This window comes from Kineosporia mesophila (genome assembly GCF_021129235.1).
In the GTDB taxonomy this organism is placed as follows: Bacteria; Actinomycetota; Actinomycetes; order Actinomycetales; family Kineosporiaceae; genus Kineosporia; species Kineosporia mesophila.
The window spans coordinates 1-47,813 of record NZ_JAJOMA010000040.1 but is presented as its reverse complement, the minus strand read 5'-3'; the positions used below and the strand labels follow the sequence as shown (position 1 = coordinate 47,813).

The 47,813-nt window shown below is 70.0% G+C and carries 50 protein-coding genes; 27 read left to right on the top strand and 23 right to left on the bottom strand.

What is annotated here, in order from left to right:
* The coding region (locus tag LR393_RS33520; RefSeq protein ID WP_231489244.1) for a hypothetical protein at positions 1-285 on the bottom strand (285 nt) is incomplete at its 3' end.
* Between the two features lie 10 nt (positions 286-295).
* Here LR393_RS33520 and LR393_RS33515 point away from each other — a divergent pair.
* Positions 296-1,789, top strand: coding sequence for a nitric oxide synthase oxygenase (locus tag LR393_RS33515; protein ID WP_231489243.1), 1,494 nt, complete (start codon positions 296-298; stop codon positions 1,787-1,789).
* A 94-nt stretch (positions 1,790-1,883) separates the two neighbouring features.
* Here the strand turns inward: LR393_RS33515 and LR393_RS33510 are convergent, their stop codons facing one another.
* Positions 1,884-2,915: an ABC transporter permease gene (locus LR393_RS33510; RefSeq protein WP_231489242.1), complete on the bottom strand. Its 1,032-nt coding sequence runs from the start codon at positions 2,913-2,915 to the stop codon at positions 1,884-1,886.
* Between the two features lie 97 nt (positions 2,916-3,012).
* Here LR393_RS33510 and LR393_RS33505 point away from each other — a divergent pair, with 97 nt between their 5' ends.
* The 3 genes from LR393_RS33505 to LR393_RS33495 are packed head-to-tail and all read left to right on the top strand — an operon-like array spanning position 3,013 to position 4,420.
* On the top strand, positions 3,013-3,624 hold the full coding sequence (locus tag LR393_RS33505; protein WP_231489241.1) for a TetR/AcrR family transcriptional regulator: 612 nt from the start codon (positions 3,013-3,015) through the stop codon (positions 3,622-3,624).
* Positions 3,624-3,782 (top strand): hypothetical protein, encoded by a 159-nt coding sequence (locus LR393_RS33500; protein WP_231489240.1) that lies wholly within the window; start codon positions 3,624-3,626, stop codon positions 3,780-3,782. Before LR393_RS33505 ends, LR393_RS33500 begins: the two co-directional genes overlap by 1 nt.
* Before the next feature lie 29 nt (positions 3,783-3,811).
* Entirely contained in the window at positions 3,812-4,420 is a 609-nt protein-coding gene (locus LR393_RS33495) for a dihydrofolate reductase family protein (RefSeq protein WP_231489239.1), read from the top strand.
* A gap of 56 nt (positions 4,421-4,476) precedes the next feature.
* On the opposite strand, the gene LR393_RS33490 is transcribed toward LR393_RS33495, so the two are convergent.
* Complete coding sequence (locus tag LR393_RS33490) at positions 4,477-4,674, bottom strand: DUF397 domain-containing protein (RefSeq protein WP_231489238.1); 198 nt, start codon at positions 4,672-4,674, stop codon at positions 4,477-4,479.
* Positions 4,671-5,477 (bottom strand): helix-turn-helix domain-containing protein, encoded by an 807-nt coding sequence (locus LR393_RS33485; protein WP_231489237.1) that lies wholly within the window; start codon positions 5,475-5,477, stop codon positions 4,671-4,673. The genes LR393_RS33490 and LR393_RS33485 overlap by 4 nt, the downstream gene beginning before the upstream one ends.
* A 421-nt stretch (positions 5,478-5,898) precedes the next feature.
* On the opposite strand from LR393_RS33485, the gene LR393_RS33480 reads away from it, so the two are divergent.
* Complete coding sequence (locus tag LR393_RS33480; protein ID WP_231489236.1) at positions 5,899-6,087, top strand: hypothetical protein; 189 nt, start codon at positions 5,899-5,901, stop codon at positions 6,085-6,087.
* Positions 6,088-6,115: 28 nt separating this feature from the next.
* On the opposite strand, the gene LR393_RS33475 is transcribed toward LR393_RS33480, so the two are convergent.
* Entirely contained in the window at positions 6,116-6,469 is a 354-nt protein-coding gene (locus LR393_RS33475) for a VOC family protein (protein ID WP_231489235.1), read from the bottom strand.
* A gap of 126 nt (positions 6,470-6,595) precedes the next feature.
* On the opposite strand from LR393_RS33475, the gene LR393_RS33470 reads away from it, so the two are divergent.
* Positions 6,596-7,969, top strand: a complete 1,374-nt coding sequence (locus LR393_RS33470; protein WP_269328316.1) for an MFS transporter — start codon at positions 6,596-6,598, stop codon at positions 7,967-7,969.
* A 43-nt stretch (positions 7,970-8,012) separates the two neighbouring features.
* On the opposite strand, the gene LR393_RS33465 is transcribed toward LR393_RS33470, so the two are convergent.
* Both LR393_RS33465 and LR393_RS33460 read right to left on the bottom strand, forming a co-directional pair.
* On the bottom strand, positions 8,013-8,966 hold the full coding sequence (locus LR393_RS33465) for a tetratricopeptide repeat protein (protein WP_231489233.1): 954 nt from the start codon (positions 8,964-8,966) through the stop codon (positions 8,013-8,015).
* A 128-nt stretch (positions 8,967-9,094) separates the two neighbouring features.
* On the bottom strand, positions 9,095-9,394 hold the full coding sequence (locus tag LR393_RS33460; RefSeq protein WP_231489232.1) for a hypothetical protein: 300 nt from the start codon (positions 9,392-9,394) through the stop codon (positions 9,095-9,097).
* A 401-nt stretch (positions 9,395-9,795) separates the two neighbouring features.
* Between LR393_RS33460 and LR393_RS33455 the strand changes: the two genes are divergently transcribed.
* Positions 9,796-10,224, top strand: a complete 429-nt coding sequence (locus tag LR393_RS33455; RefSeq protein ID WP_231489231.1) for a Fur family transcriptional regulator — start codon at positions 9,796-9,798, stop codon at positions 10,222-10,224.
* Positions 10,225-10,248: 24 nt separating this feature from the next.
* Positions 10,249-12,477, top strand: coding sequence for a catalase/peroxidase HPI (gene katG / locus LR393_RS33450; protein ID WP_231489230.1), 2,229 nt, complete (start codon positions 10,249-10,251; stop codon positions 12,475-12,477).
* 97 nt (positions 12,478-12,574) lie between these two features.
* Here the strand turns inward: katG and LR393_RS33445 are convergent, their stop codons facing one another.
* From LR393_RS33445 to LR393_RS33435, 3 genes are all read right to left on the bottom strand, one after another.
* A complete protein-coding gene (locus LR393_RS33445; protein ID WP_231489229.1) occupies positions 12,575-12,823 on the bottom strand; it encodes a type II toxin-antitoxin system RelE/ParE family toxin in 249 nt (82 codons plus the stop codon).
* A gap of 16 nt (positions 12,824-12,839) precedes the next feature.
* The gene (locus LR393_RS33440) at positions 12,840-13,148 is read right to left on the bottom strand and encodes a type II toxin-antitoxin system Phd/YefM family antitoxin (protein ID WP_231489228.1); all 309 of its coding nucleotides are present in this window, start codon (positions 13,146-13,148) and stop codon (positions 12,840-12,842) included.
* Between the two features lie 167 nt (positions 13,149-13,315).
* Positions 13,316-13,732, bottom strand: a complete 417-nt coding sequence (locus tag LR393_RS33435; protein ID WP_231489227.1) for a VOC family protein — start codon at positions 13,730-13,732, stop codon at positions 13,316-13,318.
* A 61-nt stretch (positions 13,733-13,793) separates the two neighbouring features.
* On the opposite strand from LR393_RS33435, the gene LR393_RS33430 reads away from it, so the two are divergent.
* Complete coding sequence (locus LR393_RS33430) at positions 13,794-14,762, top strand: helix-turn-helix transcriptional regulator (RefSeq protein ID WP_231489226.1); 969 nt, start codon at positions 13,794-13,796, stop codon at positions 14,760-14,762.
* On the opposite strand, the gene LR393_RS33425 is transcribed toward LR393_RS33430, so the two are convergent.
* Together LR393_RS33425 and LR393_RS33420 are read right to left on the bottom strand one after the other, a co-directional pair.
* On the bottom strand, positions 14,759-15,472 hold the full coding sequence (locus LR393_RS33425; RefSeq protein ID WP_231489225.1) for a DUF6308 family protein: 714 nt from the start codon (positions 15,470-15,472) through the stop codon (positions 14,759-14,761). The two genes, LR393_RS33430 and LR393_RS33425, sit on opposite strands and share 4 nt — an antisense overlap.
* Positions 15,473-15,532: 60 nt before the next feature.
* Positions 15,533-15,937 carry a PilZ domain-containing protein gene (locus tag LR393_RS33420; protein WP_231489224.1) on the bottom strand — a complete coding sequence of 135 codons (405 nt, stop codon included), beginning with the start codon at positions 15,935-15,937 and terminating at the stop codon, positions 15,533-15,535.
* A gap of 552 nt (positions 15,938-16,489) precedes the next feature.
* Here LR393_RS33420 and LR393_RS33415 point away from each other — a divergent pair.
* The 5 genes from LR393_RS33415 (at position 16,490) to LR393_RS33400 (ending at position 20,477) form a co-directional block, all read left to right on the top strand.
* A complete protein-coding gene (locus tag LR393_RS33415; protein WP_231489223.1) occupies positions 16,490-16,924 on the top strand; it encodes a hypothetical protein in 435 nt (144 codons plus the stop codon).
* Positions 16,925-17,504: 580 nt separating this feature from the next.
* Positions 17,505-17,633: a hypothetical protein gene (locus LR393_RS36025; RefSeq protein WP_269328309.1), complete on the top strand. Its 129-nt coding sequence runs from the start codon at positions 17,505-17,507 to the stop codon at positions 17,631-17,633.
* Positions 17,630-18,823 (top strand): MFS transporter, encoded by a 1,194-nt coding sequence (locus tag LR393_RS33410; protein WP_231489222.1) that lies wholly within the window; start codon positions 17,630-17,632, stop codon positions 18,821-18,823. The genes LR393_RS36025 and LR393_RS33410 overlap by 4 nt, the downstream gene beginning before the upstream one ends.
* Positions 18,824-18,972: 149 nt before the next feature.
* The gene (locus tag LR393_RS33405; protein WP_231489221.1) at positions 18,973-20,334 is read left to right on the top strand and encodes an L-lactate MFS transporter; all 1,362 of its coding nucleotides are present in this window, start codon (positions 18,973-18,975) and stop codon (positions 20,332-20,334) included.
* Positions 20,331-20,477 (top strand): MFS transporter small subunit, encoded by a 147-nt coding sequence (locus tag LR393_RS33400; RefSeq protein WP_231489220.1) that lies wholly within the window; start codon positions 20,331-20,333, stop codon positions 20,475-20,477. Before LR393_RS33405 ends, LR393_RS33400 begins: the two co-directional genes overlap by 4 nt.
* A gap of 73 nt (positions 20,478-20,550) precedes the next feature.
* On the opposite strand, the gene LR393_RS33395 is transcribed toward LR393_RS33400, so the two are convergent.
* The gene (locus LR393_RS33395) at positions 20,551-22,719 is read right to left on the bottom strand and encodes an MMPL family transporter (protein WP_231489219.1); all 2,169 of its coding nucleotides are present in this window, start codon (positions 22,717-22,719) and stop codon (positions 20,551-20,553) included.
* 271 nt (positions 22,720-22,990) lie between these two features.
* On the opposite strand from LR393_RS33395, the gene LR393_RS33390 reads away from it, so the two are divergent.
* On the top strand, positions 22,991-23,365 hold the full coding sequence (locus LR393_RS33390; RefSeq protein ID WP_231489218.1) for a hypothetical protein: 375 nt from the start codon (positions 22,991-22,993) through the stop codon (positions 23,363-23,365).
* 52 nt (positions 23,366-23,417) lie between these two features.
* Positions 23,418-24,170, top strand: coding sequence for a VOC family protein (locus tag LR393_RS33385; RefSeq protein ID WP_231489217.1), 753 nt, complete (start codon positions 23,418-23,420; stop codon positions 24,168-24,170).
* 60 nt (positions 24,171-24,230) lie between these two features.
* Here LR393_RS33385 and LR393_RS33380 read toward each other — a convergent pair whose 3' ends face one another.
* The 4 genes from LR393_RS33380 to LR393_RS33365 form a co-directional block, all read right to left on the bottom strand.
* Positions 24,231-25,673, bottom strand: coding sequence for a hypothetical protein (locus tag LR393_RS33380; protein WP_231489216.1), 1,443 nt, complete (start codon positions 25,671-25,673; stop codon positions 24,231-24,233).
* Between the two features lie 388 nt (positions 25,674-26,061).
* Positions 26,062-26,922 carry a sugar phosphate isomerase/epimerase family protein gene (locus LR393_RS33375; protein WP_231489215.1) on the bottom strand — a complete coding sequence of 287 codons (861 nt, stop codon included), beginning with the start codon at positions 26,920-26,922 and terminating at the stop codon, positions 26,062-26,064.
* A complete protein-coding gene (locus LR393_RS33370) occupies positions 26,919-28,100 on the bottom strand; it encodes a dihydrodipicolinate synthase family protein (protein WP_231489214.1) in 1,182 nt (393 codons plus the stop codon). Before LR393_RS33370 ends, LR393_RS33375 begins: the two co-directional genes overlap by 4 nt.
* Positions 28,100-29,296, bottom strand: a complete 1,197-nt coding sequence (locus LR393_RS33365; protein WP_231489213.1) for a Gfo/Idh/MocA family protein — start codon at positions 29,294-29,296, stop codon at positions 28,100-28,102. Before LR393_RS33365 ends, LR393_RS33370 begins: the two co-directional genes overlap by 1 nt.
* A gap of 329 nt (positions 29,297-29,625) precedes the next feature.
* Between LR393_RS33365 and LR393_RS33360 the strand changes: the two genes are divergently transcribed.
* The 8 genes from LR393_RS33360 to LR393_RS33325 all read left to right on the top strand — a co-directional run bounded on the left by LR393_RS33360 (position 29,626) and on the right by LR393_RS33325 (position 37,726).
* Complete coding sequence (locus tag LR393_RS33360) at positions 29,626-30,543, top strand: carbohydrate ABC transporter permease (RefSeq protein ID WP_345718638.1); 918 nt, start codon at positions 29,626-29,628, stop codon at positions 30,541-30,543.
* Positions 30,533-31,447 carry a carbohydrate ABC transporter permease gene (locus LR393_RS36810; RefSeq protein ID WP_407937374.1) on the top strand — a complete coding sequence of 305 codons (915 nt, stop codon included), beginning with the start codon at positions 30,533-30,535 and terminating at the stop codon, positions 31,445-31,447. Before LR393_RS33360 ends, LR393_RS36810 begins: the two co-directional genes overlap by 11 nt.
* Positions 31,447-32,769, top strand: a complete 1,323-nt coding sequence (locus tag LR393_RS33350; RefSeq protein WP_231489211.1) for an ABC transporter substrate-binding protein — start codon at positions 31,447-31,449, stop codon at positions 32,767-32,769. The genes LR393_RS36810 and LR393_RS33350 overlap by 1 nt, the downstream gene beginning before the upstream one ends.
* Before the next feature lie 35 nt (positions 32,770-32,804).
* Positions 32,805-33,917 carry a Gfo/Idh/MocA family protein gene (locus LR393_RS33345; protein WP_231489210.1) on the top strand — a complete coding sequence of 371 codons (1,113 nt, stop codon included), beginning with the start codon at positions 32,805-32,807 and terminating at the stop codon, positions 33,915-33,917.
* Complete coding sequence (locus LR393_RS33340; protein ID WP_231489209.1) at positions 33,914-34,813, top strand: DUF6807 domain-containing protein; 900 nt, start codon at positions 33,914-33,916, stop codon at positions 34,811-34,813. Before LR393_RS33345 ends, LR393_RS33340 begins: the two co-directional genes overlap by 4 nt.
* Positions 34,810-35,547 (top strand): cupin domain-containing protein, encoded by a 738-nt coding sequence (locus tag LR393_RS33335; protein ID WP_231489208.1) that lies wholly within the window; start codon positions 34,810-34,812, stop codon positions 35,545-35,547. Before LR393_RS33340 ends, LR393_RS33335 begins: the two co-directional genes overlap by 4 nt.
* Positions 35,548-35,619: 72 nt before the next feature.
* A complete protein-coding gene (locus tag LR393_RS33330; RefSeq protein ID WP_231489207.1) occupies positions 35,620-36,711 on the top strand; it encodes a LacI family DNA-binding transcriptional regulator in 1,092 nt (363 codons plus the stop codon).
* Positions 36,712-36,976: 265 nt separating this feature from the next.
* A complete protein-coding gene (locus LR393_RS33325) occupies positions 36,977-37,726 on the top strand; it encodes a class I SAM-dependent DNA methyltransferase (RefSeq protein ID WP_231489206.1) in 750 nt (249 codons plus the stop codon).
* On the opposite strand, the gene LR393_RS33320 is transcribed toward LR393_RS33325, so the two are convergent.
* Positions 37,684-38,154, bottom strand: coding sequence for a hypothetical protein (locus LR393_RS33320; protein ID WP_231489205.1), 471 nt, complete (start codon positions 38,152-38,154; stop codon positions 37,684-37,686). The genes LR393_RS33325 and LR393_RS33320 overlap by 43 nt on opposite strands.
* A gap of 232 nt (positions 38,155-38,386) precedes the next feature.
* On the opposite strand from LR393_RS33320, the gene LR393_RS33315 reads away from it, so the two are divergent.
* Positions 38,387-38,893, top strand: coding sequence for a hypothetical protein (locus LR393_RS33315; RefSeq protein ID WP_231489204.1), 507 nt, complete (start codon positions 38,387-38,389; stop codon positions 38,891-38,893).
* An 8-nt stretch (positions 38,894-38,901) separates the two neighbouring features.
* Here the strand turns inward: LR393_RS33315 and LR393_RS33310 are convergent, their stop codons facing one another.
* The 4 genes from LR393_RS33310 to LR393_RS33295 form a co-directional block, all read right to left on the bottom strand.
* The gene (locus LR393_RS33310; protein ID WP_231489203.1) at positions 38,902-39,093 is read right to left on the bottom strand and encodes a hypothetical protein; all 192 of its coding nucleotides are present in this window, start codon (positions 39,091-39,093) and stop codon (positions 38,902-38,904) included.
* Between the two features lie 4 nt (positions 39,094-39,097).
* Positions 39,098-39,613 carry a hypothetical protein gene (locus LR393_RS33305; RefSeq protein ID WP_231489202.1) on the bottom strand — a complete coding sequence of 172 codons (516 nt, stop codon included), beginning with the start codon at positions 39,611-39,613 and terminating at the stop codon, positions 39,098-39,100.
* Between the two features lie 10 nt (positions 39,614-39,623).
* The gene (locus LR393_RS33300) at positions 39,624-42,344 is read right to left on the bottom strand and encodes an FAD/NAD(P)-binding protein (protein WP_231489201.1); all 2,721 of its coding nucleotides are present in this window, start codon (positions 42,342-42,344) and stop codon (positions 39,624-39,626) included.
* 173 nt (positions 42,345-42,517) lie between these two features.
* Positions 42,518-43,276, bottom strand: a complete 759-nt coding sequence (locus LR393_RS33295) for a thioesterase II family protein (RefSeq protein WP_231489200.1) — start codon at positions 43,274-43,276, stop codon at positions 42,518-42,520.
* 145 nt (positions 43,277-43,421) lie between these two features.
* Here LR393_RS33295 and LR393_RS33290 point away from each other — a divergent pair, with 145 nt between their 5' ends.
* A complete protein-coding gene (locus LR393_RS33290; RefSeq protein ID WP_231489199.1) occupies positions 43,422-45,617 on the top strand; it encodes a putative bifunctional diguanylate cyclase/phosphodiesterase in 2,196 nt (731 codons plus the stop codon).
* Between the two features lie 5 nt (positions 45,618-45,622).
* Here the strand turns inward: LR393_RS33290 and LR393_RS33285 are convergent, their stop codons facing one another.
* A complete protein-coding gene (locus LR393_RS33285) occupies positions 45,623-46,228 on the bottom strand; it encodes a hypothetical protein (protein ID WP_231489198.1) in 606 nt (201 codons plus the stop codon).
* Positions 46,229-46,506: 278 nt separating this feature from the next.
* Between LR393_RS33285 and LR393_RS33280 the strand changes: the two genes are divergently transcribed.
* Entirely contained in the window at positions 46,507-47,451 is a 945-nt protein-coding gene (locus LR393_RS33280; RefSeq protein WP_231489197.1) for a DUF808 domain-containing protein, read from the top strand.
* Positions 47,452-47,813: the final 362 nt, after the last annotated feature.

Below are 47,813 nucleotides of genomic sequence, written 5' to 3'. Positions count from 1 at the left end.
ACCTTCCGGGACCGCTCGGCCGTCGGCGACCCCGAGATCTGCGCCGACCGCGAGGTCTTCGGCGGGCACGCGGCCCTCGGTCGCCCCGACATCCCCGGTCACCCCCGTCACCCCGATGCCGCCGATCGCCGCGGTGCCGCCGTTCACCGATCTGGAGAGCCCGGCGTCGGCGACGCATCGGTCTGCGGCGGCCAGCACATCTGCGGTGGCCAGCACATCTGCGGCGGTCAGCACATCTGCGGTGACCGCCTCGTCCTCCCCGGCCATCGACTCTCTGGGGACCACTGCGTCTGCGGTGACAACGTCGTCCTCAAGCAGCTCGTTCTCGGAGGCCCCGCCGGAGCACCCGGTGTTCCGGAACACCACGGCATTCCGGCACGACACCGAGCGCGCGCCGATCGATCCCGAGCGGGTGGCGGGCGACTGGGCGCTCATGTACGAGTGGCTGGAACGCGACGAGGAGATGGCCTCGGTCTGTGGTTTCACCGCGGCCGACCTGACCTACGCCGCGCGCAGCACCCGGATCCGCGAGCTGCGGGCCGAGGTCGGGCCCGGGCGCACGTTCACCGTGCAGCCGAACGAGATGCAGTTCTGGGTGCGGTATTCGTGGATCAATTCCGACCGTTGCTCGGGGCGTCAGCACGCGTTGCAGCACGCCGTGATTCAGTACCGGCCCGAGGCGCGCAGCGCGGTCGACCTGCTCAAGGCCGTGGTCGATCACGCGAAAACTGCCATGAGCGCGCCGGTTCCGCCGCAGACCGTGATCACGGTGCTGGGCGGGCCGACGGCGCCCGGCGAGCTGGGCCCGATGTTCGTGACCGAGCAGATGCTGCGCGCGGCGGGGTACCGCACGCCGGACGGCGGCTGGGTCGGTGACGGCGGCTATCTCGACGTGACCGACTGGGTGCACCGTAACGGTGGATCCGCGCTCATCCAGCGGACGACCGGTTACCGCCCGGCCTCTTTCGATGTGCTGCCGATGATCGCGATGGGCGAGGAGGGCGAGCTGGTCATGGCGTCCGTGCCGAACGCCGCCCAGTACCTCATCGACATCCCGTGGCCGCGGCACCCGGAGACCGACGTGACCGCGGGCGACGACGCCGCGTACGGCGAGCCGTTCGCGTGCTGGCCGGCGATCCCGCTGCAGACGAACTTCGACATCGACATCGCCGGGCAGCGGTACTGCACGATCTTCAACGGCTGGTACGTGGACGAGGAGCTGGCCACCAACTTCCTCGACACCCGCCGCTACGACTGGACCGGTCGTATCAGTGAGGCCATCCACGGCCCGGTTGACCGGCAGATGCTCTCGCGCACAGACCGTTTCGACGAGTATAAGATGTCCCAGATCGAGATCGCGACGCTGCGGGCCGTGCGCGCCGGGTTCAAGCAGAACCGGATGAAGCTCAACAACCTCTCCTCCAGCCAGAACGGTTTCGCCAAGTTCTGCACGCGGCACGAGACGGTGCACGGTGAGATGCCGCCGAACGACACCGGCTGGACGTCCAACCGCATCGGCTCGCGCTTCCGCTTCCCGAGTCACCCGATGCCGCACAAGCCCCAGGAGCAGGGTGCCGCGCTGGTCAAGCACTGGCTCTCGGTGAAGTCGCTGCGCCCCGACGTGCCCGTGCACCTGGCCGACCTGGAATCTTCGCGCTCCGGCCGTCACGCGATCACGATGGCCGAGCGGTCGACCTCCCCGCACCCGCACGAATCGGTGTGGGGGGACGAGGGCGCCCCCGCGAACGGTGGCTGCCCGGTGGACCACACGGCCCTTCGCAAGGGCTGAGCTCTTTCATCCATGGCCGGCCGCTGCGACCCGTGATCGGGGAAGTTCCGTGCGGTCACGGCGCACGGAACTTCCCCGATCCGGGGCGGGGCGTTCAGGCCAGGGCGGGTTCAGCCGGCTGCGCCATGGCCTGGCGGGTGCGGCGGGACGAGCGGGTGCTGCCGATCGTCACGAGTACGGCTCCGGCCAGCAGCCAGACGGTGAGGACGACGACCGACTGCAGTGCGCCGTGGCCGTCGAAGAAGGCGGTGGAGCGCAGCAGGTGCCCGGCCGCGCCCGGCGGCAGGAACTGGCCCACCTGACCTGACCAGCCCGGCAGCATCTCGGGTGCGCTGGTTGTGCCCGAGAAGGGATTGCCCAGCAGCATCATGGTCGCCGCGCCGATGCCGAATCCGAGCGCGCCGAGCAGACTTTCCAGGCCGAGAATGGCCACCGAGGTGGCACCGACGGCCAGGGCGATGGCCCCGGCGTCGGCCCAGTAGCTGCCCTCGATCGAGCCGAGCCAGAACTGCAGGATCGCGGCCATGGCCAGGCCGCCGGTGATCGAGTAGGCCAGGGCCCCGACGATGCGCCGGGACGCGCCGCGCACCCGGTTGGTCAGCAGCAGTGCGGCGAGCATGCCGCCGAGCACGAGGGGGAGTGAGCCGGCGGCCAGGCCGGCGCCGCGGGGGTCGTCGGCGGGCAGGGGAGCGAGGTCGCGCACGGCGGTGGTCGGCTGGCCGGCCGGCTGGGACATGGCGGTGCCCACGGCCTGCAGCGTCTGCGCGATTACCGGGCTGGCGGCCGAGGCGATGAGTACCTGCGGGGTGCCGGTGCTGACGTCGATCGCGCCGTAGACGTCCCGGTCGCGCACGGCGGCCTCGGCCGCGGCGGTGTCGTCGACCCGGGTGATGTCGAAGGCCCCGGCGTCGCGCTGCTGGAGGGCGGCGATCACCTGGTCGGCGGCCGTGGCGGGGCCGGCCACCGCGATCGGGATGTCGTGGGCCGATGACCGTGCCGCGGGCCAGGCGAACGCGGTGAGGATCAGGCTGATCAGCACGGTCAGCATCGCCACCGTGACGGCGACCTGGGCCCAGGGGGAGTGCCGGGGTGCTGCGGGGGAAGTCGTGGCGCCGTCCGTGGACATGGACGTTCGCTCCTTAAAAGAGAACGGTTATTCGTTTTCAAGCTAGGAGCCGCAGGTCCCGTTGTCAAGAACGAACGTTCGCTTTTAAGGTGGTGGCATGCCCCGCGTCACCGAGGAATACCGTGCCGCCCGCCGCGGCGAGATCATCTCTGCCGCGGGGGAGCTGTTCGCCCGAAACGGCTTTCATGCCACGTCGATGGCCGACATCATCGCGGCCTCCGGGCTGTCCGCCGGGGCGGTGTACCGCTACTTCCGCAGTAAGGAGGAGCTGATCGGGGCGGTGGCCGAGAGCGCCCTGGGCACGGCCGACGAGGTGTTCGCCCGGCTGCTCGAGATGGACCCGGCGCCCTCCCCGGCCCAGGCCGTCACGACGATGATCGACCACCTGATGACCAACGTGGCCCGCGAGACAGTCGAGGGCGTGGACCTGACCCGCATCGCGCTCCAGGTCTGGGCCGAGGCCGTGCGCAATCCCGACCTCAGCGCCCGGGTTGACGCCGCCATCTCGCGCCTGCGCAGCCGGTACTCCGAGGTGGCTCAGCGCTGGCAGGCGGAAGGTCATCTCCCGGCCGCGGCCGATCCGGCCCAGGTGGGTGCCGTCATGCTTGGCATCACGCAGGGCTTCCTGGTGCAGAACCTGCTGATGCCCGGTACGAGCATCGAGGGCTACTCGGACGGGGTGCGGGCCCTGCTGGGGGAGGAGGACTGATGGAGCTGATCGACCTGGCCGCCGGCCATCTGAATCCGGTGCAGGTGGACGACCGGCTGTCCGGGAGTGTGGCCGCGGCGATCCTCACCCGGCCGGGCGACCTGTTCTTCGGCGTCTGCATCGACACCGGCCGTCCGGTCGGGCCGGCAGCCCGATGAGTTTGATGGTTGGGCGCAGTCGGTAGGGCATGCCTCCTATCACCGCCCACCTCTCCATCTCCCTCGACGGCTTCGTCGCCGGCCCCGACCAGAGCCAGGACAACCCGCTCGGCGTCGGCGGGATCGAGGTGCACCGCTGGCGCATCGGCGAGCTCGCGAACGACGCCGACCGCCGCATGAACGATCGACTCATGGCGCCGCGCGGCGCGTACGTCATGGGCCGCAACATGTTCGGGCCGGTCCGCGGAGAATGGGACGACTCCGACTGGCGCGGCTGGTGGGGCGACGAGCCGCCGTACCACGCGCCCGTCTTCGTGCTCACCCACTACCCGCACGCACCGATCGAGATGAAGGGTGGCACCACCTTCTACTTCGTCGGCGACTTCGACGAGGCGATCAAGCAGGCGGTCACGGCGGCCGGAAACGACACCGTCACGATTGCCGGCGGGTCGAGCGCCGTGCGGCAGGGCCTGCAGCGCGGGATCGTCGACGAGATCATGCTCAGCACAGCCCCCGTACTGCTGGGCAGCGGCGAGCGGCTCTTCGACGGCATCACCGACCTCAAGGCCGAGCCCATCGACGTCGCGGCCTCACCCTTGGCCACCCACGTCGTCTACCGCATCGATCGGTCGGTGTAGATCCGTTCGCCCGGTGGAGGATCCCCCGACCGACGTCGGGGGATCCGGGCCGGGAGTCAGCGGAGGACGTCGAACTCGCCGTTGCCGGCGGCGTCCAGCCAGGCTGCCATCGGGGAACGGGGGAAACTGAGGATCGGGCCGTCGGGGTCTTTGCTGTCCCGCACCTGAATCAGGCCGTCGTGGCGACGCATCTCTACGCAGTCACCCGAAGCCTGGCTGGCGCTCGCCTTGATCCATTCGGTGTCACCCATCATTGCCACTCTCCTATGTCGCGTGAAGCCTTCGTAGCGAGATTAGCGAGAGCTCGGGCCTGAGTGACGATGGTGGGGGCGCTCAGTACGCGCCCGCCACCTAGGTGCTCGGTATACGCACTGGTCCCCAGTTCGGTGGTGATGAGAGTGAAGGCGCCCGGAAGTGATGGCGCTGTCGCGTAATCCAGCGGGATGTAGCGAATGCTCACCCCATCTCGCCGGGCCATATAGCGAAGCCGGATGATCTGCTCGGCCATGATGGCGCTGGAACCGACGAGCCGCCGTAGGGCAGCCTCGGACATCACCACCTTCAGGCAGGCGTCGCCGCGATCCCAGAAGGCGGCTTGCCGTTCCTGGCGCTTATTGCGTTGGGCGACGGCATCGTCAGGCGATGGGTAGGGATAGTCGGCCTGCAGAGCTTCGTGATATTCCGGCGTCTGTAACAGCCCGTGGATGACGTCGAGGGTCACCGTCGTGACGCTCGTGGCTCGCTTTTCCATCAGGAGGTAGAGACCGAAGCGCTGCGGGCTGGACTCCAGCCAATCGCCCTTCTCCTGAGTGGATTTCGCCATCTCGACGAGAAGCGAGGTATGGGCGGCCGGGACATCGTAGAGGCTGCAGAGAGCCTGCACATGTTCCCATTTGAAGGGACCCTTCCCCGCTTCTATGCGATTGGTTCTGTCGCGCGACCCAAGGAGGGCTGCGCTGACATCACTCTGTGTCTTCTTGGCTCGTTTTCTCAGTGCCTTGAGTTCTGCGCCCAACTCCAGCGCGATCGACCATGTCTGATCAGCGACGGGTGACATGGCGTAAGAATTACACGACCAGAGTGTCATGGAAAAATTGACTTAAAACCTGACATTGCCGCGATCTCTTCTCTCGCCCAGAGTTGTCGCAGGCCGCAAGAAGCGCGGCCCGAAGAAGGGTTCAGTGTCGCCCGCCCCTTTCCCGGGCGGAGTCGCAACGGGGGACGCCGAACCTGCCCTGGCCCCTGCGTGGGGAAGACCTGGCCGGCAGCCCGGCCAGTGCTGCGTGGGGGCCAGGGGCTTCGTCGACAATTTGTGAATGGTTCTGACGGGGAGGGTTTTTGATGCGGGAGATTGAGCACGACGAGGGGCATCGCTGGTTCAGGTCGTCCGTCGTGGACGAGGAGGCCGTCGATCACGAGCGGCAGATCGGTGCCGTGGCTGTCGCCGGCGACATCGTGCGGGTGCGTTTGCGCAGCGGGTGGGCTTCGACCTGCTCGCCGAGCCGATTGGGGTATGCCCGAGCCCACCCCGGATCACCCTGGGCGAGACCTTCGAGATGACCGCGCAGCAGGCGCTGGGCATTGCCGAACTTCTCCGTGCCGCCGCGCACTTCGCTCAGCAGATCGATGGGCAGGCGCGGTGGCCCCGGTTGGTCGCCGAAAGTTAGGAGCTTCGGGCACCGCCGCGCGCTCGGCTCATCGCGGCAGAGAGCTGTAGAACACCAGCCCGTTGCCCTGGTTGTCGTAGACCACCGCACGCCGTTCGTGGGCGTCGTTGTACGGCCCCTTCACGATGGCGCCGCCGCCGGCCTCGATCGCCTTCGCCGCCGCGTCCACGTCAGCGGTCTTGATGGCGACCACGGTCTTGCCGGGCAGAGGGTGGTCCACGGGTGTCGCCAGGGCCACGGTGACCGACCCGCCGTCGAGCGCCGCGTAGTGGGCGCCGTCACGGAACTTCAGGGTGAAGCCCAGGGTCTCGGTGTAGAACTGGATCGACGCGTCCAGGTCGTCGGTCGACAGAACGATCTGGCGGACCTCGAAATCACTCAACGGAACCTCCTGCGAGACGTGCCGGCGTACCTATGTCCACCAGATTAGTGGACAAAGGACGATTGGCAAGGTTACGTTGCTGACGTCAACGATTCCGCAGATTTCGCCGCCCGGGAGCAACGGGGCCTGCTCGCCGCCTGTGTCGGGGCCGGCTTCGCGACGCTCCTGGACTCGGCCGTGGTCAATTACGCCGCGCCGTCGCTCGGCACCGAACTCGGCGCCCCGAGCAGCGGGGTCGCCTGGTTCCTGTCGATCTACTCCCTCACCTTCGGTCTCGGGCTGGTTCCCGGTGGACGACTGGGGGACGTCCTCGGTCGCCGCACCCTGTTCGTCACCGGACTCGCCCTGTTCGCCCTCGGGGCGCTCGCCTCGTCCACTGCTCCGGGAATCGTGGCGGCCGTAGGCGCTCGCGCCGTGCAGGGCCTGGGCGCCGGGCTGATCAGCGCGCAGGTACTCGGGATCATCCAGGACCAGTTCACCGGCATACGACGCGTGCGGGCCCTGGCCGCCTACACCGCGGCCGGGGCAGCCGCCGCCGTGATCGGCCCTCTCGGCGCCGGGCTCGTGCTCACCGTCGCACCCGACAGCATTGCCTGGCGCGTGGTGCTCGCCCTGAACCTGCCGTTCATTCTCGCCACCCTGCTCCTGACGCTCCGGTTCATCCCGCGCCAGGCCCGGACCGCCCGAAGAACCGATCTCGACCTGCCCGGCATCCTCCTGGTCGGAGCGTTCGTTCTGCTCGTCACCGTTCCCGTGATCGACACCGGGATCGACGGCACCCGTCTGCGGGCCGTCATCGGCGCCTGCGCGCTTCTGGCCGTGGCGACCGTCATCTGGGAACGCCGCTACGCCGCCCGCGGCCGAACCCCGCTCTTCGTCCCGGCTCTCATGACCGCCCGCGGATTCGTGATCGGAAACCTCGTCGCCCTGCTGTGGTTCGGCGGAGTCCTGGCCCACTCGACCGTGCTCACGATCTACCTCCTGCAGGGCCTGGGCTGGAGCCCCCTGGCCGTCGCCGCCACCCTGATCCCCGGCGCGCTCGCCCGCGTCGCCGCCTCGTCCGTGACCTCCCGCGTGTACGCCCGACTCGGCCCGCGCACCCTGCCGCTCGCGCTCGCGGTTCAGACCGTGGCCACGATGGGCCTGGTCGTCGTGGGGACGACGCTCGACCGTGCGGCATTCCTGGTGGCGCTGATCGCGATCGAGATCGTCGTCGGCACCTCGTCCGCCGTTTTCGAACCTCCGCTGCGCGCGATCACCCTGAGCTTCGCCCCGCCGACCCACCACGGCGTCGCCGCGGCCTTTCTCCAGCTGACGCAACGACTCTCGGCCACGTTCGGCGTCGCCCTGGTCACCAGCGTGATGTTCACCGCCGACCTCGTCACCGTCACCCGAGCGGCCTGCAGCGCGGCCTGCTCATCTGCACCGGCCTGGTGCTCACCGCCTGCGTGCTGTCGCTCAGCCCGGCGTTGCAGGTGCGCGAGGTCGAGGTGGTGGTGAAAACCGACCGATGAAGGACGTCGTGGTCGCCCCGGATCCGCGGCTATCCCTGCGTCGGGAGAGACTTTTCGAGGTGCTCCCGGAATTCCTGCATGTCCGTCAGATCAGGGTTCCCGGCCTCGGTGGCCAGGTCGATCGCCCCGCGTAGCGTCGTGAGAGCTTCCTGCGGGCGGTCCAGCTTGTACATGATGATGGCACTGGCGAAGGTGAACGAGGCCTCGGTGGAGCGGTCGCCCAGAGCGCGGACCAGTTCCAGAGCCTGGTCCATGTAGGCCTGCGCCTGCTCCAGATAGCGGTTCTTGTGGGCGATCACGGCGAGGTTGTTGAGGATCGTGGCCTCGGCGGAACGGTTTCCGAGCTCCTGCAGGATCGGAAGGGCCAGATGGTAGTTGTTGATGGCCTGCTGGGGATTGTCGAGGAGATCCTGCACATGGCCGAGGCTGTTCAGGGTCGCGGCCTCACCGGCCCGGTCGCCGAGCTGCTTCTGAAGGGTGAGGGCCTGCGTGTAGTTGTGGACGGCCGGCAGGTACTCACCGAGCTTCTCGTGAACCAGGCCGATGTTGACGAGGGTGACGGCCCGGCCGGCCCGGTCACCGACCGCCCGGCGGATCGGGAGGGCCTGCCGGAAGAATTCGAGGGCCTTCGTGGTGTCGTCGAGCCGGTGGTGGGCATGGCCGATGTTGTGAAGGGCGGTGGCCTCACCGAACCGGTCGCCGGTCTCCCGCAGGATGAGAAGAGCCAGCTCGAAAGGCTCGAAGGCCCGGCGTGGGTCTTCGGAATCGGAGTAGGTGCTGCCGATCTCGTTCAGCGTGGCGGCTTCGTTCGCCCGGTCGGCGGCGGCCCGGTACCGGCCCAGAGCCCGCTCGAAGTGATCCAGCGCGCCCGCGGCATCTCCGGCCGAGTTCAGGGCCTGACCCTGGTGGTAGAACGCATCGGCCTCCGGCTCGCCTGCGTGCTTGGCTCCGGGAGCTCCGGGGAAGGGCAGCACATCAGCCATCCGACCGTCCTCGCGCTCTGCGGTGCCGGCAGAAGGCTGGTCTTCGGCGTTCCGGGGCGTGCCCGTACCTGATTCCACTCACGGAGCCTAGTCATCACCGGCTTGATGGGGACAATCGATGCTGGTCATCAGCCCGAGCTCTCGTCCACAATCCCCAGGGACTTGTTCACCGCCGTGTTCTCCCAGGTCTCGACCGGCCCGAGGAGCTTCCGGAGGAACTTGCGGTCCTTCTTGGGGAGGTCCGTGTTCACGTCCGTGGTCCAGGCCATCCGGCAGGGGCCGTCGTGGTCGAGTTCTGCGCCGCAGATCGCCGCGCCGAGAACGTCTTGAAGGGCCAGGGCCTGGGCCTGCGTGGCCAGCACCTGGATCCGTATCTCCAGAGGCCGGCGCGGATCTTCGGGGGCAGGGCTCTTCTCGGTCTTGGGCACGGATGATTCTCTCAGTACACCGAGCAGGTGACCGTCCGCCCGCCGAACGACCCGGACACCTCGGTACCGGAAATGACGCTTGCGCCTCAGGGTGCCGAGAGGGGCCGGCGCAGGGACGCGCAGGGCGTCGGCGATCGTCTGGAACGGGTTCGCCCCGGATCCGCGCTCGCGAGCCACGCCGCCGGTGGCGACGCGGATCTGCTGGTAGCCGCCGGAATCCCGGAGGCGGTTCGGAGGTTCGCGCAGAGCGATCAGCCTTGGCGAAGCACGCAACCGGGCGCCGGCCTCGGCCTGGGCGGATGTCGGGCCGGCTCAAGGTGGGCCGCCTGACCGTTCGTCTGCCCGGATTCACCCAGCCAGAAACTTGAACTACTCCAGAAAAGTGCCTTAAGGTCTTCCGCATGACGTCCGACTTCGAGGCCCAGCTGCGCTCGGTCTCGTTGCGCGTGACGCGGCCCCGCGTGGCCGTACTGACGGCCCTGCACGAGCACCCGCACGTCGACACCGACACGGTGATCAGCCTGGTGCGGGACGAGCTGCCGGCAGTGAGTCACCAGGCCGTCTACGACGTTCTGCGTGTACTCACCGAAACCCGGCTGATCCGGCGGATCCAGCCGATGGGTGCCAACGCGCGGTACGAAACCCGTGTGGGCGACAACCATCACCACGTCGTGTGCCGATCGTGTGGAGCGATCGCCGACGTGGCGTGCGCCGTGGGTCACGCCCCCTGTCTCACCGCTGCGGACGACCACGGCTTCGTGGTCGACGAGGCGGAGGTCGTCTACTGGGGCATGTGCCCCCGTTGTACGGCCGAACGCACATCTCAGTAATTGGCCAGCCCCGGAAGGATGCACATGAGCGACACCCAGAACGCGGGCGGCTGCCCCGTCGCGCACGACTCAGTGACGGCGAACGGCAGCGAGAGCGAGAACCCGGCGATCAGCGCGCCGACCCCGAAGACCAGCGCACCGCGTGCGAACCGGGACTGGTGGCCGAACCAGCTCGACCTCTCGGTGCTGCACGCGCACTCGTCCAAGGGCAACCCGCTGGGTGAGGACTTCGAGTACTCCGAGGCGTTCAAGAAACTCGACGTCGAGGCCCTTAAGGCCGACATCGTCGAGGTCCTGACCACGTCGCAGGACTGGTGGCCGGCCGACTTCGGTCACTACGGCGGCCTGATGATCCGGATGAGCTGGCACGCAGCCGGCACGTACCGCATCGAGGACGGCCGCGGTGGCGCCGGTGACGGCGGGCAGCGTTTCGCCCCGCTGAACAGCTGGCCCGACAACGCCAACCTGGACAAGGCCCGCCGCCTGCTGTGGCCGGTCAAGCAGAAGTACGGCCAGACCGTCTCGTGGGCCGACCTGCTCGTGCTCGCCGGCAACGTGGCGCTGGAGTCGATGGGCTTCAAGACCTTCGGCTTCGGTTTCGGTCGCGCCGACGTGTGGGAGCCCGAAGAGATCGTCTGGGGTCCGGAAGACACCTGGCTGGCCGACAGCCGCTACGTCTCCGACAACGAGGTGCTACCCGGTGTCGGGGCGACCGAGATGGGCCTCATCTACGTCAACCCCGAGGGCCCGAAGGGCAGCGCCGACTTCCGCGCCGCCGCGCACTTCATCCGCGAGACCTTCGGCCGGATGGCGATGAACGACGAGGAGACCGTCGCCCTCATCGCCGGTGGCCACACCTTCGGCAAGACGCACGGTGCGTCCGTGGCCGAGGTCGGCCCCGAGCCCGAGGGCGAGGCCATCGAGGCCCAGGGCCTGGGCTGGCTGAACCCGAACGGCACCGGTAAGGGCAAGGACACGGTCACCTCCGGTCTGGAGGTCACCTGGACCGACAAGCCCACCGAGTGGAGCAACCGCTTCTTCGAGATCCTCTTCGGGTACGAGTGGGAGCTGACCACCGGCCCCGGTGGCGGCAAGCACTACGTGGCCAAGACGGACGACGAGATCATCCCGGACGCCTACGACTCGTCGAAGAAGTACCGCCCGACGATGCTGACGACCGACCTGAGCCTGCGCTTCGACCCGATCTACGGCCCGATCTCCCAGCGCTTCCTGGAGAACCCGGACGAGTTCCAGCTGGCCTTCGCCAAGGCCTGGTACAAGCTGCTGCACCGTGACATGGGCCCGGTCGAGCGCTTCCTGGGCCCGTGGGTCGCCGAGCCGCAGCTGTGGCAGGACCCGGTTCCCGCGGCCGAGGGCGCCCTGGTCGGCGACGCCGACGTGGCGTCGCTCAAGGCCAAGGTGCTGGAGTCCGGCCTGTCCGTGGCCGAGCTGGTGCAGACCGCGTGGGCCAGCGCCGCGAGCTTCCGTTCGACCGACAAGCGCGGTGGCGCCAACGGTGCCCGCATCGCCCTGGAGCCGCAGAAGAGCTGGGAGGCCAACCAGCCCGAGCAGCTGGCGTCCGTCCTGGGCAAGCTCGAGGGCATCCGCGCCGAGTTCAACGGTGCCGGTGGCGCCCAGATCTCGCTGGCCGACCTGATCGTGCTGGCCGGTACGGCCGCCGTCGAGAAGGCCGCGAAGGATGCCGGCGTCGAGGTGACCGTGCCGTTCCACGCGGGCCGCACCGACGCCACGCAGGAGCAGACCGACGTGGAGTCGTTCGCGGTGCTCGAGCCGCGGGCCGACGGTTTCCGTCAGTACCTGCGTGAGGGCGAGAAGACCCAGCCCGAGGTGCTGCTGGTCGACCGCGCCTACATGCTGGGCCTGACCGCCCCGGAGATGACCGCGCTCCTGGGTGGCCTGCGGGTGCTCGGGAACAACGTGGGCGGCAACGCGGCCGGTGTCTTCACCGACAAGCCGGGTCAGCTGACGAACGACTTCTTCGTCGGCCTGCTCTCCCCGGGCACGAAGTGGAAGGCCGCCGCCGAGGGCGAGAACCTCTACGAGATCCGCGACCTGGGCACCGACGAGGTCACGTACACCGCCACCGCGGTGGACCTGGTCTTTGGCTCGAACTCGATCCTGCGCGCCCTCGCCGAGGTCTACGCCAGCGCCGACGCCCAGGACAAGTTCGTCGCGGACTTCGTCAAGGCGTGGGTCAAGGTCATGGACGCCGACCGGTTCGACCTGGCCTGATCCTCAGGTCTTTCAGTACGTCAGAAAGAACCGGTGGGCCCGGTCGATCCCTGCGGGGATCGACCGGGCCCACCGGCATTCCCCGGCCGGTACTGAATTACTGCTCTGGCTCAGGCGTGTGCCCGGTGGTTCGCACGGTCCAGACGACGATGTGTTGCCGCTCGATCGTGTAGACCACCCGATGGTCGCCCACCTGCAGCATGCGACGTTCCGGTCGGGAGGAGAAGGGGACCGGCCCGGACGAGAAGAAACCGTAAGGATCGGTCTCGAGATCGATCAGGCTCCTCAGGATGCGCAGGGCCGCAGCCCGCGAGGCCCGTGCCAGTTCCCCGCGGGCTGCGGGCATCACCAACGTCTGGTAATCACTCTGCACGAGAGACGGTTTCGCGCAGGACGGTCTCCAGGGGGACGGCTCCGGCCGGAGTCCGCCCGCCCGCTTCCCCGCTCTCGTCCTCATTCTGCAGGTGCCCGGACATCCGCTCGTCGATGATGCGGTTGATCTCGCGTTCTTCGAGCTCGAGGTAGCGCCGCAGGGTGTCGATCGGGACGAGGGCCGCCACGGGCCTGCCTCGGCGGGTGATCACGGTGGGCCGGTCGTGACAGGCCTCGTCCACCACGTCTGCCAGTCGCTCGCGGACGTCCCGGACAGACCGACGAGGTAGATCAATCATGTACAAACGGTACATCGGGTACCGGATGTACCGTGTGTACACAATCGATCAGTGCTTCGTCATGAGATCCTCCGTACCCCGAGTGCCGCGATTTCTGGGTGATTCCCGTGGGGCCTCAAGAGAAACGGCCACCGGGCCGGCCGTCGTGACATCGGTAGGTGCTGCCCTCAGCCGGCCTGCCCGAACCGTTCCTGTGCGGCCTCGGTCACCGGCGTGAAGAGGTTCACCAGGTTGCCGTCCGGGTCGCGCACGAGCAGGGAGCGGTTGCCCCAGGGCATGGTGGTGGGTTCCTGCACCACGTCCAGCCCGTCCAGTTCGCCCTTGAGGCGGTCGTACTCGGCGTCCACGTCGGACACCAGGAACTCCACGACGACCGAGCGGTTGGCGGCGGGGTCGAGGCTGATGCCGAAGGGAGCCAGGGTCGCGGTGCCGGCGACGGCCACCCGGGCGGCGGGGGTGCGCACCTCGGCGAACAGGTCGGTGGCCCAGTCGGCGGAGGTGGCGGTGATCTTCTCGTAGAAGGCGACGAGGCCGGTCACGTCGGCGGTGATGATGCGGATCGAGGCGAAGCTGGTTGTGGTCATGCCGCGACCGTACGAGGGATTCCGGACAGGATCCGCCCGGTATTCGTGATGTTCTTTCCCGATGACCCGTCCGACGTCCCGCGTACTCGCGCTGCTCGAGATCCTCCAGGCCGGGGGCACCCGCCGGGTCGCGGACCTGGCGCAGCGGCTGGACGTCGACGAGCGCACGGTGCGGCGCTACGCCGCGCACCTGGTCGATCTGGGCATCCCGGTGCAGTCCGAGCGAGGGCGCTACGGCGGGTACCGGCTCGCCCCGGGATTCCGGATGCCGCCACTCATGCTCACCGACGACGAGGCGATCGCGGTGATGACCGGCCTGGTCATCGGTAGCCGGGCCGGTCTGGTGCCGGACTCGACCGCGTCCGAGAGCGCCCTGGCCAAGCTACGGCGTGTCCTGCCCGACGCCTCCCGCACGCGGATGCAGGCGTTCCTCGCGACGGCGGCGTTCACCGCCCCGGCGGCCCGCAAACCGCCGGTGGACACCGGCGTCCTCTTGTCCCTGGCCGTTGCCGCCCACGAGATGGGTTGCGTCGAGATCGCTTACACCGACCGGGAGGGACACGCGTCCATTCGTGTGATCCAGCCGCACCACGTCGTGGGGCACGCGGGCCGCTGGTACCTGACGGCGACGGTCGAGGAGCAAGAGCGAGAGCAACGGACGTTCCGGCTGGACCGGATCTCGCGGGTCACCCGGGTGCCGGGCACCTTTGAGCCGGCACCCGACGCCGATCCGGGGGCAACGGTGCTGACGTCCCTGGCCCGGACCCCGTGGGCGCATCCGGTCTCGGTCCGGGTGCAGGGCCGCGCGGGCGACGTGACGCGGCGCCTGCCGCCCGGGCTGGCCCGGGTGGAGGAGCCGGCGGACGATCCGGGCTGGGTGCGCGTGCGGCTGAACGCGGAGCGGCTGGACTGGGTGCCGGCCCTGATCGCCGGGCTCGACCTGCCCTTCGTGATCGAGGAGCCGGCGCAGTTGCGGGAGCGGATGGCCGATCTCGCGCAGCGGCTGCTCGACTGGAGCAGTGAGGGTTAGGGCTCGGAGACGATCGCGTCGGCCGGCCCGGCCGGGTTGGCCGGGTCGGCCGGGTCGGCCTGGCGTGGCACCGATTCGCCGTCCTTGCCGAGATTCCAGGCGACGATGTCCAGGACGCGCAGGGGAGTGGTCGCCGGTTCGGAGGCGATGGTCGCCAGGGCTTCCCAGGCCGGGGCGGCCGCGGCGAGGTCGTCGCGCATGGCGGTGGCCACGGCCACGGCGAACTGGCCCCGGCTGCGGCTCGGCACTCGTTGGAGCGGGGCGTCTGTGCCCAGGTAACAGGCGCGCACCTGGTTGTCCCACAACGGGATGAAGCCGGGGCGCTTGCGATGCAGCACCTTGGCCAGAGTGGTCATCTGCACACCCCAGCGGGTGTTGTCGTCGAGCACGGCGAACAGCGGCTCGAGCAGGTTCAGGTCGGTGTCGTGGACGGACGCGTCGCGCGGGATCCGGTCCAGTGCCTCGTTGAGCACCGGCAGGCGGCTCTGCAGCCAGTAGTAGGACTCGAGGGTGGGCCGGACGTTGAGCAGTACCGGAGCGAGCAGGTCGGCGTCCTCCAGGGGACCGGTCCGCTCGCTCTCCCGGTAGCCGTCGTACGCGGGGTAGGCGTAGACGGGCCGGGTACGTTCCGCGGTGTACTGCCTCACCCAGGTCTCGGCCTTGGCCACCGAGACGCTGAACCGGCCGATCCTCAGGGCGGTGACCGCCATGTCGTTCCCCCGACGTCGCTTCGGCTGAAACCGGTGTCTCGGCAGAACACCGGCGGGGCTTCAGCGTTTGGCGTTGGCCCGCTGGGCGGCGAACACCAGGGCCCGCAGGTCGTCCTGGTGGGCGTGCCGGTGGTCGAACGCGACCACGATCGGCCGCCGGTCGCCCGGGGCGCGCCGCACGGTGCCGCCAATGGCGACGATGCGGTCGCGGGCCAGGTGCAGCTCCACCCGTACCCGGGTGTTCTCGTGCAGATGCTGGTTCAGGTGGGCGCGGACGCCGCCCTCACTGACCTCGATGGTGGCGCCGGTGGCCAGGCGGATGCCGTGGGAGTCGAGCACCACCAGCGGCACCCGCACCATCTCGCGGACAAAACGCCGGCGCTGGGTGGGCGCCTCGACGGGGGAACGGCCGGTCCGTCCCGCGGACGTCCGGTCGTTCTTGCGCGGCCAAGGCACCAATTTCACGGCTGTTCCCTTCCGGTCGGAGGCTGCTTGTCTTCCGCCGGTGGTCACGACGGGAGGCACACTGCTCGCCTGACGACGACGGAATGCCCGACCCCCCAAAGCTAACACCGCTGAGTGTCAAGTAGGTGACTGTGGGTCACAGTCAGTGGGTTGCGTCATGCATCCGGAGTAGCGCAGACGGGGAAGCGTGCGCCGGCCGGTGGACGCAGGGTGGCGCCTTCCCGGGGCGGGCCGGGTAACGATCGCGATTGTCCGGGAGCCGACTGAAAACCCCTATGGTCGGGGGCTGATCGCCTTCCGGCCGCGGTAGCGCTCTGGTGGGGTGTGACCGCGCTGAGTATTTTCCGGATGGTGTCCAAATCATCAATGCCAACACGGTGTTTCACGCTGCGTCATTCTTTCGCCAAAGCGGCCCCAGAAGTTGACCGAGCCGGGGCCTGCTGTGCGAAGGTTCGCGCTGTAGGCCAGCAAATGCCCGGATTAGGCTGGCCGTTCGAGGCTCGGGGAGGGCCGTCGCAAGTGCGTGCGCGTGTAAGCAGGAAGCTGTCTGTTGTGGGGATGGTGCTCCTGGCTCTGGCCGGCTGTGGGCAGGTCCAGGAGAACCAGGCGCGGGTGAAGGTCGAGGACACGTACGCCCAGGCGTCCGGGGTGAAGCTGCCTCTGCCGACGACGATGCCCGGCGGTTACCAGCTCAAGCGGATCTGGTCGGTGGCGAGCATCTACGACGGCAACGGGGATCTTCAGTCGATCGCCCGCAGCGCCGAGTTCACCGGCCCCAGCGGCACGGTGCGGGTCTGCACCGAGATCATCGACATCCCGGGTGACCTGTGCCCGGACTCGAATGTCGGCATCACCAGGGACGACAAGAAGAACGGTCTGCGCCGGACCGTCTACATCGACTCCCCGACCCCCGACACCGATGTCGAGGCGGTCTGGGGCAACGTGAAGTACTCGGCCTCGCCGAGCGACTGGGGCTGGCTCGGCTGAGTCGCGTCACCGGAGGTGATGCACGGCCGGTCAAGACGCTGGCAGGCCGTGCATGATCACCGCGGTTGCCCGTCGATGACGGTCTGAAGAATCTGCGCGGCCTCGGCAAACCGGTCGGGGCCCGGCGCGGTAGCCCCTGCCGCAGATCTCGCAGGTGGGTACGCCATCCGGGCCGGGTGACCACGTCGAGTGCGGCGGCCTGCAAAACACCGCTGACGTACAGTCCTTCCGCCCCCCGGTCGGCGGCGATCCGGTCCCGCACGCGCCCGCGGGCGATCACGGCACCGATGCGCAGGGCGGGCGACAGGCTCCTGGTCAGCGAGCGCAGGTAGATGACGTGCCGTTGTCGTCGTGCGCGGCCAGCGGACGGGGGCCGGAGTCGATGGGGCCCAGTCGTCCTCGAGCAGGAGAGCCCCGTGCTCGCGCACAGCGCCCGGCCGGGGCCGACCACCGATCGGAAGCCCGAGCTGAGCCCGCTCTGCGTGCCCGGCAGGATCGTGGTCTGCCCGGTACGCCGGAGGGAAACCGCTGCGTAATGCTTGAGTAACCTCAGGGACCGGCGGGTTCGGGAGAGGGGATCATGGACGTGGGCGCGTACGTGTGGGTGGGCAGCCGGCAGTTCCAGCGTTGCGGCGAGGTCTTCCGGACCGCGGACGACGTGCGCCGGGACGTGCTCGCCACCCCGGACACCACCACGGACCCGACGTGACCCGCGTCCACCCGGTCCTGCTCGCGTCCCTCCTCATCGACTCCCTCGGATCGGGCACGGCCGGGCCGATGGTGCTGCTGTACTTCCACCGCGTCGCCGACCTGCCCCTGGCCCAGGTGGGACTGCTGGCCAGCGTCGCCGCCACGACCGGCCTGGTCATCCCACTCTTCGCCGGGAGCCTGGCCGACCGCTTCTCACCCCGTGCCCTGGTCGTGGCCGGGCAGCTCATCCAGGCGCTGGGCTACATCCTGTTCCTCGTCGCCCGTGACCCGGTGCCGATCTTCCTCGCGTTCGTCCTGTCGACCGCCGGGCTGCGGGTTTTCTGGGCGACCTTCTTCTCCATGCTCGCCGGACTGCCCCTGGTGCTGTCCCGGGAACGCCTGTTCGCCATGACCGGCATGACCCAGGCCGTCGGGTTCGGCGTCGGGGCCCTGATCGGTGGGCTGCTCGTCGCGCACGGCTCGGTGCCGCTGTTCCAGGTCGCCCTGGCGTTCAACGTGGCCTCCTACCTGGTGGCCGCCGTGCTCCTGCTCCAGGTACCGATGACTCTCACCGTCCCCGCCGCCGTGCGGCAGTCCGGCCTCAGATCCCTGCTGCACGACCGCGCCTTCCTCGGCCTGATCGTGGTCGACGTCGGCTTCGCGATCTGCAGCGACGCCCTGATGGTCGGCCTGCCCATCGCCGTGAAGGAGGGCGGTATCGCCCACGTCGCCGTGCTCGGGCCCCTGCTGGCGCTCAACACCCTCGTCATCGTCACGGCGCAGCTGTTCGTCGCCGACCGCCTCGGTGGCTTCTCCCGTGTGCAGGCTCTGGCCGCCGCCGGCGGACTCTGGTGCTTCTGGGCCCTGGCCATGGCCGTTCTGCCGGTCCGGTCGCTGATCTTCTCCTCGGTCATGCTCGCCGTCCTCGTGCTGGTCTACTGCCTGGCCGAGATGATCCACGCCCCGGTCGCCCAGGCCCTGGCCGCCGACGCCGCACCCGCCCAGCACCGCGGCATGTACCTGGCCGGTTTCCAGTACGGCTTCGCCATCGCCAGTGTCGTGGTCCCGGGCGCCTTCACGGCCCTCTTCGCCGTCGGCCACGCCGTGCCCTGGCTGGCGCTCGCCGGATTGGCCGCCGCGACCGCCGGCGGGGTGGCGGTGGTCGGGCGCTTCCTGCCGGCCGGCGCGGTGAGACCGGTCGCCGTCTAGGGCAACTGGCGTATCGGTCGTGGTGGCCACTTCCTCAAGGGGCAGGAACCGAACGTTCTTCGGTTCGGCTGCCGCATAACGGGACGAAAGTCTCTTACCTGTGCAAGCCTGATGCCCGTCAGCCCGATGGTGAGCCGGAGAGCGAGCGCATGCCCAGTTTTCTTGACCGTGATCGAACGATCGCCCCGCCGGGGTACAACCGGTGGCTGGTCCCGCCGGCGGCCCTCGCGCTACACCTCTCGATCGGTGAGGTCTACGCCTTCAGCGTGTTCAAGACCCCGCTGGTCACCCACTTCGACTCCAGCCTGACGGCGATCGGGATCATCTTCTCGATCGCGATCGTCATGCTCGGCCTGTCCGCCGCGTTCGGGGGCACCTGGGTCGAGCGCAACGGCCCGCGCAAGGCCATGACCGTGTCGATGGCCTGCTGGGTGACCGGGTTCCTGGTGGCCGCGCTGGGTGTGGCCACCGATCAGCTCTGGCTGGTCTACCTCGGGTACGGCGTGATCGGCGGCATCGGCCTGGGCATCGGTTACATCTCGCCGGTGTCCACGCTGATCAAGTGGTTCCCCGATCGTCCGGGCCTGGCCACCGGCCTGGCGATCATGGGCTTCGGCGGTGGCGCGCTGGTGGCCTCGCCGCTGACGAGCCGGCTGCTGGACGCCTACGCTGACAAGCCCGAAGACGCGATCGCCCCGACCATGCTGACCCTCGCCGCGATCTACGTGGTGCTGATGTCGCTGGGGGCCTGGGTAATCCGGGTTCCCGCGGAAGGCTGGACGCCGCCGGGCTTCTCCTCGGGTGCGGCCGTCGTCGCGGCGGCCCGGCGCCCGGGGCTCGGGCACGGCGCACCCGCGGACCTCACGGCGAATCAGGCCATCCGCACCCCGCAGTTCTGGCTGCTGTGGACGGTGCTGTTCTGCAACGTCACGGCGGGCATCGGCATCCTCGAGCAGGCGTCCCCGATGATCCAGGACTTCTTCTCCGACGTGGATGCCACCGAGGCCGCCGGCTTCGTGGGCCTGCTGTCGCTGTGCAACATGGCCGGGCGCTTCGTCTGGTCGACGACGTCGGACCGCATCGGCCGCAAGCCGATCTACGCCATCTACCTGGGCATCGGTGCGCTGCTGTACCTCGTGCTGGCGTTGTCGGGCACCTCGGGCGTGGGCCTGTTCATCGTGACGGCCTGCGTGATCCTGAGCTTCTACGGCGGTGGCTTCGCGACCGTCCCGGCCTATCTGAAAGACCTTTTCGGGGGCCTGCAGGTCGGCGCCATCCACGGCCGTCTGCTGACCGCCTGGTCGGCGGCCGGGGTGGTGGGCCCGCTGGTCGTGAACCGGGTGGCCGATCACCAGGACGCCGCCGGCAAGTCCGGCGCCGACCTCTACACCCTGTCGTTCCAGATCATGGTGGGCATTCTCGTGGTCGGCTTCGCCGCCAACGCCCTGGTGCGGGCTTTGCCTCAGAGCAGCGCCGTGTCCGCCGAAACCCCGGTAGGAGAGCGTAAATGAAGGACGACGTGAGCACCCCAGCGGCCGCCTCAGCCCCCGCTTCGGTCCAGGGGGCGGCGATCGCCCTGTGGGTCGTGGTCGGCGGCCTGCTGGCGTACGGCATCTGGGAGACCGTGCAGAAGGTCTCGGCCCTGTTCGGCTGAGTGCGGCCCGGTCTGATCAAAGGGCCGGGCGGGACAGAGATGTCCCACCCGGCCCCTGATCAAGGACGCGGTGTCAGGACACCGGGTCGTTGTGCGGCTCCAGCGGTGCGTCCGCTCCCACGGTCGGGTGCGCCGGGGGAGCGGTGTCGGAGTGCCCCGGCCACCAGGCCGCGTGCCCGAACAGCGCGGTGAGCGCGGGGACGAAGAACATGGCCATCACGCCCGCCGCGATGATGATGCCGAACGACACCGCGAAGCCCATGGTCAGCAGCAGCGAGTTGCCCGCCAGCATGAGCGAGGCGAAGGTGCCGGCCAGGATCACGCCGGCCGCGGCCACGGTCGGCCCGGCGTGCCGGACCGCCTGCGCGGCAGCCTCTCTCGGTTCCTTGCCCTCGCGGGCCTCTTCCCGCAGCCGGGCCACCATGAGGATGTTGTAGTCGGTGCCCAGTGCCACCACGAACAGGTAGATGTAGATCGGCAGCAGGAAGATCAGGCCGTCGTTGCCCTTGATCATCTGGAAGACGATGACCGCGGCACCGAGTGTGGCCGCGAAGCCCAGCCCGACCGCGATCATCAGGTACCAGGGCGCGACCAGACTGCGCAGCAGCACCATCAGAATGAGCAGGATGATCAGGGCGGCCACCGGGAACACGACCTTGTAGTCCCGGTTCATCGCGGCCTGGAAATCGACGAAAACTCCGGAGGTACCGGCCACGTAGGCCACGGACCCCTCCGGTGCGGCCTGGTCGGCGGCCGGGCGCAGCCGGTCCTTCACAGTCTCCAGCGCCCGGGTCGAGGCCGAGTCGGAGTCCAGGATCGTCATGACCAGCGCCGTGCTCGGATCGGTCGGCGAGAGGGTCGTCGCGCTGACCTGACCGACCCCGTCGACGGCACCGATCGCGTCCGCAAAGGTCTTGACCGCATCTTCTGTGAGCGCCGTGCCGCCGGAGGCGTGCAGCACGATCGGCGTCGGGTCGGTGGCACCCGCGCTGAAGCCCTTGGCCTCCATCGTGGCGGTGGCCTGGGCGGACTCGACGTCGGAGGCCGAATTGCTGTCGGCCAGGTCGAAGGTCGGGTTGAACAGCAGCGCGAACACCGCCAGCACCAGCAGGAAGGCGCCCGAGACGCTCGCGTACCGCACCGGGTGCCGCCCCAGGGACGCCCCGACCCGGGCGAAACGCGTGCCGGTGGGCTGCTCGCGCCACTTCTTCGAGGGCCAGAACAGCGCCCGGTTCAGCAGCGTCACCGCGGCCGGCACCAGGGTCAGCGCCGCCAGCAGGGTCACCGCCACCGCGACGGCCAGCGACGGGCCCAGCGACCGGAAGATACCCAGCGTCGACAGCACCAGGGTCATGAACGCGACGAACACCGCGCCACCGGCCGAGGCGATCGCCTCCCCGGCGTGCTCGATCGAGTAGGCCACGGACTCGCGGTGCTCCTGGCCGTCGCGCCGGGCCTCGCGGTAGCGGAACAGGAAGAACAGGATGTAGTCGGTGCCGATGCCGAACAGCACCACGATCAGGATGACGCTGGTGGACGGGTCGTGGTTGAGGTCGAACGCCTTCTCCACCATCGCGATCAGGCCGCCGGCCACCACCGACACCAGGCCGACCAGCACCACCGGCATGAAGGCGATGAGAACGCTGCGGAAAATTCCTCCGAGCAGCAGGATGATCAGGCCCAGAGTGGCGAATGTGACGATGATTTCGGCGTTCTGGCCGGACTGGGTCTGGTCGTACCCCTGGGCCAGTGAGCCCGTGACCCCCTCGTCCAGACCGGTGCCGTCGACCGCCTTCCCCAGGGCTTCACGCAGGTCGGCGACCTGGTCGAGATCTTCCTGGTCCTGACCCGTGACCCCTTGTGCCAGGCCGATGTTGACGATTGCGACCTGATTCGTCGGGGAGGGGACCGGTGCGTCCACCGAGCCGAACGCGTCTCCCAATTTCAGGCCCTTACCGATCTCGGCGATCTTCGCCAGATCGGCCCCGGTCAGCGCGGCCCCGTCGCCGCGGTCGAAGACGATCGTCGCCCCGGACTGCTGTTGCTGCGGAAAAGCCTTCTCCAGCAGCTCATAACCCTTGATGGACTCGTACTTGTTCGGCAGGAAGTCGGCCTGGTCGGTCGTCGCGGTCACCGTCGGCGCGAGCACCACCGACAGCACGGCGAAGACGACCCAGCCGAGGATCACCCACCACGGCCTCCGCGACACCAGCTGCCCGAGCCCTCTGAATACGCGTGTCACTGCTTACCCCTCCGTCGCACAACGTGGTGCGGTCACTGGCCGGGTCGGTGATGAGCGTCGTCGTCCTGCGAAAACCGACAACTGACGGACGAATTGCGCGCCGAACGCCCACCTCGAGCCGAGAATCCCCATGCGTAACCCGGCGACCCTACCCAAACCCGCGCGCGCGTCGCGCGCGATTAAACCGTGGTCACCTCATCTCCAGGATGGCATTAGCCGATGCTGTGAAGGTTGCCGTGAGGTGACAGGAATTCCCCCCATCATGGTGCCCGTGAAGCAGTCTCTTGTCGCCGGCGTGCTGGGCACCGTCGCCCTCCTGGTCACGGGCGGTCTCGTGCACGGTCATCACCAGTCCGACGCCGCCGCCCGGGCGGCCCTGACGCAGTACCGCCGGGGCACCGGTGACACCGAGGTCTCCGTCGCCTGGACCGACGGCTGGGACGACTGCGCCGTCGTCACCCTCCAGGACGGTCAGGGGGTGGAGGTGGCCAGCGTCGTGGTGCAGCGGTCCGGTTCGGGCTGGAGCATCGGGCGTTCCACCCAGGAGAGCGACGTCTCCTTCGACTCCGACGACATCGGCAGCCAGGACGAATGCCTCGAACTCGCCCGCTCCCTGGGCCCGATCGTCAACGGGGCCCCGGCCTGAACCACGGCGTTTCCCGTGGCGGACGAGCCCCGACCTGGGCAGGATCGGGGAAATGACCTCCACGACGCAGGTATCGCCCGTCTCGCCCGCGATCGGCTCGCTGCGGGCGGTGGCCCTGGACGCCCCCGACATCGAACGCCTGGCCACGTTCTACCAGCAACTCGCCGGGTGGTACCGCGTGCCCGGTGACGACGGCGACTGGATCAGCCTGACGACCGACGACGGCTGGCGGATCGGCCTGCAGCAGGCCCCTGGCCACGAGCCCCCGCAGTGGCCCGACCCGGACCGCCCGCAGCAGGCCCACCTGGACCTGCGGGTGCCGGACATCGACGCGGCCGCCGCCCGCGCCCAGGAACTCGGCGCCACCCTGCTGCGTCGCAACGAGCGCTGGCACACGTTAGCCGACCCGGCCGGCCACCCCTTCGACCTGGCCCTGAACCCGGACGATCCCCGCATCACCCTGGCCGGGGTCATGCTCGACTGCCCCGACGCCAAGGGTCTCAGCCGCTTCTACGCCCGGCTGCTCGGCAAGGCGGTGACGTTCGAGGCCGACGGGATCGCCATGATCGGTGAGGACGGCTCCCAGCCGGTGATGTTCCAGCAGATCGAGCCGTACACCGCGCCGGGCTGGCCGGATCCGGCCCACCCCCAGCAGATCCACCTCGACGTGATGGTCGAGGACGTGGACATCGCCGAGAAGGCTGCGCTCGAGGCCGGGGCGACCTCGCTGGGTGCGTCCGGGCCGGACTGGCGGGTCTACGCCGATCCGGCGGGCAAGCCCTTCTGCCTGGTCTGGGAGAACTGACGGGCCGACGGGGCCGGTCACCTTCATGATGGAGGACGCCCGGCACGCCGGGTCCGGGGGTCACCGGGCTTCGCTGCCGCCCGGCGCCGGGCCGAACTCGCTGCGTCGTTCCCGCAGGGTGCTCGCCAGTTTCTTGACCCCGACCGGCACGACGCCCCGCACCCGGCCCTCGCCGTAGTAGGGCACCGAGTAACTCACCCGGGCGCCACCCAGCGCCCGTGACCGCACCAGGGCGTCGGCGCGGGCGTCGGCCATCGCGGCCTTCATCTCGGGCGCCGCCGACTTCGTCGAGCAACCCACCGTGCGGGCCTGGCTCGTCGTGAAGGTGACGACGGCGCTGCATCCGCCCACGCCCTTCTTGCCGTCGACCTCGAAGGTGGCCGTCAGCGCGACCCGGGACGCCGCGTCCGCAGTCACCTTGACCTGGTACGAACAGGTCGAGAGCGTGCACTTGACCTTCGGCCGGCCCAGGGCCAGTCCGGCCTCCCCGTCCAGCACCTCCGTCAGCGCCCGGCCCCGGTCGAGCAGCTCGTCGTACGCGTCGCCGACCTGCCCGGTGCTCAGCTCGGCCAGGTTCACGCCCGCGAACGCGGCCACGGCCGGGCCGCCCGACGTGCGGGGCCGGGAGAACGAGACGACATCGGTCTGGCCGGTCCGTGCGCTGCCGGCCGTGTCCGGCCCGGCCTCCTGACCGCTCTCGCCCGTCAGCAGCTCGACCGGCAGGTGCAGCAGCTTGTGCGGGGACGCCTCGGTCACGTACACCGCCCCGGCACCGGTCATCGCCATCAGCGCCGGGGTGCCCTCGAACGTCACCGAGGTGTTGGACGCACCCGAGGACGGCTCGGCCGTGGAGGGTGCGGCGGAGTCCGTCGGCGGCGTGAAGTCGGCGTCCGCGCCGTTGAGCCCGGCCAGGATCCGCCGGCTCAGTGCCTCCGGGGAGTCGGGCACCCGGGCATCGACGAAGAGACCCGCGTAGGCCACATCTCCTAGCCGGACCCAGGACTTGCCCGTCGTCGTGGACGCGTAGGGCAGGAGCCGGCTCACCGTGGCCGCATCCAGTTGCGCATAGGTGACGCCGTCGGTGCGGATGATCGGGTACCTGGTGAAGCGGGCCTCGAACGTGCCGGTGAAATCGCCGTACCGGGAGAGCTTCACCTGGTACGTGCCGTCGTCGTAGTCGATCCCGGGCGCGGCGCCGAGCGAGTTGGCGGCCTCCAGGAACGGCGCTCGCAGTTGCTCGGCCGAGGGGCCGTCGTCACCGGAGGAACCCTGCACGGCGACGAACGCGATCCCGGCGACCAGCAGGAGTGCCACCAGGCCGCCCAGACCGCCCAGGACCAGGCGCTTGTTCCGGCCGGACATCGGGGCGGGGGCCGCGGCGCCCCAGACGGGCCCGGAAGTGCTGGCCGGGCCGGGAGTGCTGGCCGGGCCGTAACCGTTGGCCGGGCCGGAACCGGTGCCCAGGACGGGGCCCCAGTGCGGCGGGGGCGTGGACGGTGCCACCCGGGGGGTGAAGAGCGACGGATCCGGTTGACCGGGTCCGGTGTTTCCTTCCGGCCGCTGCCAGAGGTCCGCCCCCGACGCCGCCCCCGGATCGCCCGGTTCCCGCTGACCTGCATCCTGCTGATTCACGAACCGCCCCAGAGCAACGCGTCCTCGGGGCATAAAACCGCAGATGCCCCCACTTCGGGCGGGGAGACTAGCAGGTACCCACCCTGGGGCCGCGTGCGGCCACCTCCAGGACGGTACCGGTGAGGGACGCGCGTCTTCCATCGGAAGCGGCAGGGTGATGGCCACGAGGGTTGTCCACCTACCGGTGACCGTTCACGAGACGGTCCCGCTGCCGTTCGGGGCGAGGGCGGGTGCCCGAAAAGTAACGGAATATGGACCGTTACAACCCTGGTCCGATGCTCTCGCCGAAGGCCTTCGCGGTGCGGGCCGCGACCTGACCCGGATCGGCGTCCCAGATCTCCTGGTTGAAGATCTCCACCTCGATGTCGCCGGTGTACCCCGCCTGCCGTACCAGGCGGGTGAAGGACGCGAAATCGATGTGCCCGTCGCCCATCATCCCGCGCGAGAGCAGGGCGTCCCCGGGGAACGGGGTGATCCAGTCGCTCACCTGGTACGAGGCGATGCGGCCCTGCGCGCCGGCCCGGGCGATCTGGGCCGGTAGTGCCGGGTCCCACCAGACGTGGAAGGTGTCGACGACCACGCCCGCGACCGGGGCCGGCAGATCGGCGACCAGGTCGAGCGCCTGCCCGAGCGTCGAGATCACGCCCCGGTCGGCCGCGTACAGCGGATGCATCGGCTCGACGGCCAGCACCACCCCGACCCCGGCGGCGTGCTCGGCCAGTTCCCCGACGGCTTCGGCGGCCCGCCCCCGGGCGGCGGCCAGATCGCGGTCACCCTCGGGCAGACCGCCCGCGACCAGCACCAGCACCGGCGCCGAGCCGGGAGCGCCGGCCTGCGCCAGCGTGGCGATCTCGTCGATGGCCCGGCGGTTGTCGTCCAGCGCCTCCCGCCGCAGGTCGGGGGAGGGCGCGGTGAAGAAACCGCCCCGGCACAGGCTCGACACCCGCAGACCGGAGTCGGCGACCATCCGCGCGGCCTGCGCCGGCCCGACCGCGGCGACCGGTTCGCGCCACAGCCCGATCGCGTCGATCCCGGCCCCGGCGGTGACCGACAGGGCCGTGGCCAGGTCGGCGTACTTGATCGTGGCCTGGTTCAGCGACAGGCGGGACAGATGGCTCATGCCCCCACCACCGTCGGCACGGCCACTCCGTGCAGTCCGAGAAAACGGTTCCAGCGGTGGGCCGCCAGTTCCGGATCCTCGAGGGCCCCCACGGTGCCGGCCAGCTCGACGAGCTGCGACAGGTGCGGCAGACCCCGCGCCGCGTGCAGCCCCCCGACCATGGTGAACGCCGGCTGGTGCCCGTTCAGCCAGGCCAGGAAGGCGATCCCGGTCTTGTAGTGGAACGTCGGCGCCTCGAACACGTGCCGGGCCAGCGCTTGCGTCGGATCGAGAATGCGGTGGTAGGAATCGGTGTCGCCGGCGTCCAGCGCCTGCACGGCGGCGGACGCGTGCGGTCCCAGGGCGGCGAACGCTCCCAGCAGGGCGTCGGAGTGGCGCACCCCGTCGCCCGCGATCAGCCCGGCGTAGTGGAAGTCGTCACCGGTGAACATCGCCGCACCGGCGGGAAGCTGCGCCCGCAGCGAGATCTCGTGCCCGGCGTCGAGCAGGCTCATCTTGATCCCGCGGACCTGCGCGGCGTTCTCGGTGATGATGCGGGCCACCACGCCGATCCGCCCGGCCACGTCGAGCTCCGGCCCGAAGTACCCGGCCAGCTGCGGGTCGAAGGCCTCGCCGAGCCAGTGCAGCACCACCGGGGATCCGGCGCGGGCCAGCACCTCCCGGTACACCCGCTCGTAGTCCGCCGCCGACGTGGCCGCCCGGGCCAGGTGCCGCGAGGCCATCAGAACAACCCCGGCGCCGTGCTTCTCGGCGTGCTCCAGCTGGTCCAGGTAAGCCGCGACGACCTCGTCGAGGGAGACCACCTCGTCCTTCAGGTGGTCGGTGTTCACCCCCACCACCAGCGCGCCACCCGCCGAGGCGGCCTCGGCGGCGCTGCGGGCGATCAGCTCCCGCACCGCGACGGGATCGAGCCCCATGTTGCGCTGCGCGGTGTCCATCGCGTCGGCGACCCCGAGGCCCCACGACCAGAGGTGACGCCGGAACGCCAGGGTGGCGTCCCAGTCGATGTCGGCGGGGGCGCCGGGGACATTGTCACCGGCCACCCGGGGCACCACGTGGGCGGCCGCGTAGACCACGCGTGACCTCAGAGGGGATTGAGGACGCGTGAACTGGCGGACGTCGCCCAGCTCCCGGTTCCCGGTGGTCCCGTCGGCGGCCAGGGTGCCGATCAACGGCATCAGAGGGACCCCACCGTCTGGGCGCCGGGGCTCACGTCCGTACCGCCGGTCTCCAGCGGCGCCAGCTCGATGCGCCGGCCGGTGCGCGAGCTCTCCAGCCCGGCCTCGGCCAGCCGCACGCCGCGGGCCCCGGCCAGCAGGTCGAAGTGGTACGGGGCGTCTTCGGCGACGTGGCGCAGGAACTGCTCCCACTGCTCGCGGAAACCGTTGCCGAACACGTCGTTGTCCGGTACCGGCGCCCAGTCGGCGGCATAGTCGTGAGTCTCGGCCAGGTCGGGGTTCCAGACCGGCTTCGGCGTGGCCGTACGGTGCTGGGCCCGGCAGCCGAACAGCCCGGCCACGGCGCTGCCGTGCGTGCCGTCGACCTGGAACTCCACGAGTTCCTTGCGGTTGACCCGCACCGCCCAGCTGGAGTTCAGCTGCGCCACCACACCACCGGCCAGCTCGAACACCGCGTAGGCGGCGTCGTCGGCGGTGGCCGGGTACTCCTGCCCCTGCTCGTCGGTGCGGCTGGGCAGGTGCGTGACGGCCCGCGCGTACACTGCCTCGACCGGTCCGAACAGGTTCTCCAGCAAATAGTTCCAGTGCGGGAACATGTCCGCGACGATGCCCCCGCCGTCTTCGCTGCGGTAGTTCCAGCTGGGCCGCTGCGCGGCCTGCCAGTCGCCCTCGAACACCCAGTAGCCGAACTCGCCGCGGATCGACAGGATGCGCCCGAAGAACCCGGACTCCACCAGCCGGGCGAGCTTGCGCAGGCCGGGCAGGTACAGCTTGTCGTGCACCACGCCGTTCTTGACCCCGGCGGCCCGGGCCAGCGCGGCCAGCTCCAGGGCCTCGTCCAGGGTTGCGGCGGTGGGCTTCTCGGTGTAGATCGCCCGGCCCGCCGCGATCGCCTTGCGCAGGGCCGGGACCCGGGCGCTGGTGATCTGGAAGTCGCCGTAGACGCTCCACCGCGGATCGCTCAGGGCAGCGTCCAGATCGGTCGTCCAGTCGTCGATGTCGTGCTTCTTCGCGATCTGCGTGAGCTTGCCCTCGCTGCGCCCGACCAGCAGTGGCTCGACCTGGACCCGGGTGCCGTCGGAGAGCAGGACGCCGCCGTCCTCACGGATCGCGAGGACCGAGCGCAGCAGGTGCTGGCGATAGCCCATGCGCCCGGAGACGCCGTTCATGATGATGCCGATGGGGTCGTGTGCCATGCCGACTCCTCGTTCGATGGCTTCGCGCACAGGGAAACGGGTCGTCGGCAGGCGGTTCGCCGACGACCTCGTGGTAAACGCTTTCCAGCAGACTGGCACCCGCGGCGGCGAGGGTCAACAGCCGCGTGACCGTTCGCCGCACACTCGCTCCCACCTGCGGACGGTAAACCGAAGAGGTCCGGTTGGCGACGGAAAGTTGCAAGAAGGGCATTGCCCGAACCGGCGTGAGCTGTTTCACTGGATCCGCGCTGGATAGCGCTTTCCCCTGCAGCAACGTCGCTTGGCAGGCAAGGAGGTCGGCCTTGAGTGTGGTCAGTGAGATCCGGACGCTGAGAAAGCCTTCCGGGCGCTCCGGGCGCAAGGGTCGAGGAGTGAAGACCCACGACGGGAAGGCGGCCGTCGTCTTCCTGGCACCCTGGATCATCGGACTGGTCGCCATCACGGCCGGCCCGATGCTGATGTCGCTGTATCTGTCCTTCACGGACTACAACCTGCTCAGCAACGCGAATTTCACCGGCCTGGAGAACATCCAGCGCATGCTGGACGACACCCGGCTGGCGAAGAGCCTGACCGTCACGATGGTCTACGTCTTCGTCTCCACCCCGATCCAGCTGGCCGTCGCCCTCGGGCTGGCCGTGGTGCTCGACCGGGGCCTGCGAGGGCTCTCGCTCTACCGCTCGATCTTCTACCTGCCCTCGCTGCTCGGCTCGAGCGTTGCGGTGGCCGTGCTGTGGAAGCGGGTCTTCGGGGTCGACGGGCTGTTCAACCAGTTCCTGTCGCTGTTCGGCATCGACGGACCGGGCTGGATCTCCCAGCCCTCGACCGCCCTGTCGACGCTGATCCTGCTGCACGTATGGACTTTCGGAGCACCGATGGTCATCTTCCTGGCCGGGCTGCGGCAGATCCCGCGGGAGTTCTACGAGGCCGCGTCGGTGGACGGTGCCTCGCGCCGGCAGCAGTTCCGCAACATCACGCTGCCGATGCTCTCGCCGATCATCTTCTTCAACCTCGTGCTCGGTCTCATCGGGGCCTTCCAGTCGTTCACCCAGGCCTTCATCGTGTCCGACGGCCGTGGTGGTCCCTCCGACTCGACGCTGTTCTTCACGCTCTACCTGTACCAACAGGGATTCGTGAACTTCAGCATGGGCTACGCATCGGCGCTCGCCTGGCTGTTGCTGCTCATCATCGCGGTCTTCACGGCCATCAACTTCTGGGCCTCGAAATTCTGGGTTTTCTATGACAACTGATGCCTCGGTGGCTCCGCCCGTAGCCGCGCCACCGCCGAAACCACCCACCGCGAAAGCCATCCCGCGCCGCAGCAACGGTTCCCGCCTGCGCTCGGTCCTGCGGCACGCGCTGCTGATCGCCGCGGCGTTCGTGATGCTCTACCCGCTGCTGTGGATGGTCGCCAGCTCGCTGCGGCCGGACAACCAGATCTTCAGCAGCTACGGCATCTTCGTCAACACGTTCGACACCTCGCACTATCCGGACGGCTGGAACGCGCTGGCCCGGCCGTTCGGCAGTTACCTGCTGAACTCGGCGATCGTGGTGCTCGGCGCGATCGTCGGGAACCTGGTGTCGTGCTCGATGGCGGCGTACGCGTTCGCCCGGCTGGAGTTCCCGTTCAAGCGCACGGCGTTCGCGATCATGCTGCTGACGATCATGCTGCCCGTGCACGTGGTGATCGTTCCGCAGTACATCCTCTGGGCCAACCTCGGCCTGATCAACACGTTCGTGCCGCTGATCGCCCCGAAGCTGCTGGCCACGGACGCGTTCTTCATCTTCCTGATGGTGCAGTTCATCCGCGGCATCCCCCGGGAGCTGGACGAGGCGGCCCGCATCGACGGCGCCGGCCACGCCCGGATCTTCCTGCGCATCATCCTGCCCCTGATGACACCGGCGCTGGCCACCACGGCGATCTTCACGTTCATCTGGACCTGGAACGACTTCTTCACCCAGCTGATCTTCCTGACCGACCCGGACAAGTACACCGTGCCGGTCGCGCTGCGCTCGTTCATCGACGCCCAGGAGAACAGCTCCTTCGGCTCTCTCTTCGCGATGAGCGTCGTGTCCCTCGTCCCCATCTTCCTGGCGTTCCTGCTCGGTCAGCGCTATCTGATCCAGGGCATCGCCACCACCGGAGGCAAGTGATGACCACCCCCTTCTCCCGCCGGACGCTGCTCGGCGGTGCGTTCGCGGGTTTCTCCGCCCTGAGCCTGGCCGCGTGCGGGGTCAGCCAGAACGACGACACCGACGTCGCCCTCTCCAACGAGGAGGTGACGCTCCGGTTCACCTGGTGGGGGTCCGACGCCCGGCACGCGCTCACCCAGCAGGCGATCGACGCGTTCCAGAAGGAGAACCCGAAGATCAAGGTCAAGGGTGAGTTCGCCGACTGGCAGGGCTACTGGGACCGCCTGGCCACCACCTTCGCCGCGAACGACGCCGCCGACATCGTGCAGATGGACGAGCTGTACCTGCGCACCTACGGAGACCGGGGCCAGCTGCTCGACCTGGCCAGGACCAGGGAGTTCCTGAAGACCGACGGCTTCAGCGACCTGTCGCTGGCCTCCGGCCAGGCCAAGGGCGTGCAGTACGCGCTGCCCATCGGCAACGGCTCGATGTCGGTGGTGGTCAACACCCGGCTGTTCGACAAGTACGGCGTGGACGTGCCCGACGACACGCAGTGGACCTGGGACGACTTCCAGGAGATCGCGGCCAAGATCATGAAGGACTCCGGCGGTGACGTGGCCGGCGCCGGGGCGCTGGGCGTCGAGGCCGGTCAGCTGACGATCTGGGCCCGCCAGCACGGCGGTGAGGTGTTCGACGACGAGGGCAAGGTGGTGCTCGACCCGGCCGTGCCCGCGCAGATGTGGGAGCTGACCCGGGCGATGGCGGGCCAGGGCGCGCCCAAGGCCGAGTCCACCGCCGAGCAGCTGACCGCCCCGCTGAACCAGACCTGGCTGGTGCTGGGCAAGCAGGCGATGAACTTCAACTACAACACCCAGATCACGTCGTTGCAGGCCGCGACCAAGGAGGAGAAGTTCGAGCTGCTGCAGCTGCCCCAGGCCGCCGACGGCAGCTCGCCCGGCTTCTACTACAAGCCCTCGATGTACTGGTCGATCGCGTCCGGCTCGAAACACCCTGCCGAGGCGGCCAAGTTCGTCGACTTCCTGGCCAGCTCCCCGGCCGCGGCGAAGATCCTGGGCACCGACCGGGGCATCCCGGCCAACGAGGCCACGCTCACGGCGATCCGCGCCGACCTCGATCCCACGTCGGAACTCGCGGCCGCGTTCAACGACAAGGTGGCCTCGGTGGTCTCCGACCCGCCGCCGCTGACCCCGGCCGGCGCCAGCGACATCAACAACCTCACCGGCCGGTACATGCAGGAGGTGCTGTTCGGCCGGCAGAAGCCGGCGGACGCGGGCAGGAAGTACGTGCAGGAGCTCACCGCCTCCGTCGAGAACGCCCAGTAACAGTGCCGATCAGCACGACCGGGAGGACGGGACAGATGCCGAGCGGGAACAAGTACCGGGTCGCGATCGTCGGGGCCGGGGCCATCGCCGCGGCCCACGCCGGGGCAGTCGAGGATCTGGGCGACCGGGCGGAGGTCGTCGCGGTCGCCGACCTGGACGGGGCGCGCGCGGCGGCGTTCGCGGACGAGCACGGGGTGCCGGCCGTGTTCACCGACCTCGCGACCCTGCTGGCCGACGTCCACCCGGACCTGGTGACGGTGTGCACCCCACCCGGCGCCCACCGCGAGGCCGTCCTGGCGAGCCTCGCGGCAGGGGCCTGGGTGTGGTGCGAGAAGCCCCCGGTGCTGTCGCTGGCCGAGTACGACGAGCTGGCGGCGGCCGAACCGGACCAGGGTCCGTACGTCGGGTACGTGTTCCAGCACCGTTTCGGCTCGGCCGCCAGGACGTTGCGGCAGCAGGTCGCCGAGGGCACCCTGGGCCGCCCGCACGTCGCGATCTGCCACACCCTCTGGTACCGCGACCACGACTACTACGCGGTGCCCTGGCGCGGGCATTTCGAGACCGAGGGTGGCGGCCCGGCCATGGGCCACGGCATCCACCAGATGGACCTGATGCTCTCGCTGCTCGGCGACTGGCACGAGATCCGCTCCCTGATGGGAACTCTCGATCGCGACGTGCAGACCGAAGACGTATCGGTGGCCGCGGTCTCGTTCGAGAGCGGGGCGCTGGCCTCGGTGGTCAACAGCGTGCTCTCGCCGCGCCAGGAGAGCTACCTGCGGTTCGACTTCACCGACGCCACGGTCGAGGTCTCGCACCTGTACGGCTACGACAACTCGCACTGGACGTGGACGCCCCGCGACGGGGTGGACGGCGCCGCCTGGGCCCCGCCGAGCGACGAGGCCAGTTCGCACACGGTCCAGCTGAAAGCCTACCTGGACGCGATGGACGCCGGGGTGCGCCCGCCCGCCAGTGGTCACGACGGCCGCCGCAGCCTGGAACTGGTCACCGGTCTCTACCAGTCGGCGATCACCGGGCAGCCGGTGCGGCGCGAGGACCTCAGGCCCTCAAACCCGTTCTACAGCCTGCTCGACGGCGGCGGGCAGTACCGGCCCGCGCGTCCCGGCACGGCCCCGGAGGCTGCTCGATGACTCAGCTGACGATCGACCACCAGCACGGCCACAGCATCGGGATCGGGGTCGGGGGCGTGGAGATCCTGCGCTACGTGTACGCCGCGGACATGCCCCAGTTCGAGGCGCCCAAGCCCTACCTGCACCCGATGCGGACGCTGTCGGGGGCCCTGGTGTCCGCCTACCGGCCGTGGGACCACCGCTGGCACAAGGGTCTTCAGATGACCTGGTCGCACGTGTCGGGCCAGAACTTCTGGGGCGGCAACACCTACGTGCACGGTGAGGGGTACGTCCCGCTGGAGAACGTCGGTGGGATGCGGCACGACGCCTTCGGCACCATCGATCACGACGGTACCGAGCTGACCCTGAACCAGGAGCTCACCTGGGTGACGCAGGGTGGCGAGGACTGGGTGTCGGAGCGGCGTCGTCTGCGGGTGCACTCGGTGGACACCACGACCGCCTCGTACGTGATCGACGTGCGCAGCGAGCTCACCAACATCCGCGGGGCCGACCTCGAACTGGGCAGCCCGACCACCCACGGCCGCGAGAACGCCGGCTACACGGGCTGGTTCTGGCGCGGTCCACGCAACCTCACCGGCGGTGCGGTGCTGGCCGCGGACGGGGCCGGCCCGGAGGCGATGGGCACGGAGTCGGCGTGGCTGGCCTACAGCGGGAGCAACGACGACATCGACGGTGAGATCACGATTCTCGCGGTGGCCGGGGAGACCTCGCACGGCTCGCTGAAGTGGTTCGTGCGCAACGACCCGTTCCCGGCGGTCGCGCCCTCGCCGGCCTTCCACCGGGAGATCGTGCTGGCCCCCGAGGAGACTCTCACGCTCGCGCACCGGTTCGTCGTCGCCGATGGCGCCTGGTCCAAAGACGCCATCGAGACTTACCTTTCACGGGTGGGCGGGTGAGTCCGGAACTGGGGACGCACGACGCCCCCCTTCCGGGGAGCGTGGGCCTGAGTGCGTTGCGGGTGTATCCCTGGGAAGCCCTCGACGGCCTGTGCGGTGGCTCGCCGCACCTGCATCTGTGCTGTACCGAGGCCTATCTGGTGGTCTCCGGGCACGGCCGGCTGCAGACACTGACGCTGGACGGGTCCGGCGAGCAGCCGCTGGGCGCCGGTGACGTGGTCTGGTTCACCCCCGGCACGATCCACCGCGCGGTCAACGACGGTGACCTCCAGGTGCTCGTGCTGATGCAGAACTCCGGCCTGCCCGAGGCCGGCGACGCCGTGCTCACCTTCCCGCCCCGGTACCTGGCCGACCGGGAGACCTATCTCGAGGCCCGCGACCTGACGGGCCCGGACGGCACCCCCTCCGCCGACCGGGCCCGCCGGCGTCGTGACCTGGCTGTCGAGGGTTTCCGGGAACTGCGGGAGGCGTTCGAGGCCGGTGACCGGCAACCACTGGAGGCGTTCCACGCGTCCTCAAGCCGTCTCGTGCAACCCGTGCTCGACGACTGGCGAGGGATCCTCACCAACGGCGCCGCCGCGTCCGTTGCCCGGACCGCAGCGCAACTGGACGCCCTGGCGGCGGGTGACCACACGTATCTGCGGGAGGCCACGGTGTCGCGCACGGAACGCCCGGAGCCGGTCACGCTCGGTATGTGCGGTTTCCTGAACGCCTACCCCGTCCCGAACCTCTGACATGGATCGCGATCGGGAGGGCCGGGTGACGGCGGCTGAAGGCCCTGACTACCCTGCGGCACAATCAGTGCCATGCGTGACCTCGACAGAAGCTCCGGCGGCGTGGCCCTGGTGACGCTCGCCGACGTGGCCGCCCTCGCGGGGGTCTCGCTGGCCACCGCTTCGCGGGCGCTGAACGGCAGCAAGAACCGGCGGGTGGCCGACGACCTGCGCGAGCGGGTGCTGGAGGCCGCCCGGCGCCTGGACTACGCGCCCAACCCCAATGCCCAGGCGGTGGCCCGCGGCCGCACCGACTCGGTGGGCCTGGTCATGCACGACATCGCCGACCCCTACTTCTCCTCGATCGCCGCCGGGGTGATCAAGGGGGCCGAGGGCCAGGGCCTGGCCGTCACCATCGCGACCACCGGGCGCCGTCCCGGGGCCGAGCTGGAGAGCGTGGCCCGGCTGCGGCGTCAGCGGGCGCGGGCGATCGTGCTGGTCGGCAGCCGCACCGCCGACCAGGTCGCGACCGCGCGCCTGATCGAGGAGTTCGAGGCGTACGTGGAGGCCGGCGGCCGGGTCGCGGCCATCACCCAGCCGGTGCTCCCCGTCGACACGCTGGCCATCGAGAACCGCGCCGGGGCCCAGGCCCTCTCGCAGGCGCTGGTCGAGCTCGGGCACCAGGAGTTCGCGGTGCTCGCGGGCGACCCGGCGATGCTGACCTCGCAGGACCGGCTGGCCGGATTCCGGGACGGGCTGCGCCGTTCCGGCACCCGCCTGGCCCGCGAGAACGTGCTGCGCGCGGCCTTCACCCGGGACGGCGGCTACGAGGCCATGCAGCGCCTGATCGCCCGGGCCCCGGAGGTGTCGTGCGTGTTCGCGGTCAACGACGTGATGGCGGTGGGCGCGATGGCGGCGCTGCGCGAGGCCGGTCTGGTGGCCGGTCGCGACGTGGCGATCGCGGGGTTCGACGACATCGAGACCCTGCGCGACGTCACCCCGGCCCTGAGCACCGTCGGTGTGCCCCTGCAGGAACTGGGGGAGCGAGCGGTGGAACTGGCGCTGCGCGAGCCCGGCACCCCGGTCCAGACCGTGCGGGTCACCGGCCACGTGCAGCTGCGCGAGAGCACCCCCCGCGCCGACGGCCGCACCCTGGCCTCGGCCCTGGCCCGGAACCTCTCGTGATCAGGCGAAGTCTCCCCGGTCTTCCGGAACGCCGGGGACACTTCGCCTGATCACGACGAGGTGGCGTTGCGGGGATCTCGATGACGAGCAGGGTCATGGCGATGGCGGACACCGCCTCGGTGAAGGCCCCGATGCGCCCGGGGTGGAACCGGCGGAAAACGTCGTCCTGGGCCCACTCCACGCGGCGGTCGGTAGCGGTGTCGGCGCGATGCGACCGCCGGATATTCGCTCGCCAGGGACGGCGTGTTCGCCCAGGATGGCTCCCATGACCAGTAGCGACCTCTGGACCCAGGATCAGGCGGAGCACTACGACGACCTCTCGGGGGAGATGTTCTCGGCCGGAAAGATCGACCCGGTCGTGGATTTCCTGGTCGAGAAGGCCGAGGGCGGTCGGGCGCTGGAGTTCGCCAGCGGAACGGGACGGATCGCGGTGCCGCTGGCCCGCCGGGGTGTGCCGGTGGCCGGGATCGAGCTGTCGCCGCCGATGACCGGCAAGCTGCGCGAGAAGATCTCCGCCGCCGAGCTGCCCGTCGTCACCGGGGACATGGCGACCACCCGCGTGGAGGGCGAGTTCTCGCTCGTCTACCTGGTGTTCAACACGATCGGCAATCTGCGTACGCAGGCCGAGCAGGTGCGGTGTTTCGCCAACGCGGCCCGGCACCTGGCGCCGGGTGGGCGGTTCGTGATCGAGGTGCTGGTGCCGCCGCTGCGCCGACTGCCGCCCGGCCAGGTCGGGGTGCCGTTCGAGATCAGCGAGACGCATACCGGTTTCGACACGTTCGATCTGGTCACACAGCAGGCGACCTCGCACCACTTCCATCGCGAGCCCGGCGGCGGTTACCGTTATGGGGACCATCACTTCCGGTACGTGTGGCCCTCCGAGCTCGACCTGATGGCGCAGCTGGCCGGCCTGACGCCGGAACAGCGGCTCCAGGACTGGGACGGCACACCGTTCACCGCCGACAGCGAACGTCATGTGTCGGTGTGGCGTAAGGCCCAGGGGGAGTCGGGATGAGCGGTGCGGATCGAGTGCTGGAGCCAGGCCTGGTCTTCCGCAGACAGGTGGGTGACGGCGCGGTCGTGCTCGTCGACGGCCCGTGGTGACTTCGCCTTCCACAGCAGCTGGGTGGCGGGGCTCCCGGTGGGCACGCCGTCCACGGGCTGCACGGCACGGTGCCACGGCAAGGTGATGTCCGGGTGACGACGGTAGGCCCAGTGCTCGTCGTCCCCGTTTTCGAGGTTGATCTGGAGAACCCACCGACGCGTGAGGTGATCGTGCACCCAGATGTTGTGCAGCAATGGGTCGTCGAGGTGCTGGAACAGAGGACGCACCCGCCCCGACATCGCGGCGAACGGCACCAGGGTGCGGGGCAGCCGGCCGAGCAGGACCGGCAGCAGCGGGCGCAGCGTGCTGACGTCGATGTCACCGTGTTCCCGGCTCACCCGGCCGAGCCGGTGATCGATCGCGTAACCGCCGGAGAGCTACCAGCGAACGGACAGGGTGCCGAAGAGCGCCTGTACCTGGGGGATGGTCAGCGGGGCCTTGGGGCCGTGGACATCGGGCTGCTCCATGGCGTCATGATGCTGCACGCGCCGGTGGTCCGGCGCCGGCTCGTCTGCCCGCCGCCTCGGGACCTGCGCCGGGGTGTCGCGCACGGGCTGGGAAACTGGCGGCGTGACGACGAGAACGACCCAGCTCTGGCTGCTGGACGACGACCTGCGCGCGTTCGGTTCCCGGGTGCGGGACGCCCTGCCGGGCGCCTGGTGGATGTGCAGCCCGGCTGGCCCACGGGGCCTGTTGCAGGTGCACGCGCACGCCGCGGCCGACGAGGCCATGACGTGTGGCAGCGGGGTGCAGAGCTTTCTGCCGCTGCCCGCCGGGGCGCAGCCGCCCGACGGCGCGCTGGTCGGGGCCGGCGTCACCTCTGAGCCCGGTCTGGGGGTGGCGGCCCTGGTTCAGGTGCAGGCCACCCGGCACGAGCCGGGTGGCCCCTTCACCGGCGAGACCCTGCACGCGGGCCGCCTGGTGGTGCGCTGGAACGCGTCGGCGGTGCTCGACGCCCAGATCGAGGAGATCTGGCGTGCGCTGACGTCGGTCACGCAGCCGCACGGGAGCGGCCGGATCGGCCCGGCGGCGGCCGAACTGGCCCGGCGGCCGGGGGTTCTGCTGGCGGGCGCCTGAACGAATCCTCAGCCGGCGACGCGCGCCGCTACCTCCGGCAGCGGCAATCCGCGGGACGCCTCGGTGCGGGCGGCCGGGCCGGACCGGTCCCGAAGCCTCGACGAGCTGGGCGAGGATTCGGTCGCGATCGGCCCGGACGGCCGGGACGAGGTGGGCGCGGTCCCGCCCGAGTCCACCGAGATGCCCGCCGGAGTCGTCATGCCGTCAGGGCATCTCGTTCAGTTCTGCCGTTCGGAGCTGGTCGAAGGCCGCGCGCAGGTACTGGGGGAGGGTCAGGGGCGCGGGCCGGGGCTGGGACAGCAGTTCGGTGATGAACAGCGGGGCGTGCTGCGCGACCTGGGCCGGGGTGTAGCGGCGCGGCTTGGTCTCGTCCTCGTCCTCCTGCAGACCCAGCGCACCGGTGAGCACCACGATCAGCGCGTTCACGTCGATCGTCGGGTACCAGGTGAAGGCCCGGCGGGCGCAGCTGCGGATCAGCTCGAGCAGATCGTCCGAGGCCAGCCCGTCCGGGTTCAGGTGCTCCAGCAGGTCACGCACCACGTTGCCCAGCACCAGCCGCACCTGCTCCGGTTCGCACAGCGCGAGCCGGGCGGTGGCCTCCTCGAAGGCGATGACGTCACCGGCCAGCGCCGCGTCCACCGCCTCGATCGTGGTGCGGGCGATGGTGCGCGCGGCGGCCGGCAGGTCGTTCAGCGGTTCCAGCGGTTCCAGGGGAGGCACGGCGCAGAATCTAGCAACGGTGACGCGCCGGGCGCGCCGCCAGCAGCTCCTGGGCCCGCGTCTGCTCACCGTCCTGCACCAGACAGTGGATCAGCGTGTCCTGGAACACCTCCCGCTGGGCCGCCGATCCGGCGTAGTGGTCGAGCTGGGGGTAGAGGTCTTCCAGGATCGGCCAGGCGTCGGACCAGCGTTCCTCCACCACCGCCGTGAGCGCCTCGCAGGCCGCCACGACGAGCGTGTGCATCGACGACTCGGACGAGCCGAGGGCGTGCAACCGCAGTTCGTCGAGCCCCTTCACATCGTCGTTCGCGGTCAGCGCGATCGCGGCGTACAGCGCGATGAACGGCGTCTGCGGGGTCTTGAGCAGGCCCTCGCCGATCGCCTCCAGCACCGGCCCGGCCGGCGGCGGCCGGTCGCCGACCAGACGCCAGCGCCACAGCAGCGAGGCCGAGTCGATCAGGGCCCGGACGCCGGTCACGGCCGGCGGCGCCAGGTGCGCCCGGTAGCGGCGGCGCACCGCGTCCAGATCGCCCAGCGCCAGCTCGTGCAGGGCGGCGTGCCAGGCGAAGTGCGCCCGGTACCCGGCCGAGCGCCCGGTCTCCCCGACCCAATGGTCCAGCCAGACGCGTCCCTCGTCGTGCTGTCCGGTCTCGTACATCACGTGGGTCTGGGCGTGCACCGCGTGCCCGGACGAGGGCTCACAGGCCAGCGCGCTCTCGGCCAGCAGCGCGGCCTCCTCGAACCGGGACTGTTCCTGCCGGGTGAAGGCCAGCAGCGAGATGTACCACCAGTGATCGCCGTAGGCCGGGGCCAGGCCCTCGACCAGCGCCCAGGTCTCCTGCTGCAGGTCGGTGACACCGGAGAAGGCGATCGTGGGCACCGCGGCCGAGACCGCGAGCACGTCGCGCGGGTAGGCGGCGATGTGCGCGATCAGGGCCTGGGCCCCGGAGCGGCGCACGTCACGCACGCGCCGCTCGATCACGTCGACGAAGCTGCGCTCGCGGTCGTCGCCCTTGAGTGCCACGGCGCGCTGGGCGGCGGCCAGGGAGGCGGTGACGTCGGCGTGGGCGCCCGCCTCGTGGCCGAGCATGGCCAGGGCGGCGTGGGCCAGGGCGAAGTCCGGGTCGTGCTCGGTGGCCTCACGCAGCAGGTCCTCCGCGCCGGCCTCCAGCCGCATGACGCGCTCCAGCCCGGCGTTGAAGCTGGCCGCGGCCTCGGCGGTGGTGGACAGCGGCAGGCCCAGCAGGTCGCGGGGCCGGGCCACCGGGTGGTGACCGCTGACCAGGCGGCCGTCGGCCAGGCGCCGGGGGAGCGGGGCCAGGGTGTCGAGCAGCGTGGTGGCCAGGGCGAGCGCCTGGGTGCGGATCTCGGGAACGGCCGTGGTCTCCCAGAGTTCACCGCGGCGCAGGGCGCCGAGGGTCCACAGCGGGGCCTCCGGGCTGCCGGCCGAGTCGATGAGGCGCCCGTTGACCGTGCGCAGGCCCATGCCACCGGTGGCGACGGTGGCCGAGGCGACGCCGTGCACCGGGGCGAGCAGGTCGTTCAGCAGCGGGTTGCCGAGCTCGCGGATGTCCGTGCGGGGGCCGGTGCAGTTGACCACCCAGCCGACGTCCCGGGTGGAGCCGTCGGTCAGGGTGACGTGCAGGCCGCCGCGGGGCAGGGGCTCGGCGCCGGCGACCGTGGCGCCGGAGTGCAGGTGCAGCCGGCCGGCGGCCCGCAGGGCGTTGAGCTTGTCCGAGCTGGACAGCGGCATGCGGTGGCGCAGCACGTTCCAGTAGCCGGAGTCCTCGCGCAGGAAGGTGAGGCGGTCCTCGTCACTCATCCGGCTCCACAGGTGCGAGACCTGCACCCGCAGACCGTCCAGGGCCGGGCGCCAGTCGCCGCCGGCCCGGACCACCTCGGTGAAGTGCCGCCGGACCTGCTTGCGTAGTTCCTCGATCGAGGTGTCCCAGTCCGAGACATCGGGGATCGTGGGGAGTTTCGGGCCACGCGCGTGGGTGCGGGGCAGGCGGCCGCTGCGCGAGAGGGCGTGCAGCACCCGGTCGTCGCGACCGGCGTCCTCACCACTGAGCGAGAGCGCGACGTCGACCATCGTCAGCCCGGCCCCGACCATCAGGACGGACGCGGGCCCGCTGCGGTCGCGGCGGATCACGTCCAGGGCCCCGGGGGCCCACGGGCTGGGGACGAAGAACGCCGACTCGCGCAGACTCTCGGGGGCCCAGTCCCAGCCCGCGGCGGGCAGGCCGGTCGCGACCACGACTGCGTCGGCGGCGAACGCACCGCCGGCCGCGGTGGTGACGACGGCTCCGGCGCCGGACCGGCGCACTGTCACGGCCTGCTGCTGCACGTGTCGCAGGGTGACGAAGTCGCCTGCGGCGTGCAGCGATTCAGTCAGCAGCAGCCGCACGTACCGGGAGAACTCGCGTCGCGAGGTGAAGTCGTACGGGTGGGTGGGCTGGCCGTCGTAGTCGGCCGCGCGCCAGGCCACGAAGTGCCCGGGCTCTTCGGGCAGGGCGCTCATGCCGCTGGCCGGGACGTTGAGCAGGTGCCGGTCCTCCGGCGTGCCGAACGCCACGCCGCGGCCGAGCAGATCGCTGGGCTCGAGCACCACGAGGTCGATCCCGGTGGACCGGCGCGCGGCCAGGCGGGCCAGGTGGAGGGTGACGAGCGTGCCCGCCACGCCTCCGCCCACGATCAGGATGGTCGGTCGTGCAGCCCGGTCGGCCGGCATGTCCTGCTCCTTGGTGTCGCCGGTAAAGCTGAGTTTCTAGACTAACAAGATCGAGTTTGTCGGGTGCTGTGAAGTGTGGTGCACCGCTGGGCGAACCGTAGAGGGTGCGGACGAGACCTCGCCACCGGGCCTTTCCCCTGGCCAAGCGGGAGTTGGGGCATGCCCAAGCAGGTCTAGGGCAGCAGTCGTTCCCGGAGGAGGGCGGCGACCCCGTCGACCTGCTCGCTGAGGTAGAAGTGCCCGCCCGGGAACACCTTCACCTCACAGCCGGTCGTGGTGTGCCCGGCCCAGCCCGCCACTTCGTCCAGGGGAGTACGGGGATCGGCGTCACCCGTGAGCACCGTGACCGGGCAGTCCACGCAGTCCTGAGGTGAGGCCCGGTACAGCTCGATCGCCTCGTAGTCGGCCCGCAGGGCCGGCAGCGCCAGGCGCATCAGCTCCTCGTCCTGCAGCACCAGGGACGCGGTGCCGTTCAGGCTCCGGATCTCGGCGAGCACGCCCGCGTCGTCCTTCCGGTGCACCGTCCCGCCCCCGGAGACCGACGGCGCCCGCCGCCCCGACGCGAACAACCGCGCGGGCACGCGTCCTGTGCTCGACAGCCGCCGGGCCACCTCGAAAGCCACCGCCGACCCCATGCTGTGCCCGAACAGGCTCAGGGGCACCTCGCCGGGCAGGGCGCCCACCGCCTCGGCCACCCGGTCGGCCAGCTCCCTCAGGTCGCGCACCGGCGTCTCGGCGCTGCGGTCCTGACGACCCGGGTACTGCACGGCCACCACGTCGATCCCGGCCGGGGCCAGAGCCCGCGTCAGCGGCAGGTAGAACGACGCCGAGCCGCCCGCGTGCGGAAGGCACACCAGTCGGGCCACGACCGGTACCCCCGCCGCCGACGGCGTGCGGAAACGCCGGCACCACAGGTCCACAGATTGCCGCATACCACTCCTTCGACGGAAAACGATCGAGATCATCTATGGAGCAGGCGGCGACAAACATCAAGTCCCGTCCGTACCGCGTCGATAGCTTGCGACGGTGGTGGAGAGGGGGAACATGCGCGCGGTGCGATGGATGTGTGGTGTCGTCGTGACCGCACTGCTCGTCTACTGCGTCCTGGTCGCGCTCAGCGAGTCGGGTGTGCTGACCCTGAACCAGCTCGTCGTCGTCGGCCTTCCGCAGCTCGTCTTCGCCGGTTCGGCCGTGACCTGCGGGCTGCGCGCCACCCGGGTGCCTGCCGACCGGCGGGCCTGGGCACTGATCGCTGCCGGGATGGCCAGCTACGCCCTCGGCAGCCTGCTCTGGCAGCTGGTGTACGACGGGCGCGACGACGTGCCCTACCCCGGTCCGGCCGACGCCCTCTGGCTGGCCCTGGCGCCGCTGTCGGTGGCCGCGATCTGGCTGATGCTGCGTGCCCGCATCCACCGGCGCAGCAGCTTCCTGCTCGACGGCGCGATCGCCGGCCTGGGACTGGCCTCGGTCGGGTCGCTGATGCTCTTCCCCCGGATCACCGACGCTGCCGTCGAGGGATCGCTGGCCGAGATCGTCACCAATTTCGCCTACCCCGTCGTCGACCTCGGTCTGGCCGCCGCCGCGGTGGGGGCCATGGCCGCGCTCGGCGCCTGGCGACAGCCCGGCTGGGTCCTGCTCGTCACCGGGTTCCTCGCGTTCACCGTGGCCGACTCCTGGTACCTGGTGCTGGTGATCGACGGCACCTTCGAGCACGGCGGCTGGAACGACGCCTCGTACCTGGTCGCCGACGCCCTCATCGCCCTGGCCGCCCTGCGCCCGGAGGAGACCGGCCCACCGCGCATCAGCAGCACGGTGAACAACCGCGAGTTCCTCGCGCCGCTGCTGTTCAGCCTGCCGCCGCTGGCCGTGCTGGTCCTGGGATCGCTCTCCACCAGCCCCCTGGCCATCGTGCTGGCCATCGGGGCGCTGGGCGCGCTCGCGGTGCGCACGGCGCTGACCATGCGCGAGGTCGTGGCCCTGTCCGACATGCGCCGCGTGGCCGGTACCGACAGCCTGACCGGACTGCCCAACCGGCGCGCGTTCTACGACCTCCTGGAGCGAAAGACCACCGGCACCGGCGCTGTGCTGATCATCGACCTGGACCGGTTCAAGGAGATCAACGACGCCCTCGGCCACCAGGTCGGCGACGAGCTGCTGCGGGAGGTCGCGACCCGGTTCGCCGCCCGGGTGCCGGAACCGGGGGTGATCGCCCGCCTCGGCGGCGACGAGTTCGCCGTGCACCTGCCCCTGACCTCCCGGGACGAGGCGGCCCGCACGGCCGCCGGGCTGATCGCCGCGCTCGAGGAACCGTTCACCGTGGGCGGCACCCTGCTGCACGTGGGCGGCAGCATCGGCATCACCTCGCTGCTCCCGGGTACCCAGGTGGGCCGCGCCCTGGCCCAGGCCGACATGGCGATGTACCGGGCCAAGACCGCCCGCACCGGATTCGAGACGTACGACGACGCCGAGCACAGCAGTGCCTGGGACCGTCTGGCCACCATCGAGGCGTTACGGCTCGCGTTCGACCGTCATCAACTGAGCCTGGCCTTCCAGCCGATCGTGGACGCGCGCACGCGCCAGATCCGGTCGGTCGAGGCTCTGGTGCGGTGGACGCACCCGGAGCGCGGTTTCGTGCCGCCGGACGTGTTCCTGCCGCTGGCCGAACACGCCGGGCTGATGCCCCAGATCACCAGCATCGTGCTGGATCTGGCCTTCGACGAGGCGGACGCGCTGCGCCGCCTGGGCTACAACATCGCGGTCTCGGTGAACCTCTCGGCCAGCGACCTGATGAACGGCTCGCTGGAGCACGAACTGGCCCAGCGCCTGGCCCGGCGCAGCCTGCCCGCCTCCGCCATCAAGATCGAGATCACCGAGTCGCTGCTGGTCGACAGCCACGGCCGGGCCGGTGATTTCCTGCTCGCCGTGCGCGATCTGGGGTTCGAGCTGCTGGTCGACGACTTCGGCACCGGCTACTCCAGCATGGCCTACCTGCACGACCTGCCGGTGGCCACGCTGAAGATCGACCGGGCCTTCACCAGTCGCCTCAGCACCGACGCCCGCACCGGCATCATCGTCGCCAGCACCATCGACATGGCGCACCGGCTCGGGCTTTCCGTGGTCGCCGAGGGGGTCGAGACGGAGGAGGAGATGACCTGGCTGCAGGCCGGTGACTGCGACCTGATCCAGGGCTACCTGATCGCCAAACCGCTCGCGGCCGTGGCCCTGCACGCCTGGCTGGCCGACCAGCGCGTGCCCCGCGAGGAGAAGGTCTAGCCTCTTCAGGCCCCGGTGCCGGACTGTACGAAGACCCGCACCAGCTCGATCTGCAGGGCCTTGAGCTCCTGGGACGAGGGGCGGGAGTCCTGGATGTCGAACCCGACCCGGTACGAGCTGCCGGCCGAGTACACCTCGAGTTCCCCGGCCTCGTTCACGAGCGCGGGCTCGCCCAGGCCCTTCACGCGCTGCGCCCGGCCGCTCTTCACCGCCGCGGCCGCGTACGTGCGGAAGGTCGTGGCCGGCAGGTCCCGCGTCTCCGACAGGCTCAGCAGCGTGCCGGCCGGCACCTTGCCCGAACCGGAGATCTTCCACCAGCACACGTCGCCACCGAACGCGGCCGGGTCGGGGTCGTACCCGACCACGCCACCGGTCACCGTGGAGATCTGGTCGAACGACATCAGCGCGCACTGCCGGGTGCTCTCGGCGATGTCGGTCACCGCGTCGACAGCCAGTGGGCTCGCCGACAGCGTCGATTCCGGGCTCAGCACCGCCGCGACCGCACTGGTCGCCTCGGCGTCGTCCAGGCCCCGGGTGGCCAGCAGGCCGACCCCGAGAAGACCGGTCACCCCGAGGAGTGCGACGAGTGACTTTCCGACGTGCGGGGCCATGGATTTCCCTCGATCTCGGTGGGCGGCGGGGACATTTCGTCACACTTACGCCCGCGCGCGCAAATCGCCCGCCGGGTTCGGGAATATGCTCTCCCCCTGGTCACCGCCCGGTCACGGGGAGCGAGCCGTCAAGATCCTGTGAAAGTTCCCGTCCGGCCGGGTGACGTTCCTCGCGACACCGATCGGGTGCGAGTCCCCTCGCCGTAGGGGTGGGGTACGGGATGCTGTGCGCACGACTGGGCCCCCGTGCCCACCCGGATCACGAGTGAGGGAGTTCGATGGCAGGCGGTCTGGCGGCACTTCTCGACGACATCGCCGTACTGGCGAAGGCAGCCGCCGCGTCGGTGGACGACGTGGCCGCGGCCGCAGGACGAGCCAGTACGAAGGCAGCGGGAGTCGTCATCGACGACACGGCCGTCACCCCGCGCTACGTGCACGGGTTCACCCCCGACCGCGAACTGCCCATCGTGTGGAAGATTGCGCTGGGCTCACTGCGCAACAAGATTCTCTTCATCCTCCCGGCTGCCCTGCTGCTGAGTCAGTTCGCCGAATGGGCGCTCACGCCGATCCTGATGTGCGGTGGCGTGTACCTGGCCTTCGAGGGCGCCGAGAAGGTCTACGAGATGTTCGGCGGTCACGGCGACCACCAGCCCGAGAAGACCGCGGCCGCCCTCGGGCCGGACGCTGAGAAGGCGATGGTGAAGGGCGCGATCACCACCGACTTCATCCTCTCCGCCGAGATCATGGTGATCTCCCTCAACGAGGTCACCGACGAGCCGTTCGTCTCCCGCGCGATCATCCTGGCTTTCGTCGCGCTGGTCGTCACCGTCGTCGTCTACGGCCTGGTCGGCCTGATCGTGAAGGTCGACGACGTCGGCCTGAAGCTGATCGAGTCCGGTCCGGGCGCACGCGCCTCCCTGGGCCGCGGCCTCGTCGCCGCCATGCCCAAGGTGCTGTCGGTGCTCTCGACCGTCGGCATTGCGGCCATGCTCTGGGTGGGCGGCCACATCCTGCTCGTCGGCGTCGACGAACTCGGCTGGCACGGCCCCTACGAACTGGTGCACCACCTCGAGGAGAGCGTGCACGACGTCGGCGGGGTCGGCGGCGTACTGGCCTGGTGCGTCAACACGCTCTGCTCGGCCCTCATCGGCCTGGTCGTCGGCGCAGTCGTCGTGACGATCATGCACTTCGTGCCGAAGAAGAAAGCCACGGCCGAGCACTGAGCCCCAGACATCGCGAGCCCCAGACATCGCGAGCCCCAGACATCGCGAGCCCCAGACATCGCGAGCACCGGACCTGCGGTGACCTCTCGACGGTGACTCTTCAGCAGTGGACGCGTGGCCCGGGTTCGATTCCGGGCCACGCGTCTTGCGTTTTGCCGGCACCCGGAGCCGGCGGGCGGCTCCCCTCGATCGAGTACAAAAGGTACACGTGGTACCGGATGTACCATGTGTACACATCGCGATCCTGTCCATCTGTAGGTACCGGCCCTCCGAGACACACCACTCCCCGGACCTGGAGCGGTGACCGCGAAAACCCGAGCCGAGCCGAGCCGAGCCGAGCCGAGCCGAGCCGAGCCGAGCCG

Excerpts from the sequence above, each read along its gene's own strand:
- LR393_RS33280 (WP_231489197.1), top strand. The coding sequence starts at position 46,507 with ATGGCAGGCGGTCTGGCGGCACTTCTCGACGACATCGCCGTACTGGCG.
- LR393_RS33510 (WP_231489242.1), bottom strand. The coding sequence starts at position 2,915 with ATGTCCACGGACGGCGCCACGACTTCCCCCGCAGCACCCCGGCACTCC.
- katG (WP_231489230.1), top strand. The coding sequence starts at position 10,249 with ATGAGCGACACCCAGAACGCGGGCGGCTGCCCCGTCGCGCACGACTCA.
- LR393_RS33340 (WP_231489209.1), top strand. The coding sequence starts at position 33,914 with ATGACTCAGCTGACGATCGACCACCAGCACGGCCACAGCATCGGGATC.
- LR393_RS33485 (WP_231489237.1), bottom strand. The coding sequence starts at position 5,477 with ATGTCACCCGTCGCTGATCAGACATGGTCGATCGCGCTGGAGTTGGGC.
- LR393_RS33310 (WP_231489203.1), bottom strand. The coding sequence starts at position 39,093 with ATGACGACTCCGGCGGGCATCTCGGTGGACTCGGGCGGGACCGCGCCC.
- LR393_RS33325 (WP_231489206.1), top strand. The coding sequence starts at position 36,977 with ATGACCAGTAGCGACCTCTGGACCCAGGATCAGGCGGAGCACTACGAC.
- LR393_RS33495 (WP_231489239.1), top strand. The coding sequence starts at position 3,812 with ATGCCTCCTATCACCGCCCACCTCTCCATCTCCCTCGACGGCTTCGTC.
- LR393_RS33330 (WP_231489207.1), top strand. The coding sequence starts at position 35,620 with ATGCGTGACCTCGACAGAAGCTCCGGCGGCGTGGCCCTGGTGACGCTC.
- LR393_RS33300 (WP_231489201.1), bottom strand. The coding sequence starts at position 42,344 with ATGCCGGCCGACCGGGCTGCACGACCGACCATCCTGATCGTGGGCGGA.
- LR393_RS33400 (WP_231489220.1), top strand. The coding sequence starts at position 20,331 with ATGAAGGACGACGTGAGCACCCCAGCGGCCGCCTCAGCCCCCGCTTCG.
- LR393_RS33505 (WP_231489241.1), top strand. The coding sequence starts at position 3,013 with ATGCCCCGCGTCACCGAGGAATACCGTGCCGCCCGCCGCGGCGAGATC.
- LR393_RS33440 (WP_231489228.1), bottom strand. The coding sequence starts at position 13,148 with ATGATTGATCTACCTCGTCGGTCTGTCCGGGACGTCCGCGAGCGACTG.
- LR393_RS33295 (WP_231489200.1), bottom strand. The coding sequence starts at position 43,276 with ATGCGGCAATCTGTGGACCTGTGGTGCCGGCGTTTCCGCACGCCGTCG.
- LR393_RS33375 (WP_231489215.1), bottom strand. The coding sequence starts at position 26,922 with ATGAGCCATCTGTCCCGCCTGTCGCTGAACCAGGCCACGATCAAGTAC.
- LR393_RS33500 (WP_231489240.1), top strand. The coding sequence starts at position 3,624 with ATGGAGCTGATCGACCTGGCCGCCGGCCATCTGAATCCGGTGCAGGTG.
- LR393_RS33445 (WP_231489229.1), bottom strand. The coding sequence starts at position 12,823 with ATGCCCGCAGCCCGCGGGGAACTGGCACGGGCCTCGCGGGCTGCGGCC.
- LR393_RS33435 (WP_231489227.1), bottom strand. The coding sequence starts at position 13,732 with ATGACCACAACCAGCTTCGCCTCGATCCGCATCATCACCGCCGACGTG.
- LR393_RS33285 (WP_231489198.1), bottom strand. The coding sequence starts at position 46,228 with ATGGCCCCGCACGTCGGAAAGTCACTCGTCGCACTCCTCGGGGTGACC.
- LR393_RS33490 (WP_231489238.1), bottom strand. The coding sequence starts at position 4,674 with ATGATGGGTGACACCGAATGGATCAAGGCGAGCGCCAGCCAGGCTTCG.
- LR393_RS33425 (WP_231489225.1), bottom strand. The coding sequence starts at position 15,472 with ATGGCGGTCACCGCCCTGAGGATCGGCCGGTTCAGCGTCTCGGTGGCC.
- LR393_RS33350 (WP_231489211.1), top strand. The coding sequence starts at position 31,447 with ATGACCACCCCCTTCTCCCGCCGGACGCTGCTCGGCGGTGCGTTCGCG.
- LR393_RS33465 (WP_231489233.1), bottom strand. The coding sequence starts at position 8,966 with ATGGCTGATGTGCTGCCCTTCCCCGGAGCTCCCGGAGCCAAGCACGCA.
- LR393_RS33455 (WP_231489231.1), top strand. The coding sequence starts at position 9,796 with ATGACGTCCGACTTCGAGGCCCAGCTGCGCTCGGTCTCGTTGCGCGTG.
- LR393_RS33365 (WP_231489213.1), bottom strand. The coding sequence starts at position 29,296 with ATGGCACACGACCCCATCGGCATCATCATGAACGGCGTCTCCGGGCGC.
- LR393_RS33345 (WP_231489210.1), top strand. The coding sequence starts at position 32,805 with ATGCCGAGCGGGAACAAGTACCGGGTCGCGATCGTCGGGGCCGGGGCC.
- LR393_RS33385 (WP_231489217.1), top strand. The coding sequence starts at position 23,418 with ATGACCTCCACGACGCAGGTATCGCCCGTCTCGCCCGCGATCGGCTCG.
- LR393_RS33430 (WP_231489226.1), top strand. The coding sequence starts at position 13,794 with ATGACCCGTCCGACGTCCCGCGTACTCGCGCTGCTCGAGATCCTCCAG.
- LR393_RS36025 (WP_269328309.1), top strand. The coding sequence starts at position 17,505 with ATGGACGTGGGCGCGTACGTGTGGGTGGGCAGCCGGCAGTTCCAGCGT.
- LR393_RS33405 (WP_231489221.1), top strand. The coding sequence starts at position 18,973 with ATGCCCAGTTTTCTTGACCGTGATCGAACGATCGCCCCGCCGGGGTAC.
- LR393_RS33370 (WP_231489214.1), bottom strand. The coding sequence starts at position 28,100 with ATGCCGTTGATCGGCACCCTGGCCGCCGACGGGACCACCGGGAACCGG.
- LR393_RS36810 (WP_407937374.1), top strand. The coding sequence starts at position 30,533 with ATGACAACTGATGCCTCGGTGGCTCCGCCCGTAGCCGCGCCACCGCCG.